A 57,671-nucleotide genomic window follows, 5' to 3' on the forward strand; every position below is an offset into this window, starting at 1 on the left:
CCGGGCTTCCGGGAAGATTAACGATGAGGGTTTTCCCTCTTGATCCGGCCACGGCCCTGGAAAGAATGGACAACGGCGTGATCACTAACCCTTCGATTCTCATGATTTCGCCGATGCCGGGGAGTTCCTTCGCCAGCACACGCCGGGTCGCTTCCGGAGTCACGTCCCGGGAGCCCAACCCCGTTCCGCCGGTGGTCAAAATGACGTCAAAACCTTTTTGATCGGACCAATTAATCAACGTGGCCTCGATGACTTCGGCCAGATCGGGGATAACCGCGGTTCGCGCCACATCCCAACCTCGCTTTTGAACCTCGCCGGCCAAGGCAGGACCGCTCCGGTCTTCATAAACACCGGCATAAGCGCGGTCGCTGATTGTTAGAACGCCTACTTTAAAGCGCATGTTTCAACCCCCTTAAAATCAACTTTCCAAATAGGAACGACGGCTTTGATCCGCTCAATGGCGTATTCGCACGCGGCAAAGGCCTCCCGGCGGTGAGGGGCCGCGCTGGCGATAACGACCGCGGCCTCGCCGACGGGAATCTCGCCGACGCGGTGATGGATGGCGACACGCGCTCCCCAAAGTTCGCGGCAGGACTCAACGATGCCGCGCACCGTTTTCTCCGCCATGGACGCGTAAGCCTCGTAACAGATCGAAGCGATGGGTTTGCCGCCCTCGCTGTCGCGCACGCTGCCGATGAATGTGACTGTGGCGCCGCAAGTCGGAGAAACCACCTGGCCGATGGCCTCTTCAAGACTTAAGGATTCACCGGTGATCTTGATGAACACATCAGCCTCCGCTCACCGGCGCCAAAAAGGCGATCTCATCGCCATCCCTGACAACGCTTTGGGGCTCGGCGAATTCTTCGTTGACCGCGATCTTGATCAAGGCTAAACGGTTGTTGATCGGCGATAACTCCGGCCGCTTAAGAAAATCGTCAAGAGCCATTGGACGGCGGCCCAGCCGCACGTCCAATTCTTTGACGCCCATCCATTGAGCGCATTGGGCAAAAAACAGAAGTTTAACGGCCATTGGACGGCCTCCGCCATAAACCTGATTTACCGCCGGTTTTCTCCAAAAGGTAAATCGGCCCGATTTCCATTGATTTATCAAGCGATTTGCACATGTCGTAAAGCGTCAGGCAGGCGACGGTTACCGCCGTCAATGCCTCCATTTCCACGCCGGTCCGGCCCTGTGTCCGGGCGATGGCCCTGGCTTCGATTTTTCCGGGGCCAGCCTTAAAAACAATATCCACACAATCCAAATTTAAGGAATGACACAGAGGAATAATTTCCGCGGTCCGCTTGGCGGCCAGGATGCCGGCTATTTTGGCGGTCGTGAGCGCGTCGCCCTTGGCGAGTTTATTCTGGAGAAGCGCTTTAATGATTTTGGGGTTAAGGCGAATTTCTCCAACGGCGATGGCCTGACGGCGGGTTGCCTTTTTGGCGCCGACATCAACCTGGGCGGCGCGCCCACTCGAATTAAAGTGAGTTAACGTGCTCATCTCTCCTTTCCAATTCACCCCGCGTTTGCCGGTTTAACCGGCGATCGCGAGGATCGGGAGGTCGGCCTTTGCGCGGCCAACCCTGTCGCCCTACACCCCGCCGGATGCGCTGTTTTCGGAACCTCGCGGGAGACGCCGGCGAGGTGTAGGGTCGGAGCTAAAAACTACTTTTCTGCTTCGTCGTCTGTCTTCTTGATTTCGTCCGTTGTCTCTCGAAGTCCTTCCTTAAAGGTTCTAAAGGCCCGGCCTAAGCCGCGCGCTGCCTCGGGAATCCGCTTGGGACCGAATAAAAGAAGGGCGATCCCCCCTATCAGCAGAATTTCGGTAAAACCGACATTAGGTAACATTGATTCACCTCCACCAATACTTCTGGCAACGCTTCAGCCAAATTAAAGGCTCTACCACTCTTCTTTTTTGCCTTTAGGCAACAAACTAAAGAGATAATCCACCAAGTTATGGAGCTCCTCCTCACTTAAAACGCTTTTCCAGGCATTCATCCAAAAAGGCGGCAGGGGCGCTTTGGCGTCCTCAGGAACGGGGATGCGGCCGTCCATAATGACTTTTTTCACTTCCTCTTCCGTAAAGCCCTCGGCCACTCGATCGATGCGCGGAATTTCCCCGCCTTGCGAGTTGGGATTTTTCACGCCGCCTTTTCCATCCGGCCCGTGGCAGGTGGCGCAGCCGTATCGGGCAAAAATCGACTTTCCCTTTTCCGCCGGCGACTTGCCGTAAGGAGCCTCGGCCTTGCCCAGAATCAGCCATTGCCAAAACCCGACTGATTTCATCCCGTCGCGTTCCTTGCCGGTTCCGTCCCAGACCGCAAACCCGACTGGGAAGACGGCGTTCTCCTTGAAAACAGCGCCCTCTTTTGACGAAAATTTCCTCTTAAAAACAACGCTCCATCGCCCGTCAACCCATTCCCCGTTGGCCTCGATATCCTGCGCGTTTTGACGGGTCAGCGTTCCAAAGCCCACGGCGATTAAATTTTCTCCCGCTTTGTCGTGAAACTTGATGGTTGTTTCAATCGCGTCCTGCCGGTAAAAATCAGCATAAGCTTTGGGGAAACGCTCCGCCTGCTGGACGATGGCGGCCCATCTCCAAATATTGACCGGATTGTTGATATCTCCCATAAAAGGCGACGGCAGCGTCTTTGATTTCATCGGAAACTGCAAAGCGCAGGCATCACTGAAGCGATTGGTCAAATCCCAACGATCGTCCTTGGTCGCGTCTTTCCACTGAAGGCGAAAAGCGACCTCTTTCGCGGAATAAAGGCTTTGCACCGTCAGCGTTGCGACGGAACCGCCGCCATGAGGAGAAACCATGCTTTGCTTGGACAAAGGAACTTCCACCGCCTGAGCTTTCTGCCAGACGGCATCATTAGGGTCCATCGTCAACTGATCGACCTTGCCCGATCGAATCAAGACTTCCGCTCCCCGGCTGTCTTGACGGATGCCGAACGTCAAGAATACGACGAGACCCAGAAAATTAAATCTTCTCATGAACAACCTCCCTGGATAAATTGGCTAATTGCAGATAAAATTCGCCGGGCTGGCTTTCTCCTAAGCGCTTGACGAATCCTTCCACGGCGGGTTTTAAAAATTCCGTGGTCAAAGAACGAATGGCGTCTCTGGTCACTTTTTCTTTTTCTTTCCATCGATGGCGCCCGGCATAAACGGCTTTAACATGAAGATAGCTGACGAGCTCAAAAAGAGCCGGCAGAGAATCGGGCCTGTTGCCGGAGGCCGCCTCTACCCCGAACGCCTTGTAAAACCCGGCTAAATCCGCGGCCTTTTTGGCTTGATCGAACGGATTTTCGGTCAAATAAACGGTCGCATCCAGGCTCACGCTGCCGCCTGAGCCGAACAACCGGTGAAAATCTCCGGCCAGGATTTCCCGGGAAGTTCCCGCGAACGAATCCCGAAGTTTTTCAAGCTGCGCCCGGCGTTTTTTGCCCGCGGCCGCGCAACAGTCCGCGGCTTTCTTGAACAGGTTCTCGAATCGCTTGCCCCAGGCTTCATCAGGATAAAGGAACCCCACGGAAATCAACCGCCACGACAGCACGCTCAGGCGCTCCGCTGCTGATTCCGGCAAAACCGGAGACAAAGACTCAGGTGACGCTGTGTCTGTAGACATCATGTTTTTCATCTTTGTAAACCCGAAACACAATCGGCTCCTTGACGGGCACGCGCACGACTTCCTGGCCGTTTAAGATGGCCGCCGCTTGGCCGTCTTTAACCCAGAAACGGTCCACCAGGTGCTCGGTAGATCCGAACAGGCTTAACAACCCGACCAGTTTTTCCTCGCGCTTTTTATAAGTCGCGATGGCCTGATCAACGCCCGGGCCGAACATCTGCTTTAAGTACGCGGTGTCGACATGAATGGGAGGGATGTAATAGACATTCGGCGACGTGCCCATCTGCGGATAAAGCGGCAAGGCGACTTTAGCCACGTGCACCAAATAATCAATAGGGTTGTTGGCATCCGCTTTTTCCGGCGGGTTGATGAAGCCGGCCATGCGTATTTTTCCGATGCAGGTTTGAACGCAGCGCGGCGCGATTCCTTTCTCGATCAAAGGGTAGCAGGAGATACATTTTTCGGAACGGCCGGTGTTGGGATTAAACATCGGTTTCTTGTAAGGACAGGCCCCGACGCATTTTTGGTAGCCGCGGCACCGGGCTTGATCGATGAGCACGATGCCGTCTTCTTTTCTCTTGTAGATGGCTTGCCGCGGGCAAGCCGCCAAGCAGGCCGGGTACGTGCAATGGTTGCAAATTCGCTGAAGATAAAACATCCAAGATTTGTGCGTGCCCTCGAAGGTGGCTTTCTCGCCGATGGGCCGGTTGACTTCGTCTTCGCCGAGGTTGGGATGAGCCCAATCTTCGGGTTCGGGGATATAGCCCGCGATATCCTCTTTATCGTCGCCGCTTTCAAAGATCGTGGAGCCCGCGTAGGTTTTTCCTTCCCATTTTTGGGGGCCCAGTTTGTCGAGAATCTTAACGTCGTAGGCCAACGGATAAAACCCGAACGGCTTGGTTTCCACGTTGTTCCAGAACATGTATTCCTGCCCCTTGCCCGATGTCCACGTCGTTTTACAGGCGATGGTGCAGGTCTGACAAGCAATGCATTTATTGGTGTCAAAGACCCAGCCGATTTGCCTCTTGGGAGGAGAGGCTTCGTACTTATAGTATTGATCTCGATTAATCTGCCAATTATGAACTTTAGCCATAGTATCCTCCCGCCAAATAAGTTTTCATGGCTTGGGACTCGTATCCGGGCCGCAGGCCCAATTGAGCCGGCCTCCACAAGGAATGCTCGACCCCGCCGGGCTCCGCCTTGGTGAATTTCACGAAGGACTCCTTGGGCGCGCCGACCGTGCAATGGATATCAGCCGCAAACCCTTTGCCGATGGTCTGGCCGAAATAGTCTTTGCGCGCCAGGGTATCCGTCTGACAAGTCGGACGCAGCCACGCGCGAGTCGACGATTGATGCGAGCCGTAACGAAACATGGCCTGATATCCGGTCCTGGGATTCCTGGCCAGCTTATCCGCATTATTCTCATGACCCTGGACGGATCCATACGTCGCCACGAACATGTGAAACCAGGAACGCGCGATCCCCTTGGGGATGCCCAGATAGTGGCGGACGCGCATCATGGCGCGATGAACCTTGTAATCCTCGGGTTTCTTTTGCCAGCCACGGAACGGACGGTCCGAGGGATCGGCGTCCACATAAACATAATCGCCGTCCTCCAACCCCAACGATCTGGCGTCATCGGGGTTTAAATCCACATAGCCTTCCGTCACCCAGGGTTTCCTCTTGTCCCGCCGGTGAAAATCGCCGAACGGCCCAAACCAAACGGAAATCAAATCCACGTCAACCGGCGTCGTATGAGCGCCGTGGCGGAATTTGGGGGTGATATAAACATGCTGATACCCGTCTTTTCTCAAGGGATGCCGGGTGTGGGGAACGTCCGCGGGCGCGTAGATGACGTTTCTGATCTGACGCACCTCCGTCGACAAGTCGGCGACGGACAGGCCGTAAGCCTCCGGACCCTTAGGGCGTATCAAATGTTTGGCGCCGCAAACAATGACATTGGGCTCGTACGGAGTGCCGTCCACGGGCTCTCGATGCACCGGAATATTTTCGCCGTGCTCCAAAAATTCCGGCTCATCGCGATAAAATTCCAGCCGCCCGGATTTGGTGTAGTGGGGCTTCGCCTCGTTCGACTGTTCCCAGCCCATAATTTTTGGGTAAGTCCTCGTCATCAGGAGCACCGGGACGCCCTCCTTCGCCTTGGCGTGAAGTTCGTCGATGTTGTAACCCTTGGTCGCATTCGAATGATCAAGGATTCTCTGCAGATAAACTTCCACCCGGTTCTCATGCACGAATTTCCAGTAGTCGATGAAGCGGTTGTCCTTCGTGAGCCCGGCCAACGCCTTGCCTACTCCGGCCATGACCTCGATATCGCCTCTGGTGTCATGCAAGCGCTTCATCGGGGTTTTAGGGAACAACTGAAGGAATGGGTTCGTCACCGCGGCCGTCATGTCCGGGTATTTGAACTCGGCCCAGGAATCCACCGCAAAAACCACGTCCGCGTATTCGCAGGAAGCGGTCCACCACCAGTCGCTGACCACGATCGCCTCAATCTTCGGCAAGGTGTTCATGACCACGTCGTGATGCCATTTCAGGTTCCCCAAAATCGAGTTGCCGTTGGAAAACCACATGAACTTGGTCGGCGTGGGCATGTGGCTTTTACCGGTGAAATTCTTGTTGCCGACCCGCAACGGCCGGTCGCCGTAGTTGAAGTAATGAGCCGACTCGTATTTGTTGTAAACCTTGTAATGAGGTTTTTTGGCCGGATCGAGCTCGATATCGAACGGGTCCTCCGAAAGATACAACGGCAGGCCGTTGAAATACGCTCCCCGGTAATTGCCCGCGTAAGAACCGATGTTGCCGCCGTGGTACCCGATATTGCGGGTCAACGCGCACACCAGCATCGTGGTGCGATCCTTAAGGTCATTGTTGAAGAAATGGTTGGGTCCCATGCCGATCGGAATCAAAGTTTTCATCTTATTCTTGGCGATTTCCCGGCCCAGCCAAACGACCGCGTCTTTATCCACGTGGCAGAGATCGCTCACCGTATCGGGAGTAAAGTGAGAAACATGCTCTTTAATGAGGTCGAAATTCGGCCGCACGTCGACTTTGGAGCCGTCCGCCAGCGTGACCGTGAACTTACCCTCCAAGGCCCAATTCTTGGCTTGCCCGGCGTCGTCGCGGGTGACGATTTCGGGTTTTCCGGAGGCCGTATTCCAAGCGACAAAATCGCCCCACTCATTTCTTAATTTTTCGGTGACCACCTGGCGGTCCTGATGTTCGGGAGCGGGCGGCTTCTCCCCCTCTTTAAGAAGCTGGGTGTTTTGCAAAACCGCGGGCTTGTAGTCCTTGATCAAGTCCTGCGGTTTCAAGAGCTTGAGCGTATCTAAACGCACCAACAGAGGAAGGTCCGTGTGCCCGCGCACAAATTCATCATCGTAAAGCTTCTCGCTGATGATGACGTTGGCCAGGCCCAGGGCGAACGCGGGATCCGAGCCGGGCCGCACGACGATCACCTTGTCCGCCTTGTTTGAGGTCGATTGATACTCGCAAGCCACGGTGACGACTTTAGTCCCCTTAAGCCTGGCTTCGGTCAGCCAGTGCCCGTCGGGCATTTTTGTTGAAATCCAGTTCATGCCCCAGCAGACGATCAAATTCGCGTTTTCCGCGGTGGCCAGGTCAAAATCAATGGTCTGATGTCCACAAACCATGGTATGTCCGGGCGGAAGGTCGGTATGCCAGGAGTAACTATCCCAAGCGCGGCCGCCGACCGCCTGATCGGGGCCGACGCCGCGAATCTTGGCGTCAAGCAGCGCTAAAGAATTGGCGAATCTATTCATCCCAAAAATGCGCGTGGCGCCCAGCAGAGGCATGCCGCCCCTAAGCTTGATCGCTTGAGTGCCCACGCCGTTCATGGCTGAGATCATGTCCGGGTCGTACTCTTGAGCCTTGAGGTGTTCTTTGCCTTGATCGCCGTTATACGTCCTGGCGATATTGTCCAAGGCCCGGGCGACGATGGAAAAGGCTTCGTCCCAGTTGACTTTGACGAAGGGCTCCTTGCCGCGCTGCAAATATTTTTCAGGCACCCGGCCGTTGGATTCCCTGGGAAATCCGGCATCCACCCATTCCTTGAACCCCTTCCTGATGGACGGGTATTTCGCCCGGCGCGGGCCGTAGACTTTCCTGATCATGGCGAGCCCCTTCTGGCAGCAGCGGGGATCCCATCGCGCCGACGCCTGATTTCCATAAATGTCGGTGGCCTTGCCGTACCCGTACGTCGGTCCCAAATACATGCAGACCCCGTTTTTGACATAAGCTTTAAGCAGGCAATTGTGCGTATCATTGGGCGCGCACATAAAGGTAAAAGTGGAATCGGCATTGACCAAATCCCGGTAAACTTTTTCCCAATCGCGAGACGGGTAGTAATCAAGCGGATTATCCGTCTTGACGATGGGCTCAAGCAAAGCGAACAGCGGTTCGCTGGCCATCAAAACAGCGGCGCTTGCGCCGGAGTACTTGAGAAATTCCCGCCTGTTGAAATTCTTTTTAAACATTTCCATCAAACGTTCCCCCTTCTTCTTTTTTAATTGCCTAGATCCGCGAGCGTAAGACGACCCAACATTGTTTTGAGCTTTTTGTCCGCCTGCACGACGTGTTTATGAGCAACGCATCGGCCAACTTTTCCGTTGGAACAAAAACCCAGAAGGCATTGATGCCCGGGCGCCACCGGCTCTTCAACGGCGCGCACGATATCAAGGAGCCGCACGCGCTCCGGTTTCTTCGCCAAGGAATAACCCCCGCCCGGGCCCCGGCGCGAATGGAGCAGGCCGCGATGAGCCAATCTTTGAAATATCTTGGCCAAATAGTTAGACGGTAAATGGCGAAAACCGGCTATTTTATCGACCAAGATAAAATTCCCGGCCGGGAGCCGGGCAATAGCGCCCATCCCCTGGATGGCGTAGCGCACTGTGGGCGATAATTTAATAAGACGGATTTCCGAAGTCATATATCCTAATTCTGTTTGAAGTTCGTGCAACACTACTGCCTTATTCCAGGCTGCAGGGCATTAATGCTTTAGGACAAACAAGGGACAAGGGGGACAGGACGGTCCCAGGCCGGATTATGAAAGATCGCCGGAACTTTTTTGAAAGACTCTCAGGCGGCGATCCCGAGAAAGACTTGCGTTATTCTTCGGTCAACACCCGCAGGGTTTCCCAACGGTTTTGATCGGACCGGCGCAAGCGTCGGGCCGGCGCTCATGAGCGCAGCTTGCGGCGAGATGTTCCAGCTCCTTGCCGGTCAAAATCCGTTCCGCCAATGGGAAAAGAACTTCAATTTCTTTTCCGATGTGAGACCGCAGCACCTCAATAAAATGCGCAACGCTTTTTTGCAGAACGGTCCTGGGCGAATCGGGGCTCCAGAGGGCGATTTCTTGAACCGTTTTGCGAATCTCCTCATGCTCCTGGTCCATGACCGCAAGCGGGCCTTGGTCGCGCCCAAGATGAGGTTCGAGCGCCTTGTAAATGCCCCCTTCTTCGACATGGGCATGTCGATCCACGGCCACCCGCAACAGCTCAACCATGCCTTGAACAGCCTCGGGTTTATATCTGGCTGGTTGCTTGTTGGCCAGTTCGATCCGGTCCAACTGCGTCAAAAAAACATCGTGCTCCGAATTCAAACATTCAGTGGCTTTCATAAATACCTCCTTCTTAAGGCAAAACCTCGCCTTTTTTCGACTTTTCAACGGCGCTGATCACCAGCTGCTTCAACGTATCCATGGCAAAAGGCCGGTGCAGCAAATAAAAAATTCCCATTTCGAGAATCTTGCGGTCTTGTTGCGGCGCCTCGGCCGACGTGATGGCGATCACGGGCAAACGCGGCCTCATTTTTTTAATGACGCCGTAAGCGGCCAAGCTGAAATCAAGTATGGCTTTCAAGTCGTAAATCAAAACATCGATATTCTTCTCCAACAGCGCCAACTCCGTCTCTTCAACGGTATCGGTGAAAATAAGCTCAGAATTTCTGAAAGCGCCGGCGAGTTCCCGCTGTAAGGAACGATCCGACGTTCCGATCAGAAGCGTTTCTCTCTTGTTTTCCATGATATGTTCAGCCGGCCCGTTGATCTCCGATCACATAAGTAAAAAAGATATCCGCCATCGGGTTTCCACCCATCGAGGACACTCTCAGGCGCCAGTTCTTACCGAGCCATTGATAAAGGCCGATATCCATGGCGCCGGCTTTGGAAAGCCTTGAATTTTTGGGGATGTACTCGCCAAGGATGCCCGTTCTCTTGAGAAACCTGATTTCTCCTCCCGCAAAAAAACCGTTGAGACGGTTGAAACCGTAAGAGACGCCCGCCTTGGCATAACGATCCCCGAGGATCACGCTTTTACCCAATGAGACGAACGGCGAAGGGCCCGCGCTCTGATGGAGAAACCAAGAACCCCGGCGCGTCACGTCCCATATCCCGACGGCTAACGCGGGTATGAGATGAGTTTCCTTAAGCGGCCGGTATTGCAAATTAATCCAGGTGTCGGCCTGCTTATTTTTAAGGCTGATGACAAACACGCCCAACTCAACGCCTTGCGCCAATCCCAAATCCAAACGGTTGAGCCCCCGCCAATCCTTCGAGCTCTTTCGCTCGTAAAGGCCGAACTGCCAGATACTGCTTCGGCCCGGATTCAGCGTCTCGGCAAAGGGCGTCGCAATAAAACGTCCCGCCCTGATCTCAATCGTAACCCCCATTAATAAAACGGCGGCCAAAATGAATGTTTTTCTCATCGCCCTAAAAATTTTTGCAACAACACGGCCAAAACGCTCATGGTCTGATCTTCACGCGGAATTCTTTTTACGCACAAAAATATGCCCGGCCAAAGAAGAATCGATTGCGGCCATCGTATGACCCACGGAAATCACATAAGCCGGGGATACCTGGCCGACCCTGATTGTTGCGCCGGGAACGAATCCCAGGGACATTAATTTGTGCAGTTCCGGGCGATCGGCCGGAGCAAGATAGGCGATGCGGCCTTCCTGGCCGGTGGACATGGCCAAGACCGGGATCACCACCGGTCCTGTTTGGCGCTGCGCGCTTTGACAACAGCGGCCGTCCGGAACCGGCAATCCGTGGGGGCATTCCGAGGGATGCCCCAGCAGCGTGCAGATGGCGTCCTCGACATCTTGAGTGATGACATGCTCAAGGCGGCAGGCGTTGGGATCAAGCTGTTCCAAAGGCATGTCCAAGATATCTTTCAACAGCCGCTCGGTCAGACGGTGCCTGCGCACGATATGGCGGGCCAGCGTGCTTCCTTCTTCGGTCAAACAAACCTTTTCCGAACGGATTTCAGCCAGGCCAAGATGAAACAGACCCTCTAGAACGGACTCCCCGACCGTCTCTTCGATGGCCGCTTCAAGGATTTTCTTGTCCTGCTGCCCCTGATCGGCCAACTGCCAGATCACGCTGACCGCTTGCTCCAGGTTCTCCTGTTGAGCGGTCGGTATCGGAAATTTTTTTGAAATCAGGCGTGTTTTATCCGTCATTTGAAACCTCCTCGATCGCGCGCATCAGATGATCTTCGGACACTGCGGAAAGATGATGCTTGAATCGAATGCGCCTTGATGAATCGACGATCAACAAATTGCGCAACGGACAGGCGTCATTCGGGTGGGCATACCCGAGGCGCCGTCCGATTTCATCCTCAGGATCGGTCAGCAAAATAAAAGTGGGATTAAATCGCCGGGCAATCATCTGCGGCGTTTCCACGTCGCGGCCCAAAACGCTGATGGCCGCGACAGCGACCCTCTCGCCATGAAGCCGGTTGATTTTCTCCGCCAAAGGAATTTTCTCCTGACAGGTCGAGCAGAGATTCGTCATCCAAAGAACCGCGCCTTTTTTGCGGCAAAGGATATCGGACAAAAAAACGATGCGGCCGGAGAGCTCGCGAAACATCATTTCCGGGGCTTTGCCGACGATGTCGCCGGCTTTGCGCGACCATTTTTCCTTAAGCTCCAGCAGCGGATAAATCCATTGAAAAATACGGCCCATGTCACCACCCCATGACGAGCAACACCTTATTCAAGGCTCCGGCCACGATCACGGCATAAATCAGAACAAAACCTGAGATGGCGGCCGCCGCTTTCATTCCTCGTTCCCTGACGGTCATCATGAACTGCGCGATGCAGGGCATGAAGAGCGTGATCGCCGTAATGGCCACCGTGCTTTGGCGAACATTCAAGAGTCCTTCGCGCTGCATTTGAAAAAGCCCGGCGGCGCCGTAGTCCCTCCTCAAAAATCCCACCAGAAAAGATTCGGCCGCCTGCTTGGGCAACCCGAGGAAGCCAGCGATCACGGGCTCCATCCAGCGTTCCAAGGCCTTGAGCCAGCCGAAGGCGTCAAAAAAATAAAGAACCAGCGTGGCGTAAACAAAAATCGGAACGACTTCTTTTAAATACCACTTCAACCGGCTGCTCACTTTTTTCAAAAGATTGCCCATGATCGGAACCCTCATCGGTGGAATCTCCAAAATCAGCGGTGAAGCGGCGCCCGGAAGCAGCCGCGACAGCGCGGAACCCACGCCCAAGAGCGTTCCCAAAGTCACCACGAGCCAAATCGCCAAAACCCAATGGGACATGCCCGAAGCCATGCCCAAAATGACCCCCAACTGGGCCGAACAGGGAACCGCGAGCGCCAGCAGGAAACTGGCCAGAATTTTTTCCTTGCGGGTGTCGAGAATCCTCGTGGTCAACATGGCCATGGTGCCGCAGCCCAACCCCAAAATCATCGGGAAAACGGCCTTGCCGTTGAGCCCCATGGCCCTGAAAAAACGATCGGACAATACGGAGAGCCGGGGCAGATACCCCGTGTCCTCCAAAACGCCGAGCGCCAGGAAAAAAGCGGTCACAATCGGCAAAATAAGCGCGAAAGCGTAGGTCAACGCCATCGTGAAAACGCCGTAGTCTCCGATCAGCATATCTCCAACGAAAGGCCAGGGGATGAGGGTCCGCACGATAGCGGAAACCGCGGGGTTCACGTATTTTCCGAAGACAACGTTTTCCAAAAAATCGACCGCAATCTGAGCCGCGAAAACGCCCACGAATTCATAAAAAATCCATAAAACGCAGGCCGCGATCAGGTACCCCGGCCAGGATTGAAGGCACCAGGCGCCTAGGCGCGCCACCCACAATTCCCGCTTCCCCAGGTTGACAGTTGCGGGCCGCTTCAGCACTTCGGCCGCGAGTCGCCCGGCCTCATCTTGGCGCGATTGCGCCATCAAACGGCTCATCGGGCCGGCGGCGTTGCGGCGGATTTGCTCAAGGCGCCCGAGCGCCTCATGGCCCGTGTCGCGCTTTAACAGCGGAATCAATTCCTCGGGCGTCAAATGATTTTGAAGAAAGAGGGCGCCCAGATGACGGATATCGACGGGCAAGACCTGCTGCGCTTGCCAGACGGCCTTGGCCAGCGGTGCGGGGTAAACATTTTTCTTGACCGGCCGCGCGGCTCTTAAGAACGCGGCCTGCAATTCTTCGAAACCCTCTCCAGTCGTCGCCACCGTCTCCACGACGGGAACTCCGAGCATTTGCGAAAGCTTAAGGCTGTCGACTTGATAACCTCTGCTCAACGCTTCGTCCTTCATGTTTAAAACCAGCACCATGGCAATATCAAGCTCGGCGAGTTCCAGCGTCAACGAGAGCGCCCGCGAAAGATTTTTAAGATCCGCCACCTGCATGATAAGATCGGGACCGCTGAAGAGCAGGGACCTCGTCACCCTCTCTTCATCGCTTAAAACCACAAGAGAATTGATGCCGGGGCTGTCCACGAACTCCACGGTTGCGTTCCCCGCCAAACCCATGCCTCGCGCGACATCGACGGTCGTGCCCGGATAATTCGACACCATGACGTAGCGGCCGGTCAACCGGTTAAATAGGGCCGACTTGCCCACGTTGGGCTGGCCCACGAGCACGATGCGTTTCGTGGCGACGATCTTGCCTTCGGATACCGGCGCCGGATTAAGCATGGCTGAGCCTGGCGTTTGACGGCAATAGAACCGGCAAGGGGCCGCCCACGCGCTCCACGGAGGCAGGCGCCAATGTCCGCCCCGACCAAAACTTGACGGCCTTGCCCGCCACAAACGTTTCCGCTTTGCGGGCGGCCTCAGCTTTTGCTTTTCCGTACGTGGCGACGATGGCGTTGAGATCGTCGATATCATAGAGATAAACTTGCGGAACGCGCCCGGCCGACGGCTCCACGTCCCTGGGGACCGCGATGTCGATCAAGAAAAGAGGGCGCCCTCTGCGCCTCTTCATCAATGCGCGGACCTGGCTCTCGCTCAAAATGATATCCGCGCTCGCCGTGGAACACAGCGCGACATCGACATCTTCCATCCGCTCGATGACCGCCTCCCACAACAAGGCCTGCCCGCCGAGCTCCCGTGCTAATTCCTCGGCTTTAGCCGATGTTCGATTGGCCACAAGGATGGATTCCACTTTTTTCGATACAAAATGCCTTGCGGCCGCACCGGCCATTTTGCCCGCGCCCAAAACCATGACCCGGCACGCCGAGAGCTCGCCGAAAATTTTCTCCGCCAAGACGACGGCGGCCGAAGAGACCGAGGTAATGCCGCCGGCTAAACCCGTCAAGGACCGGGCTTCTTTTCCGGCAGCGATCGCTGATTGAAATAACGGGTTCAACAAGCGTCCTGTGGTTTTGGCTTCGAACGAACTCTGATAAGCCCAGCGCACCTGCCCCAAAATTTGGGGCTCTCCCAGGATCATGGAATCGAGGCCGGCGGATACCCGGAATAGATGCTCGACCGCGGCTAGATTTTCATGATGATAAAAATGGCCGCTCAAATCATGAGCCGCTTTCAGACGCCAATCCTCAAGAATATGTTCCCGCAAGCCCGAGCAGCCATCATCCGCCCAATAAATCTCCACCCTGTTGCAAGTCGAAACAATAACCGCTTCCCGGGCCCCGAGCGATACGAGGCGGCGCAGGGCGCCGGCAATATCCGCCGTAGGAACGGCTAATTTTTCACGCAATTCTACGGGACAGGATTTATGATTTACTCCGAGCAGATTGATCCGTTGGATTTCCATCTAAATCTCTTTATTTTCTTTGCAACAAAAAGGCCAAACGGATTTAGAATGGATGTAGAGATTGGGACAGAGAAGTCCCGGCTAGGGTCAGACCCTTAATCTCTTAAACGATAAAAACGTCCGGCAGGAAACCAGCCGAGCGCCATCAAAAGAAACTGGCTGACAATAAATGCCGATAAAGCGTAGAAAGCCTTGCCCATGAAACCATAAGAATGCAGGCCGATGGCCAGCATATTGACGCCGAACCAGGAAAGGCTGGTGATGATGTTGCCGAAAACCGCCATCACCATCAGGCCCCGCTCGCGGATGAACCCTCCCCACCGGCTGTGTAAAATAACGGCGTTCCAAAGAACGATCAACAAAGCGCCGTTTTCCTTCGGGTCCCACCCCCAAAACCGTCCCCACGACTGGTCCGCCCAAATTCCCCCCAAAACCGTTCCGGTGAAACTAAACAAAAGCGCAAAGCAGATAATCCCATAAGTCATTGAAACCAACGGCCTGAGCTGCTCCGTTTTGGCCGCAGGAATAATCAATCTTTTTAGGAGATAAACGATGCCCAGCATCCCCGCCAAAAACATCGCGGAATAACCGATGGTAATGACGACGACATGCGTAGCCAGCCAAAAATTGGAATCAAGAACCGCCCGCATCATCTCCAAGGTGTCGCCGGAATCCATCAGATGATGCGCCACCAGCAGGGTGCAGAAACCCGCCAAGGAAGCAACGAGCGATCCGAATCCGTTTTTATAAAGCCTCTCCACGATCATCCCGATCATGACGGCGCCCCAACCCACAAAAATGGCCGACGAATAAAGGTTCGTCACCGGAGGCCGCCCTTGAAACCACATGCGCGTCAAGAGGCCCGCGGTATGGACGACAAAAGCGACGGCTAAAATATGAAACGCGGTTCGGCGTAAAACAACCGGCCACTTCATGAAGGAAACAAGAACCGTCAAAAAGGCGGCTACGTAAAACGCCATGCCGATGTAAAAGGGCTGCGCACGGTTGAAGAGAAATTCCCAACGGACACGCCCATCGACGGCCGCATCCCGTTTCAACCACCACGCGCCGGCTTCGGCGACCGCGGCGTTGAAAGCGGTCGAATCCAGCCGTTTCCAAGCATGAGCGAGACGCGCGTAGGCCCTCAACAACGGGTGTTCGGCGTGGGAGGGACCCAAGGCCTTCAGCAATTCGCTTCCGCCGTCGGCCCAGCCCTCTTCCAAAGAGCCCTTGACCGGGGGCAAAAAAAGAAAATACGCGAATTGAGAAAGAAACTCATACCGGCTCACGAACGAACCCAAACGCTGAAGCGCTTCCAAATCAAATCCCTTGCCTTTTTTCTGATGAGCGCCCAGCGCCGCCAAGCCTTGAGGCAAAATTCTGCGGTATGTTTCGATCTCCCGCGAAAAATCATCGGCATCTTCCGGTTGAAGCGTATTTTTTAAACGTTGGTAAAGCAGCAAACGGTCATGCAAATTGACGATGGCGCTCTGGAACCGGTCGCGCGCTTGAGCGTCGACGGATTGCGCGCGCTGGGCCTGCGCCGCGATTTCAGGCAGAAAGGACTCGATCTCCTGATAAGAAAAGCGTTTCGTTTTCGCCTGGCGTATGTTCATCAGGCCTAAAACATCGGGGTCATCGATCGCGAACACCCGGTATCCGTCCGCTTTGTCGGGTTTGGCCATCACGTCGAGCAGCCATTCAGCGGCGGCAACGCCTGCGCCGTTGACCCGGAAGCTTTGACGGCCCGAGATCATCAATAGAGAGGTTCTCGCCAGCGTGTCCATGGGTTTTATTCGTCCGCCCTGAAGCACGGGCAAACGGCCGAAGCCCTCCAAATCCGCGGTAACGCCGGCCGCCGCGCCTTCGAAAGCCCCGCTCATCAATAAACCCGCCGCGACAAACCCGATCAGCGATCGCCGCAACCTCATAAATAGGCCGTCCTTTTGCGCGACTCGCGCATTTTCAAAACAAAATGAACAATCAGCCCCAGGGTGATCAGGACGCAGGAAACATAAGGAAGAACCCAGCCCGGATTATCCACCACCTGCAAAACGCTCAGCGTGTCGTTCTCCCCGAAGCTGGCCTGATAAAAAGCCTTGCCCGCGTAACGCAGGGGATTGTTCATGTAAATGAGGATATCCCGGCTCTGCCCTTGATCCGGATGATTCAAATGAACCAAACTTGAAAAATTTTTCGGGATGTCCGTGCCCGGGTAACGATCATGGCGAAAATCCTTCAAGGTCAAAGAAAACGGGAGGTATTGCCGCTGGTGCCGCATGGCCAGCCGCCAGCGGCGGCCGTCATGCTCAAATTCCTGAGCCGACTCAATGCCGTTGGAAACAAGCCATGTGCCCAAACTGCGGTCCCCGGCCATCACTTCGATAAAAGCGGCCGTTTGATTGATTTTGTCATCCCCGAGAACCGGCGGGGCCTCCGTAACGTTTAAGCGTTGCCCGACTCCATGAGTGGCCAACGATGATCCGCCGTTATCAACGGCCGGAGCGATCATCGAGTTGCGGTAATATTGCTTGACGAAAATTTGAAAAGGCAGGCGGGAGTGATTAATGATGCGACGCTTAGCCAGCATCGAATCCACGATGCTGAAGACCTCGTCATATTGATCATGGGAAACGTCGATGAGCGCCAACTCCAAATCCCGGGGGTTCTCCGTAAATTGACGAGTTTCCCCTTCGCGCAAAGCCATTTGAGTTTCTTGGGCGTACATGCCCGTGATATACTCGCCCGCGAATAAAAGCACAAGCCCGATATGAGCCAGCCATAACCCGGCTTGCCGCCAGGTTCTTTTAAAACGCAGCCATTGGGCCGCCATCAAATTGACGACCAACACGAGCCCGACTAAAGCGCCGCCCGGGAACACGGGAATTTTGGGCAAAGGACCCGCCTCAGCGTAAAGAAAAAAACTTCTCATGTAAACGTCCACCGCTCCCCATGTTCCTAACTTGACCTGGGCCAGCGTGCACATCGCCACCAGAATCATCAGCAGGGCAAGGCAGGAGACAGTGATTTGCAAAGCCGCGGCCTTGCCCAAAAGACTCTTAGTGTAATGCGTCATAAATCCCTTTGCATTCGTCACCCCGGCGAAAGCTGGGGTCCAGGCCTGGATTCCCGCCTTCGCGGGAATGACGCCAAAAATAAAGAAGTGCTGGACGCACTACACTAATGCGCTTCATGAATGCTCTCCAAAAATTTCAAAAAAGCGGGGCGGATGCCGGCCGCCGCCTGTTCCGGGCCCATGGCCTTAAAAAACCAGGAATGCCCGTTATGGGTCAGTATCCCCGCCAACAGCCTTGTACTCACCCCGTCGGTCGTACCCGTAAAGTCGACAAAAACCACCGTGCCCGCAGGCGTTTTGATGCGGCGGGATTGAGCCGAATAGGCCTTCTCATCCCAGGCCTCAAGACCCACTTGAGAGCGCCAACGATTGACATTGGCCATCTCTCCGCCGGCGTCCCCCGGCAAAAAAATCACGCTGACGTCCACGGCGCCCGCGTCCGACACGGCGTCGAATGACGCTACGCGCATGCCTGAAGCCGGTTTTTCCCGCCATCCGGGAGGAAGGTCCCAGTGCAATGCGGCGGGCTCCGGCGGGCCTTGTTCTCTTGGCGTCAATTGAGCATCAGCGGGGTTAAAGGACGATTCAACTGCCGGCATGGTTTCCTTGGGGACGCGATCAATCCTGATCTCTTCGTTTGAACATCCGCCCAAGCAGAAAAATCCCGCGATAATAAAACGCTTCAAACGCATGATCGGCATGTTCTTGATGACCATTTAATCATTAACGCGGTCCCGACGACAGCCTCTTTTCCTCGATAATTTTTAGGATTTTTGACGCGGCTTGGCGGCCTTGAGCGATGCAATCCGGAAGGCCGATCCCGCGATAAGCGGCGCCGGCCACAAAAAGTCCCGGTTGACGCCGGAGCCGGGTCTCGATTCTTTCAAGCCTGGCCTCGTGGCCCACGGCATAAACGGGGTTGCCGGACATCCAGCGATAAATTTTCGTCATCAGAGGCCGGCCGCAAGCTTCAAAAAGCGGCCGTAAATCGCTCAACACCCGCTCCGCGACGGCTTGGTCATCGAGACGCAGCAGTTCTTTGGCAACCTCGCCGCCGACAAAACACCGGATCGCCGCGTAATCCGGATGCGCGCGCCCCGGGAATTTATTGGAACAATACGTGGCGCCCAGGATGGCCTTGCCCTCGTGCCGCGTCACGAGAAAACCGAATCCGCGCGCGGGACGCGGAAAATCGTCGTTCTTAAAAATCATCGTAACGGTGGCCGAAGAAACATAAGGAATTCCCGAAAGCTCGGCCGCCAGATCGCGATCAAGCTCTTCGATCATGCGCGCCGATTCAAAAGCCGGGGTTGCGGCCAAAACGACATCCGCGAAAATGACGCGCCCATCCTCCAAAACAACGCCGTATCCCCCTCCCTCGCGCCGGACGGCCTTGACCTGAGTCCCCAAAATAACTGATTGACTTTCCAGTCGGGACGCGACGGCCGCGGGCAGGGCATCCAAACCGTTTTTAAGCGTCACAAACGGAGTGTGCGCCGAAGCCCGCCCGGCGCCGTTGGAGCGCTGTTCCTTAATCAAACCTAAAATCAAACTGCGGTGCTTCGCCTGCAAACGATAAAGAATCGGGAAAGCGCTTTTGAAGCTTAGCTCGCCGGCTGATCCGGCATAAACGCCGGAACAAAAAGGATCGATGAACGTGGACGTCATTTCGCAGCCCATGCGCCTGTTGAAAAATTGAGCCGCGCTTTCATCGTCGTCCGGGCGGCCTCTGGGCAAAACAATGTCCATCAAAACCCTTAATTTTGATGGCCACGACAACAAACCGGTCGTTAAAAAAGGGGCAAGGCGCCGGGGAACCATGAAATTCATGCCTTCCGGAATAGGTTTCAGCCGGCCGTTGTTAAGGATACCGACGCTTTGAGACGTCCGGCCGGTATCGAGAAGCTGGCTCGAGAGTCCAAGCTCCTCGCAAAGCTCCACCGCGTTTGGCTTTGACGTTAAAAATGAATCCGGACCCGCTTCAATCGGAAAATAAGCGTCCCGATCCGTGAGGATTTTGCCGCCGGTCCTGGCGGCTCTCTCAATCAGGCAATATTCGAACCGCAGTCCCCGACGCTTGGCTTTGGCCAGCTCGTAAGCGGCGCTTAATCCGGTGATGCCGCCGCCGATAATGACGATTTTCATAAATCATGGCAACGCGCAACCGGCTGTTTACCCGCTCCCCTGCCCTTCCCAATCGCCGCTCGCCGTTTCCGCCATTGTTTCCTGCGGTAAAAATTCCGGACAGGCGGGCCTATTGAGAATCGACCCGATCAATCTCTCGCCGTTTTTGCGGCAACAATAATGAGATTTTCCGCTGAAATCAACGACAAGATCGCACCAAAAGCAATCCAAACAGAAATTTTCCATCATGTCAACCTCGCTGGCTTCCATACCAAACCAATCCGTCGCAAAGCCGATACGCCGATAGGCATGCAACAATACGACCTAAAACCGGCCTTAACGGCCCAGGCTCGATAGGTAACGGGCGAGGTCTTCGATCTGGCGCACATAAGCAAAGGGAGATTCAATGCTCGCATCTGGGGGTTCGTTTGATCCCCAAAAGCCTGGCGATTTTTGTGCCGATCGCTTTTCCTGCTGCTACGATGCCTACCGTTGTGTTCCTATCAGAATAATATAAATCACTATTTACATTTAGTAAATATAGGTGTAAACTATAGATATGATTAGTCGTATTTTTTGGATTGATAAAATCACCCAAACTTGGAAACAAGCGCCGATTGCTTGGCTTACGGGGGTAAGGCGCTCTGGAAAAACCACGCTCTGCCGCGGCTTCGCCGAGGCTAAATACCTGAACTGCGACTTGCCGCGAACCGCCGCTTTGCTGGACGATCCCCAGGCCTTTTTGCGATCTGTTAAAGAGCCGATACTCATTCTGGATGAGATTCACCAGCTTGCCGATCCCAGCCGGCTGCTTAAAATCGGCGCTGATGTCTTTCCCCATCTAAAAATTCTGGCTACCGGTTCCTCAAGCCTAGCGGCGACGCAAAAGTTCCGCGACAGTCTGACGGGACGCAAGCGCACCGTGGTTCTAATGCCGGTCCTCTTCCAGGAGCTTGCGGATTTTGGCGTTCAAGATTTGCGCGAGCGCTTATTCCGAGGCGGATTGCCCCAAGCGCTGCTGGCCGGGAGTGCCGATGAAGGTTTTTATGGGGAATGGCTGGATTCCTATTTCGCGCGCGATGTCCAAGAGCTTTTCCATGTGGAAAAAAGGGCGGGCTTTCTCAGGCTGCTGGAAGCCGCGCTGAGGCAAAGCGGGGGTATGGCCGAAGTCACCAGCCTGGCCCGCGCTTGCGGCTTAAGCCGGCCGACTATTCTTAATTATCTGGAAGTTTTCCAAATGACCCATGTGCTGCGCATCCTGCGGCCTTATCATGGGGGCGGGCGCCAAGAAATTTTACAGCAGCCTAAAATCTACGGCTTTGACACGGGCTTTGTCCGCTACGCAAACGGCTGGAATGAACTGCGCGAGCAAGATTGCGGGCTTTTGTGGGAACATTTAGTTCTGGATACATTGCTGGCCCACGCTCCTTCTGCCCGGATTCATTTTTGGAGAAATAAACAAAAACAAGAGTTGGATTTCGTCATTGCCCAGGGCCGGGGAGAGGCCATAGCCATTGAATGCAAATGGCATGCCGCCGCTTTCGATCCGGGGGCGTTGCGCGCTTTCCGCGCCTTACACCCTGCGGGTAAAAATATCGTGATTGCGCCCGATTTGGACGCGCCTCTGGAAAAGAAACTAGGAGGAATGAACATAATTTTTATACCCTTAAAAAATCTTCCCGAAACTATTTTGTTCCGCTTTTAGTTGAAAGCTGCTGAGGCGATGTTTTCATTGTAACTTAGCTACGCTCGGAAAAAGGGAGGGTTAGGGGGTTGGTTTACGCAATTGCTGCCATGCCAAACCAATCCGTTGCAAAGCCGATAGGCATGCAACAATACGACCTAAAACCGGCCTTAACGGCCCAGGCTCGATAGGTAACGGGCGAGGTCTTCGATCTGAGTTTCGGTCATCTGGCCTTTGTACCCGGGCATGGCGGAGTCGGGATTGAGCGTGGAGGGATCTTCAATATATTTCTTGATATAGGCTTTGTCCCTGGCGGATCCAATCAAAGAAAGATCAGGGCCGGTATCCGCGCCTTCCGTCTCGATTCGATGGCAGGCCGCGCAATTTTCAACGAACAACTTCGGGGCTTCCTTGGTGTACGGACCGGCTCCGAACGATTTCATATAGGCCACCAGCGCGTGGATTTCGTCATCCAACAAATTGAGCTTGGGCATTGCGGAACCGGGGCTGACCGACTGCGGATCGCGGAAATGTTTTTCGAGCCATTCTTCGGTTTCTTCTGCGGTCGCTTTGTCCAACTCCGGCCCGATACCGCCGCCTTTTCCCCCGATCCTATGGCAATAGGCGCAATTGAGCTGCCGGTAAAGCCTCATTCCAGCCATCACATTAGGATCTTTCTCCACGATGGGGTTGGTTAAGGGGCTTTTGTAACCGGCCCAGGTCAAATAAGCGATCCCAGCCAAGGCCGCTATCCCCAAGCCGGTCAGCGCTTTGCGGTCAACAATATGGCGCCGGGGCCCACGATCCAAAAAAGGCAGCAAAATAAGCACAGTGATCGCCGCGCCCGGAAAAACGACGGCGGCGATGGCTTCAAGATGCCCGGGAAAAAATTTGAGCGCTTGAAACATGAAAAGAAAATACCACTCAGGGCGCGGGTTGTACGTGGTATCCGTAGGATCGGCCGGCTCCTCCAAGCCCGCGCCGAAATGCCACGCCAAGAAAGAAAGCAGCGCCAAGATGAACAGGGCCGCGAGCGTGTCCTTAAAAACAGTATGCGGAAAAAAAGATTTTCCCGCTTCTTTAAGCTCTTTGTATTTCTTTTTATATTCTTCGTGCCAGCCGCCGGCCATTAGAGAACCCTCTCGCCTTTGCCCACCCTGCGGGGAACTTCCGAGATCCCATGCCAAATCACGAGAAACAGGTGAACGCCGATGAGCAGGGCGGCCGTCAGCGGCAGAACGAGAACATGCAGCGCATAAAAACGCGTCAGGGTGGCGGCGCCCATTGCATCACCGCCCATCAACACCTTGGCCACATAGGGACCGACCACCGGCGCTTGGCCGGCGATATTGACGCCGACCACCGTGGCCCAATAAGCCTTCTGATCCCAGGGCAAGAGATACCCCGTAAATCCCAGGCCCATGACCACCAGAAAACGACCGACGCCGAAAAGCCACGTGGCTTCGCGCGGGTATTTGTAAGCGGCCATAAAATAAACCCGCAGCATATGCAAAAAAACCAAAATCACCATCAAAGTGGCGCCCCAATGGTGCAAACCCCTGATGAATTTACCCAGCAAAACCTCGTTTTCAATATAACGGATGGAATCATGGGCATGATCGGGAGAAGGAACGTAATTCATGCCGAGCAAGGCGCCGGTGATGATCTGGACTAAAAAGACAAAAAGAAGGGCGCTCCCCAACGTGTAAAGCCAAGCCACAGGTCCCTTGGCCTCGGGGATTCGCCGCTCAAAAATAGCTTGCCAAATTTTATCCCAGCCCAAACGCTCGTTAATCCAGGCGCGCAATGCCGTCATCGCCGGCCTCCTGGCAGGCCCCGATCGCGGAATCGGCGCATGGGCATATTCCTAGGCCTTTGCCTGGAGCGGTTGCACGAAAAGCCTGCCCCCCACAACCTTCGTCGTATACCGATCCAAAGGACGCGGGGGCGGTCCGCTGACGACTTGGCCGTCGATCGCGAAAGCCGCGGTATGACACGGGCACAAAAATTGCTTTTTTGCGTCATCCCAGCGGTAGGGGCATCCCAAATGCGTGCAACGCGGATCAAAAGCGATGAAATCCCTGTTGTTGGACGTCAGGATCCAGGCCGAAGCGCGGTGTTCCGTCGTCACCCACGCATCGCGCCGCCGCGCCGCAAATTCAATCTTCGCAGGAACACCCGATTTGAAATCTTTGACCGGCCCGACATCCACCCAGCCTTCCTCTTTGCGCTTAAACACGGGCGAAATGAAATAACCCAGCCCCGAACCGCCCAGAACAGCGGCGATCAACGCGCCCAAACCCGCGATGAGCCATCCTAAAAAAGAACGCCTGGATATCTGCCCATCGGACAATTTATTTTCCATCTTGACCATTATTATTCTTGTCGTTCTTGGCGTCCCCGTTCAACGCCGGACGACCCCCTTGTTTTTCCGCTAATGAGCGAACATAAGCGAGAACCTCGGCAATCTCCAAGTCCTTTAACTTGCCTTTATAAGCCGGCATTTTTCCCCCGCCGTTGGTTATGATGGCGGTCAACTCCTCGTTGGTTTTGTCCGACGTCGTCTTGTCGAGCAAGTCCAGCGCCGCGACATCCACTTTGAACATTTTGGCCATGCCCGCATTGCCTTTGGCGTCTTTGCCGTGGCAGGAGGCGCATTTGGCCGAAAACAAGCCGGCACCCGCCGATGACGAACCATCCTGGGCCGACAATTTTTTCTTTTGTCCGCCGGACGCGCTTTGGGCATCTTTCGATTCGGCGTTGGAAGACCCCCCCGTGTTTTTCACATAAGCCACGACACCCGCAATTTCCGCTTCGGCGAGCTTGCCTTTAAACGCGGGCATTTTGTTCATGCCGTTCGTCGTGGTGTTGATGAGTTCCTTCTCCGATTTGCCAAGCGTCTCTTTATCGGTAAGGTCCAATGCCGATTGATTGATTTTAAACACCTTGGCCATGCCCGCATTGCCTTTGGCGTCTTTGCCGTGGCAGGAGGCGCATTTAGCGGAGTAAATGGTCTTTCCCGCTGAGGAATCATCCGCTCGAACCACCATGCCTGCCAATAAAAGCAATCCAATACCGATCTCCAACCAAAGACTATCTTTTAGTTCCATCGCGCCTCCTAACAATGGGCTGGCCCGGGTTGCAATGCTGAAACATTGACCCGGCTTGCGGGGTGCGGCTGAAGGAGCGCCTGCTTGCGACCTCACAAGCCGGAACATTCGCACCACACCAGCCCCTATAAGTCATATGAATACCGGTTTAGAACATAAACTGAATCTCAAGCGTTGTCTCTCTCTCTGTTGTCTGTTTTGTCGCAGCCGTTACAGCGCCCGTTGTCAAGCTTTTGGAGGCGTTCTTGCTCTTATACTGAGAACCCTCCAAAACAAAACGCCCGTGTTCCATGGGTTTCCAGTGGATACCCAAAACAGGGCCCTCTTTCTCGTTGTCCTTGAAACTCGTGTCCGCGTCAAAAAAGTCCCACCTAAAGTACGGCGCCAAGTCTCCGGCCATCAGATGCGACTGGGCTTCAATATAGTAACCCTTGGACTTCTGCTCAAAGCCCGTGATCCCCGGAGTATTGAACTTATTTTTTCCGGTAAGATAAGACCCCACCAAGGCTCCCTTAACCCCTTGAAGATCAATGGTGTAATTGCCCATCAGGCCAAGCTGGTTGAAAGCGTCATCCCCGGTGTATTTTGACGGAACGAACCAATGGCTTGGGTAACGGCCCCGGTAGTAGTAAACGCCGGCCATGCTGCCATTGCCGTCAAAAGCGTAGTCCAGAGTGGCAAAAACGTCTTTATGGGTGTCGGTGCCGATCTCAACGGTGTTCTCGTATTTGCCTGTTCCGTTAACGACGCCTAGCTCCAAAAAGGCATCCTTGTAGCTCAAGCCCGTGCTGGCGCCGAACTGCCTGGAGAATGTTCGATATGGGTTTTCACTATTAACCGTTGAGGTGAAAGGAAGCGGCCGCGAATACTCCAAGCGGGCGCCGCCCCCATGAAGATGAATCAGCCACGGCATAATGCGGCCCATCCTGGCCGTCCAAGACACATCCTCGCCGAAGCCGGTGTTGTATTGGAGGTAGAGCTCGGCCAATTTGGAGCGCGCCCAATCGCCCATATCAGACTCAGTCTTTTCGGCGTTTTCCAAAGGATTCTTCTTCTCGTTTTCGTTTAAGTACATTTCAGAAAAGAAAGAGAACCCTTTATCCAACGGTCCGCCCGCGTAAATGCTCAGGGCGTGGGCCTCAAAAGAATTTCTGATCTCCTTTGTTTCGGCCCCGGTGGCCAATGTTTCTGTATTTTTATTCTTCTGCCAACTGCGCAGCTTGGCTGTCAGCGCCAGATAATCAGAAAGGTTGGCCTCCTTATCCTCGCCCCCAGGCATCTGATGGCCGCTTCTTAAAAACTGCTGCCCCGTCCGGGTCAGCTTATATCCAGCCACATGGCAGACATTGCAGCTAACGCCGTATTTTCTCGCCCAAGCAGCAGTAGCCTGAGCCTCCGGAACACCAGTCGGCTTAACCGGACATAAATGCCTGAGCCTCTGGATCACCGGCGGCGCGATCCAGGCGGCCGCCAATAAAAATAGGGCCGCCGCGAACAATTTAATGCGTTGTATCATTTTTTCTCCTTTTTACGGCCGATCACCGGTGTAGGTAAAAGACCGAATTTCTTTTTTTCCTTCTTCAAGAGCCAGCCTCCCTTGTTCTTTCTGCACTTCATCAAAAAGCTCTTCCAAAAGCGTGGTGTCTTCTTCAAACTGCGCCGCCCGCTTGACTTTGCGCTCCTGGGCGTCGTAAACCAAAAAATTCACGATAGCCTTTTCTTCCTTTTCACTCAGCGCCATATTGGCGGCCTCGCCCTTGGCATGCATCCGGTGGACGTAGCGCTTCCAATCCTCGCGGCCGACGAACGGAGCGTTGATGGGACGAGCGAGGGTATGGCAGAGAGAACACTTCGCCTTGAATACTTCGTAATTCTTCCTTTGCGCGTCGGGATAGCCGGCGACGTCAACGGCGCCCGCGCCCAAATCCCAAACGAATTTGGCTTGAAGCTGCTGCGGCGTAAAGCGGCCGGCGCGGGGTCTCGGAGATTGTTCCGTTTGTTTGCGGCAGGCAAGCGGCAGCAAGAGGGCAAGCAAGATAACGTACGGCCTGAATTCATTCAGGCGACTCCACAACGAAGCTCGCGCGGCTCGTCTTCGCTCGGCATTCATGCGAATCCCTCCGATTGTCTCGTTTATGCCACAGGAACATTTGCGTCCCGGCTGCCATCTAATCTTAGCGTAATTGCAAACAATTCTTTTCCCGCTTGCCCGCGTCCGTCAAAAGAACTCGGGAGAAAAATTTTAAAAGATCAAACGTCGTAATCACCCCGAAAATTTTGCCCGTCTTCTCATCAGTGACGAACAAACGATGCACTCTTTTCTTGACCATCTCGCGCGTGATGACGGCCAATGGCGCCGAGCGTCCGACCCTGTAAATCTTGGGGGTCATCCATTTAAGAACGTAGTCTTCTTCCGATTCCCGGTGGAACCCTCTGCTTTCCGCGACCATTTCCAACGTGCCCCTGGCCCGCATAATCCGCCTGGTTTCATCCGCGATGCTCATGGATACGTATTCCCGCTCATAACGCACGATATCGGTTTTGGTGATCACGCCCACCGGCTTTTCAAAATGATCCAAGACAGGAACGCCGCTGATGCCTTTATCCAAAAGCAAACTGGCCGCCTGCCGGACGGTATCCGAAGTGCGCAAGTAAAAGACGGGCTTGGACATGATTTGTTCGGCTCTAATAAGAGGCATGACGGTTTTTTCGCCGTTCACCTTTGCTGGCATCGGGCACCTCCTTGTGCGGCTCGTTAATAGTCCTCATGGTTCTTTGTGCAACGAACCGGCCAACGTTCAAACTCTTCAATTAAAAATAAGGGACAAGAATAACCCAACGCCTGAAAACGCGCAACCGGGCAAGCGCTTATTGGTTAAATTTTTTCTGGGCGGGGAGTTTAATAAAAAGGATTGAACCGCAAAAGCACGGCGCAAAAAATAACGGCCAGACTCAGCGCCAAATTAATCCGCCCCCAAAAATAAAGCTTTTTCGCCAATTGGCCCATGGCCGGTCCGGGCCGAACAGCCGCTTCGATGAGCTGCGGCCCCCAAACATAGGAATGCCGATAGCTTAAGATGACGACAATCAAAACCAAAACGAGTTTGGTCGCCAAGACATAGCCGAATGGCGAATAAAAAATATCCGGCGACTCCCTAAGGCCGAATAGTTTATAGGAACCGGTGGCCAACAGCACGCAAAGAGCGGCGATTTGAATCGTCTTAAAACGCCGCCCGATATCGCGGTAAAGGGTTATCCTCGTCGTGTCGTCCAACGCGGCTCTCAAGACGGGCTGCACGACGAAAGCGGTAAAAATCATGCCGCCGATCCACGTCACGGCCGCCATTAAATGCAGCCAGTGAATGACGGCTTCCAGCCACATCATGCGGACGTTTCCCCGTGTCCGTTGGATTCGTGCGCCGGCAGGTTATGACCGCCGGCGAATGGAGCGCTCTTGCGCGCGACTTTTGTTTTTATGGCCGCTTGGCGAACGGCCGAAGCCACGCAAGCGCCCACGTCGGGATTGAAAATCGAAGGGATGATGTAGTCTTCCCTGAGTTCGCGCCGGCCCACGACCGAAGCCAGGGCCAGCGCGGCCGCGAGCTTCATCGGCTCGTTGATGGTTCGCGCGCGCACGTCCAGCGCCCCGCGAAAAACCCCGGGAAAAACCAGGGCGTTGTTGATCTGATTGGCATAATCGGAGCGCCCCGTGGCCACGATGCGCGCATAGCGCAACGCTTCCAGCGGAGGCACCTCGGGATCCGGGTTGGCCAAGGCAAAGACAACAGCGTTTTTAGCCATGCGCGACAAATCCTTGACCTTTAACAATCCGGGGCCGGACAGCCCGATAAAAACATCCGCCCCCGACAACGCGCCCTTGAGGCTTCCTTGATAGCGGTCCGGGTTGGTGATTTTGGCCAATTCCTCTTTAGCGGGATTCATATTCTGCATCCGGCCCGAATAAACCGGCCCGGCCCTGTCGAATCCGATGATGCGCCGTATTCCCGCTTGAATCAATATCCGCGCTACGGCCATGCCCGCGGCCCCCACTCCGGTCATGACGATTTTCAACGAACGCTTGGATTTTTTGACGATCCGCAAAGCGTTAAAAAGAGCCGCCAAGACCACGACCGCGGTGCCGTGCTGATCATCGTGAAAAACCGGAATATCGAGCGTTTTTCTCAGCCGGTTTTCGATTTCAAAACACCGCGGCGCGGAAATATCCTCCAGATTGATCCCGCCGAAACCCGGCGCCATGGCCTGCACGATCCGGACGATCTCATCGGTATCCTGCGTCGCCAAACAGATGGGAAAGGCATCCACTCCCCCGAAATTCTTAAAGAGAATCGCTTTGCCCTCCATGACGGGCAAAGCGGCTTCGGGGCCGATATTGCCCAAGCCCAGGACCGCGGAACCGTCCGTGACAATGGCCACCGTATTTTTTTTCATGGAGAGCGCCCAGACGCGCGAACGGTTTTCATGAATGGCCATGCAAACCCGCGCCACTCCGGGGGTGTACGCCATGGACAAATCATCGCGCGTTTTTAGGGGAACCCTGGAACGCATTTCGATTTTTCCGCCCAAGTGCATCAGGAAAGTTCTGTCGGAAACAGCGATGACCCGGATGCCGGGGATTCTGTTGAGCCGGGCCACCAATTCATTGCCGTGGCGCTCATTTAATACCTGAACCGTAATATCACGAATTTTTTCATCCCGGGAAGTCTCGACAACGTCAATGGCGCCGACGGAGGCCCGTTCCTTGCCGATGAGCGAGATAATCTTCGCCAATGTTCCCGGGCGTCGCCTGATCTTTAAACGCAGGGTCAACGTGTAAGAGGGGCTGGCCAGATAAGAATTTCTAGAGGCGCTTAAACTCATAATCTATGGATATGATGCAACAAAAGAGCCAACAGGAGCACCTTCTTTTACATCGAGCGATTACGCGCGAACGGCACTTTTTATTTTTTGCGGGATTAATGCAAATCGGGCCTGAAAAAATCTCAGGTAACGAGGTTCATAAACCATGGACACCCCTCTGATGTGATCGCGCTTCGCAAGCGTCCCCCGGATGCCCGAACAAACATAATCCAAATGCGACTGCGTGTAAACTCTTCTCGGAAGCGCCAGGCGAACCAGTTCCAGCTTAGGGATATGATTTTCTCCGCTTTCCAAATCCCGTCCGGCCGATACAATCCCCCTCTCCATGGCGCGCACGCCGCTGTCCGCGTAAATTTCGGCGGTCAAGGACTGCGCGGGAAATTGCGCTCTTGGAACATGCGGTAAAAAAGCCGTGGCATCGATAAACACGGCGTGCCCTCCAGCCGGGTTGACCAGCGCAACGCCCGCTTGGTTCAAATTCTCCCACAAATAACGCACCTGGCTGATGCGATGCGCGATCAAATCATCGCGCTCAACGGATTCCCGTATCCCCTGGGCCAAAGCCTCCAGGTCCCGGCCGGCCAAACCGCCGTACGTATGCAATCCTTCGTAAACCACGCATAAATTCCTGGCTTCCTCGCACAGCCCTTGATCGTTCGTAGCCAGGAATCCCCCGATATTGACATACGCGTCCTTTTTGGCGCTGACGACGATGGCGTCGGCCAAGGCGCATATTTCCCGCACGATTTGCTTGACTGGTTTTTCCCCCCATCCCTTTTCCCTCTGCTGGATGAAATAAGCGTTTTCCACGAGACGCGCCCCGTCAATGACGACTTTGATGCCGCAGGAGCGGGCCAATCGCGACACGCTATTCAAATTGTCCATGGAAACGGGCTGGCCGCCCGCCATATTGACCGGAGCGCCGATGGTGATATAGGGAATTTTGCGAACGTCCGTCTTTTTAACGAAACCGGTCAATTTTTTTAAATCGATGTTCCCTTTAAAGGGATGATTGATCTTGGGATCATGCGCCTCATCAATAATCACATCCACGAATGTCCCTCCGGCAAGTTCCTGATGCAGCCGGGTGGTGGTGAAATACATGTTGCCGGGAATGAAATCGCCGGGCTTGATCAGGCACTTTGACAAGATGTTTTCCGCGCCGCGGCCCTGATGCGCGGGGATGACGTACTTGAAGCCGTAAACCTCCTCGACGGCTTCCTGGAACCGGTAATAGCTTTCGGCGCCCGCATAAGCCTCGTCGCCGCGCATGAGCGCGGCCCACTGCTCCTGGCTCATGGCATTGGTGCCAGAATCCGTCAACAAGTCGATGTAAACGTCGCGGCTTCTTAAAAGAAAAGTATTGTAACCGGCCTCGCGGATGGCCTTCTCCCGCTCCTGCTTTGAAATCAGGCGGACCGGCTCCACGGCCTTGATCTTATAAGGCTCCGGTAAAATTGACGCCGTCAAAAATGAACACCGTCCTTGTAGTTAGAAAACATTCTGGCCAAAATCAATAATTCAGGATGAACAGAGGCCAGGCGAGGCAGCACTAAGCGGATTCTGCGGCGATAGTCCCGCAAACCTTTTTTGAATGCGTCCAAACCGCCGGCTTGCGAAAGGTCCAGCTTCTTAAGATCAAGAACAAGGCGCGACCGGCTCGCCTCAAGCGCGCCGCGGACCCGCCGGACCAGATGTTCGGCCTCAACGGTTTTCATGGCCCCTTCCAAACGCATCCAAACGAGTTTTTTGGCGTGCTGGAGCTCGACGCTGACGGAGAGTCCGCGAGCCGCCATCTCCTGCTGAATTTCCTGCCAGAGATTAAAGTGGCCCCAGTTTTTCTGCGCTATGCGATAAACGCTGCGGCCAAGACGCGGGTGCTGAAAAATCCCTAACTTTAAAGTCAACGCGGTCCATAAAGCCGCGGCCAACGCGGCTGCGGAGGCCAGGCGCTCAAGTAAAACCGGCCGCCCCAACGAACGATAGATCCGCTCTCTTAATTCCCCGATCCAAGCGCGCACGTTTTGATTGGGTCCCAGCACGGTTCCCGCGAACAAAATCGGGTAGGCCTTGCGAACGTCCCGGGCATACATCATGGCTTTGCGGCGCAATACCGGGTTTTCCGAATCCTTCAAACGTTCGTAACCGCACAGCCAATTGTCCACGACGCGATACACGCTCGGCCCAAGCCGGTGAAAATCCTCTCGAAAGCACCAGCGCTGAATATCCTCTATTTCAACCGCGGAGAGCGTGGGGTGCTTGACCATTGCGGCAAAACCGTCCGACCTGCGGTAAAACGTTTCGGGGTGTCGCGTCAAATCCTCCCTCAAGCGGCCTTCCCTGACCACGCGTTCATGGAAAGGCGTACCGGGGATGGGCCCGTAAATAAGGAACTGGGAAAGAGCGGGTTTGAGCTCCATCAAGCCGTTTAATTCCTGAGCCACGATTTCTTTCGTCTGATAATCGAATCCGACGATCATGGAGGCGAGGATGGTGATGCCGTGCTCGCGAAATTCACGCAAAATCTCCCCGGGCGGCCGGCCTTGCTGCTTGGCGTATCCGGACCGGGTCCCTTCGTAGCCGATCCAAAATCCGTCGATGCCCATTTCCAAAATTTCTTCGACCGTATACTGGCTGATGGCCCGAATGCTGGAAAAAACGAAAATCGAGGGAAGCCGCCCGCCCTTTAAAACGCATTCCCTGAAATCCATGGCCCGTTTCTTATTCAAAAGAAAATCCTCATCGAGGATGGTAAACACCATGTCCGGGTCCAAATCCAGATAGCGTTCGATCACCGCATAAATATCCTTGCCCTCGGGCAGCAGACGGATGTGCTTGCGTTTGAAAAAATTGGAGGTGCAGCAAAAATCGCATCCGTTGGGGCAGCCCAACCCGGCGAACACCATGCCTGTTTTCGACACCGGCAATGAAAAAACGTTCAAACGGCTGACGATCAAGGGGTGTCGATACGGCATGGGAATTTCAGGCTCCCCCAACAGCCGCCGCATAAAAGCGACTCCTTCCTCGCGGCAAATATAATCGCCGTAAGGCTTGAGGAGTTCATCGGGCAGCACGGTCCCGTAGCCGCCCAGGATGATTTTGCTCTGTGGGGAATAGCGCCGTATCAGCGCGACCGTCTCCTTCATTTTGTGAACAACCGCGAGCAAAAAAGAAACGCCGATATAGTCATACCCTTTCTTTAGCTCGCGAATCAGCTCGCGCCGCGATGGGTATTGAAGGACGACCGTGGGAGCCTCCAAATTTTCAGCCACGTACTCCAAAGAAAAATGCGCATGCGTGGCCCGGGGACTGAACAAACCCTGGGCACGGGTCACCTGACCGAACAGCAGCTCATAACCCACGCTCGGCGCATCGCCGTATCTTGGCCCCAGCGGACGGCAAACGCTGGTGAGGAGAACTTTTGTCATGCGGGAACCCCCGTTAATTGTTCGATAAAATCCCGCGTCGTTGACACGGATGAAAAACCGCAGGCCAAATTCCGCAAAGAGGCCAGGTGCAATTCCTCCGACTGCGCGGCCGTGGCATCCATGGCCACGAAGGTTTTAAAGCCGAAATCAAAAGCGCTGCGCACCGTGGATTCCACGCACAAATTAGTCATGACGCCCGCCACCACGAGATGCTCGACACCGCCGCGGTAAAGCGCGGCTTCGAATTTCGGGTTGGAAAACACGCTGTAGCGGCATTTGCGGAATACTTCACCCTCCCGAGGTTCGAGCGCCGGCGATACCCTGGCCTCGGGCGTGCCCGCCAGGCAAACCTTTTTCCACATCAGCGTCATCAGGCCGCCGTCTAAACTCGGGTTCTTGTGGGCGTGCAGGCTGTAAAAGACGGGCCGCCCCGCGGCCCGGAACGTTTCCGCCAGCAGACGCACATTGGAAAAAATGGCTCTGGAAGCCGGCAAGTAAGCCTCGCTTCTGGGGCTTAAAAAAAACTCCTGCATATCCACGATCAAGAGCCCGGCTTTCTCCGCATCCAGAACAAACTTGCGCCTGTTGAGCTCGCTGATCTGCGTTTTCCAACAATCCGTTTTAGCGGGCAAGTTCTCGCCATGAACATAACTTTGGACGTCCTTGAGCAAATTGCCGGCGGTCAACCGGGCTCTTTTTTTGAGGGCGGCCGACCAAAGCTGTCCGCATGATGTTGCGGCGTCGATTTCTTGAGGCAAACTGGGGCTTAGGATCACGTCAAATCCCTCTTTCTTAAGCCTGCCCGCATATTCCATGATGGGTTCGGGCGCTTTCTGCCACACATTCGTGGTTTGCGACCGGTTGGAAGCCGCCGTAGGATTGACGGGAGTGATTTTGACCAAAAACTTTTCGGGCGAAAAATAATGGTCAAGGCCGCCGGGATCACGCGCTTCGTCCGGCCCCAGGGCGAAATTAAGGGTGATTTTGCGGTCTCCCGGCTTCACAAAACGCTCCCCGAAACGGGAAATATCCTCCAGGCTCCATTTCTTGACGGGGACAATCATCCGGCGTTTTTCTTCATCCAAGGAATGCACGGAAAATTGAAGCTGAAACCTCCCGCCCGCGTAATAGGCGTCTTTGATCCGGAGCAACTCCTCAAAAAACGCGAATGTGGGCGCGCTTTTAGGCGCGACCGTCGAAATGCTGGGCAAAATTCCCGGATACCCGAATTCCCGGCCCAATAGGCGCAGCGCTTCCAGCGTCGCCGGGTTTAAAGCCGGCTCGCCCATCCGGGCAAAATGAATCTTGGCCTTAGGGTGCCGTTGAATGTTCAACCCCGGGTTGAAACGGACAAGAAGGCGGATTTGTTCCATGATTTCTTCGGCCGTCAAATTCCCTTGAAAACCGAGGGATCCGGCATCGCACATGCGGCAGCCCACCGGGCAGCCGAATTGCGTGGAAACCATCATCACCCACTTGTCTCTTTTGGGAACGCCGGGCTCCAAGGTGTCGACAAACTCGATCAAAAGGCCGGGGTTGTTTCTTAATTCGGCAAGGTATAACGAAGCCAGGCCCGCGACTCGCCTTTGCTCAACAATCCTCATTAGGAGTTATTGATAGCAACAAGCTCGCCAAGAATTCGTTTTTTATTTTGATTCTTTACGGTATGCGGGGCTGTGACGCCCCCAGGGTGCGGAATTTTTGTCCCGCAATCCGTATCAAACCTAACAAACTAACGGACAAATCGCCCCAAACAATAAAAGCTAAGAACCACCACAGCATAATCCAAACCGGCGCCCCGCCGATGACGCCCAAATAATATTCATGCAAACCCGCGGTTTGAATGAATAGAATCTCCGTCCCCACGGCCATGGCCGTCATCACCGATAAAATCACAATTTTCAGCGGGCCGGGGCGATAAAAGGTCAGCGCACCCAGAAGAGCGGCGGCGAACGGCAGCCATGACATCCAAGGATCGGCGTAAAACCGATAAATCGCCTGCCGCGTGAGCAAAACCAAAATACCCGCGAACGCCGCTCGTTTAAAAAGACCGCCGCCCTGCGTCGGGCCGGTCAAGAAAAACTTTCGAACATTCAACAACGAAGCCAAAAAACGCAGGATCAATCCCCAATAAAGCAGCATCCAAAAAGGAATCGTCGAAATCCAAGGGAATAAAAGCGCAGCGCGATAATGGTAAACGCCATGTCCGTCGACTGAATTCCAGTCGTTGAAAGCGCCGATGGCCGCGCAACAGGCGACAAAAACGATCTCAGCAGCCATGGAATGGCTTTTGTTCCGGCGAACCCACAGGCGCCATAAAAAAAACCGCAGCCCGAAAACAGCCGAAACCAAGAAAAGCATGAATACCGGACGATCGGCGCAAGCTAACACGGCAATCCCGACAATGGCCACGGCCCCGGCGTCAATGAGCACGCCCGCGGCATTGAGATGCGACCGGAACGATTCAATGTTGCGGCTCAGCTCGGCCGCAAGCGCGCGGACGGTCATACGGCCCTCGAAAACCCGGCGGCTTCCCGCAATAAATGAAACGGATGATCAAGGCCGTACAGATAGCTGTCGGTGGTGTAATTTTGCGCCCAGTTGCAGTTTCCCCCGCATTGGTTCTTCGCCGGACCGTGAAATCCCGTCGGATTGACTAAAGTGCAGGCATGCCGGTAAAGGCTGTCAACGTCGGCGAAATTGAGCACGTCGACGGTTTCGGGGGCGACATTGACGCTGGACTTGCAGGGCCAAAAAAGACGCCCGTTAAAATCAAGGTGAGGTTTGACGGTATTGCGGCAATTGAGTTTTTCCGCAAACAACAAGCGCCGGTTCAGGCGCGGCGATCCCGCGATACGATACCCGGCCTGTTGCCTCTTGAGAATCTCCAGGGCAAGCTCAATATAAGCCGGATCATCCAGCAGGCGCCGGTCGATGCAGGAGCCGCGATTTTGGGGCACGGGAGTCAGCCATATCCCCAGGTCATTGGCCAAATTAAGCACAGACCAGGCCTCCTCAAGATACCCCGGCTGAATAACCATATTAATCATTAATTTGAATTTGAGTTCCTTGGACAACTCCCGAAGAACCAACAGATTGCGCAACACATCAATCGGATTTCGATACCGCCACATATCCCGCAGCACGTCGAGCGACAAGCCGTCAAGGCTGACGACGACAATGTCAAGATCGGCCAGCAAACTCTTCCAGGATTCGAGTTTCAGCACATGATGAAAACGGCTGCCGTTGGTGTTTAAGACAATGGGGAAATACTTCAAATCCCTGGCCGCGCGGGCCAGCGCCGGCAAATCCGGCCGCGCCGTGGGTTCGCCGCCGGCGAAATAAACCGACGCGGTTCCGGTTCGCATGATTTTGAGCAGTTCCACGGCCTGCGCAGTGTTGAGCATGCCCGCATTGCTTAAATCCGGGTATTTTCGTCCGGTATGATCGTCGCAATAAATGCAGGAAAAATTACAGACCCGCGTCAGCGTCCAGATAAAATACAACGGGCGGAAATCTTCCCTCCCCCGCTTTTTTAAAGAGCGATTCAATCCGTAATTTTTTATCGCGGTTTTGCCGGCGGCCAGCCGGCGCCGCCAAAAATCAGTTCTTTTTTGCGGCCGGTCCAATAAAGGAAGCAGCTCTTTGCTTAAACCCTGCGCTTCGCGCAAAAGACTAGACCAATCAGGATGATTTTTTTCGGGATGATAAAAATTAAATGTCAGCATCATAATAACCTTGTACTAAACAATTGTACTAAACATATGTTTAATACTTAACAAACAAAATTTACACCCATGACCTTGTCAAACTTAATTAGGACTTACTCTATGCGAGCGGATTCCGGATAGGTATTCCGCGCATAACATGGCTGCGCGCATGCCGTCGCCGCTGGCGATGGCCACCTGCCGGCAGCGGCCTGAGTGAATGTCGCCGGCTGTAAAAACGCCCTCTTGAGGAGAAATTCTTCCGATTAACGTTTCATCGGGCTTTTTGCCGATGAGGATAAACAGTCCCGAGACATTGAGACTGTTCGGATGATCCCCCTCGCTTTGTATCCTGACTCTCTTAAGCGCTCCGTTGCCCTCAGCCGCGATCGCCCGCGTGCCGTATAAAATTTTCACATTGGGCAAACCGCCGATTCTTTTTTTCAGATGTGCCGCGGCGCTCAAGCCGGCCCCCCGGCACAGGACATAAACTCGCTTGGCAAAACGGCCCAGATGGACGGCCTGATGGACGGCCGCGTCCCCGGCGCCCACCACCGCGACGTCTTCTCCGCGAAAACGCGCCGCCTTCTCAAAGGCGCCGTAGTAAACGCCTTTGCCCAAAAATTGCGATTCGCCGGCAATGCCCAATTCCTTAAAATTCGCGCCCGTGGCCAACACCAAGGCCCGGCAGGCCAAATCCAAATGTTCGGTCTCAAGTAAAAACCGCCGGCCGCTCTCCTTTGAAATGCCCGAAACCTCCTCCTTGAAGAAAACCAAACCCTGGCGTCCGGCTTGCCGGTAAAAGCGATTCATCAAGGCCCGGCCGGAGATGCCGTCGGGGAATCCGGGGTAGTTCTCGATTTGATCAATCAGGAAGGCCTGGCCTCCCCATTGATTCTTTTCCAGCAAAGCCGTTTTAAACCCGACCCTGGCCAAATACATGCCGGCCGCCAACCCGGCCGGGCCGCCGCCGATGACGACCGCATCCCAAATTCGCCTGCTCACGGTTGATAAGCGCAGTACGGCTCCTCAGCCAACATATTACCGTAGGCGTAATAGGCCCTCGCCCGGCAACCGCCGCAAACCGTTTTAAAAGCGCATGCTCCGCATTTTCCCTCAAGCAATCCGCTGTCGCGCAAGCTGGAAAATTGCGACGCTTTGTCCCAAATTTCCGCGAACGGCTTCTCTTTGATATTGCCGCAAGAAACCGGCAGGTAGCCGCAAGGAAAAACATCCCCCTTGTGGGAAACAAAGCACATATGGATGCCGGCCAAACAGCCCTTTCTATGCGTCCCGTTGCAATGGCCGTCGTTTAAATAACCCGTCTCGATCCGGTAATAGTGGGGCGCGCAAATGGCTTTCACCGGGACGGGCCCTTCTTGCTCTTTTTGAAAAACCCATTGAAGCCATGTTTCCACTTCTTGCGCCGAAAGCATTTGCGACTCTGCGATCTGAATGCCGCATCCCACCGGAACAAGCAAAAACAAATACAAGGCCTGCGCCTTAAGCGCCCCGGCCATTTGGTACATGGTCTCGATTTCGGCGACATTTTGTTTGGTGACGGTGAAATTGATCTGCACCTTGATCCCCAAATTTTGCAGATGCATCATCCCCCGGATCGCCCGCTCGAAATTGCCTTTGCCGCGAAAAGTGTCGTGGGTCCCCGGTTTCGCTCCATCAAGAGAGATCGATGCGTAATACACGCCGGAGTCCTTGATCTTCTTGGCCAGCCGGCCGTCCACGAGCGTGCCGTTCGTCGACAAAGCGACCGGCAGCCCCAAACCATGCGCATAGGACAACAGCTCGAAGATATCTTTCCTAAACAGCGGCTCTCCGCCTGAAAAAATCAACACCGGTTTTCCGCCGGCGGCCAACTGATCGATAAAACCTTTGGCTTGCGAGGTGTTGAGCTCGTCCGGGGAGCCCTTGACCAAAACATCCGTTCTGCGGCAGTGGATGCAGCGTAAATTACATCCGGCCGTAGTTTCCCAATAAACACGCCTAAGTTGGGTTTCCAGATGACCGGCCATATGACCTCCTTTCTTTATTTATTAATCTGCCGGGCCGCACGCAGATTTAGCGACAATCAGGGTAATGTCCGCCCCTTCAATCTTTTCCCCGATACGATCGACCTTATAACCCTGACTTTCTAAAGAACTTTTAAAATCAGCGGCCACAAACGAATCCACCCTAAGCTCCAATGCCTGTCCCTGAGTCATGGCATCGAGCGCCATCAACACCCCCCTGAGGGCATAAGAAAAACTCAGCCAGCGCACGTCTAATGTCTTGTGAACTTCCATCGATTCTCCATCTATAGGCATATGCAACAAAATGGCCAGCCGTGTGAACGCAATCGCCCTGAATTGCTCTTGAGCTAACGGTGAATTTAATGGTCCCCGTAAAGCTCTTTATATCTGGCGGGATACTTTTCTTTAAACTCTTTAAGCAGTTTTAAGCGATGCGCCTTCCACGATTCGGCGTTGGCGCCGACCTTGCGGCGGGAGGAGTCATAAACCAAAAATTCCCAAATCTTTTTGCCGTCCTGACCCACATTGCACCCGGGTTTGGCGGACATGCGCTTGACGTAGCGCTTCCAGATGCTGTCTTCAATTTGCCAAACATTCTTATCGGCGTACTTGGCCGCCCAATCGGCCGCCAGCTTTTTCTTTTCAGCCTCGTCTTTTCCTTCCGGCTCCACAAACTGCGAATGCAGCGGCCTGGCCGTCGTATGGCAAGCGGCGCATTTCGCCAACGTCAACCGGTAGCCTTCTTGAATGTTCTTGGGATAGCCTTTGACCACTTCTTCAATCTTATCGGGACCCAAATCATTGGCATAAGGACTGGCCAGGGCTTTTTGTTTTTCGGCGTCCGCGGCCGAGGACGAAGAGGCCTTGTCTTTGCTTTTGGTATCCGCCCCAAGCAAACCTCCCGTTAACATCGGAATTAAAAACATTGCGATGACTGCTTTTTTCACGAATACCTCCTTAAGATTTTAATATCTAGCTTAAGCAACAAAACAGCCACTAAATCAGGACTAATTAGTCCGCTTTTGGGACTCCCCTGCCACAGCGGCCCCGGTAGCGCCGGTCATTCGACGCTTTCGACGCTTTTAATATCAGGCACCAGTCTTTTGATCTCTTCTTCAACGGCCCCCCTGAGCGTCATGGCGGAAAAAGGGCAGCCCTCGCAAGCGCCGGTCAACCTCACGCGCACGATCCGGTCGGGCGTGATGTCGACGAGTTCGATATCGCCGCCGTCGCCTTGAATAAAAGGCCGAATATGATCAATGGCTTTAAGAACTAAATCTCTCATCACACACCTCCAGAAGTTTCGGCCCCATTGGCCTCGCCAGGGGCTTCCTCGTGGAATTCATCGCGGCCGAGACCGTATTTAGCCAGCATCCGATGGATCGTTTTCCTATCGATTCCGGACTGTTGGGCGGCCCGGGAAACATTGCCGCCATGCTGAATCAACACATTTTTAAGGTATTGCCTGTCGAAATCTTCAAGCCATTTTTGTTTGGCCTCTTTGTAGATAAGAGAGCTGTTGGCAAAAGCCGGCGCAGCCGGCCGGTGTTCGATTCGCCCGCGAAGGCTTTCGGGCAAGTCATTAGGTTCGATGAATTCGCCGTCCGCCAAGGCCACGGCCCGCTCGATGACGTTTTGAAGCTCGCGGACATTGCCGGGCCAGAAATAACCTTCCAACATCTGCAACGCCGAAGCGGAAAATCCCCGAATCAATCGCGGGCTGGATTTGGCGAATTGGCTCAAAAAATGACGCGCCAGAAGAGCGACATCGCCCTCCCTCATCCTCAATGGAGGCAAATCAACGGCAATGACGTTCAATCGGTAAAAAAGCTCCTCGCGGAATGCCTTCTCCTCAACGGCGGCTTTGAGATTTCTATTGGTGGCGGAAATAACCCGCACGTCCACGTGAATCAAACGATTGGACCCTAGGTGCCTGACTTGGCGCTCTTGGAGCACGCGCAAAAGTTTGACCTGCAGGGCCAGGGGCATGTCGCCGATTTCATCCAAAAAAATAGTGCCCCCGTTGGCGTATTCAAAAATGCCGGGCCGGCTGGCGGTGGCGTCCGTAAACGCTCCCTTCTCATGGCCGAATAGTTCGGATTCAAGAAGCTCCTGCGGCAAGGACGCGCAATCCACGGGCACGAACGGCCCGTCTTTTCTCCGGGAATTCATGTGAAGGATGCGCGCAATCAACTCCTTGCCGGTGCCTGATTCGCCTTGAATCAAAATGTTGGCTTCGGTCGAGGCAACCTTACGCACCAATTCCAGGGCTTGCCGGATCCTTGGGCTATTGCCCACAAAATTATCCAGCCCATAGAGCGTTCCCAATTTCTGCCGCAACGACAAATTTTCTTCGCGCAAGCGCCGTTCCCTGAGGGCCTTTTCAATCACGACCATCAGTTGCTCGTTGGTAAAAGGCTTGGGGATATAATCGACGGCGCCCTTTTTCATGGCCGCGACGGCGGATTCAAACGTAGCGAAGGCGGTCAGCATGATGACCGGAGTAGCCGGCAATGTTTTTGCGATCTCATCTAAAACCGCCAAACCGTCTTTCCCCGGCATTTTTAAATCGGTCAGGACCAAATGCGGCGAATGTTTCCGAAGGGCTTCTTCCAAATGCAACGGGTTCGACAGCGTAGCGACATGATAATCCGCCCGCCTCAGAACCCGTTCGATATTTTCGAGCATCTCCCGCTCATCATCAATGACCAAAATTCGTTCCTTCATCGGCGCTCCTTTCGAACGGGCAGAGTGACCATGAAACACGTTCCGCAGGCGCGTTTTTCACCGTTGTTGGCCACGACGATATTGCCCCCATGCTCATGAATGATTCCGTAAGAAACGGAGAGGCCCAGACCCGTTCCCTCCGGTTTGGTCGTATAAAAAGGGTCGAAAACGCGCCTGGCAGATTCAGGTTTAATGCCCGGCCCGTTGTCGATCACGCTCAAACGCACAAAATTTTCTTCGGGCATTTTCCAGGTGGCGATGCGGATGGCGGGCCGGGCATGAGGTTTCGATCCATTGCCGTTGCCCAAAGCGTCGCGGGCGTTGCTCAAGAGATTTAAAAGCACTTGTTGAAGCTGATTGAAATTGCCGTTAATCGCCGGAAGCGACGGCGCCAGACGGCAATCCAGGACAATCTCTTTCTTTTTAAATTCATGGTCGATCAAGGAAATGGTGGCCGCAACGACCTGATTGAGGTCCAAATCCGCATATTGGGCGCCTGTCTTTTTGGCGAATGAAAGGAGATTCTGCGCAATGGCTCCGATTCGGGAGGCTTGCTTGCGTACAACCTCGATGTCCTTGAGGTGGCCATCCGGAGCGCCGAAATTCTTCGCCTCATCCGACATCAGTTCGAGCCTTGAAACCATAATGCCGATCGGGTTATTGATTTCATGGACCACGCCGCTGACCAACTGTCCGAGGGCGGTCAACTTTTCCGCCTGATAAAGCTGAGCCGCCAGCTTTTTTTGCTCCTCTTCATAACGGCGCCTGTACTTCATAATGAACCAAACGGACCAAGCGGTCAGCACCACGCTCAAGGCGATCCCCCGCGTAATATAGAGGACATGCAAAGCGGCGATGTCGAGCCCGGAGAATAAGTTGTATTCAAGAAGCTCCCAAATGAGAAAAATAACGATCACGATGGTCATGGATGACAGGATCAACCCGATCAGATGAGTCCGCCATCGGTCGATGAAATCTAATTTCATGGAGCCTGCTCCTCAACGGCGTTCCTGACGGCATTGAGCGTCCGGCGATTGACGGCCAGACCGTAGCGCGCCTGGACTTCTTTGGATAGGCGCCGGTCGGATCGTTTCTTTTCTTTCGGCCAGAGGGGAAGCACCTCATCCAAAATCGACCGAATGACTTCGCGCCTAGCCGGCATCAAAGCGCTCAAGGGCGCCTCCTGCCCCCAAGGCAATTTGACGCCGCGCCCATGGGCCGCTCGGCTGATGGTGCTGGGGGCCAAACACAGTTCACGCGCCAAGGACCTCATGGACAGCGGTTTTTTGAGCGCTGTTTTACCGGTCGCCAGGTATTTGGCCTGCGCCGCGCAAACGGTCTCTAAAATCCTGAACAATGTGCTTTGCCTTAAATTGGCCAGATTGATTTTTTCAATAAGCCGGCGCAGGCTCTTTTTTTCCTCCCGCGTCTTGAATACCCCGCGATCTTTCAGCTCGTCGAGAACCTGTTGATTGATGAGGTAGCGGCCTCGCGCCATGTAAGGCAGATTAAAAAGAAAAAGAGGCCGCTCGGGCGAAGCCTCATCCACTTCAATGCGGGCGATTTGGGTAAACCGCAAGGCCGGTTGCGCCCGGGCGTCTTCGCTGAATAAAGACTGAACGCCGACCTCCAGGATCATCTCGTGAATACGGCGGGCCTCCTCGGGGCTCAGGCCGGTCAGCCCGGCGATTTCTTCAAGACTGCGAATATCCTCTCCGTAAAGAAAGTATTTTTCAAACGCCTCGCGTCCGATCCGCCTGATCAGCCCGACCAATTCCGCCTTTCCCGCCAGCAACGACTCGACGGGCACGCCGGCCGATGATCCCGCGGCCAAATTCTCGTCAAACGCATAAAAACTCCCGGAAAGCCCGGCCCTGGTCCAGGGGTTTCTGCGGATCACTCTCGGCGCGCCTTTTTCAGGCAAATAAAGTTTAAGGAACATCGGGTCCATCTCGATTTCCTGAATGAATTTGGCGAATTCCCGCTCAGGCAACCCAATGATCTTGGCTGCCTGTAAACGGCCGATCAACCGCCCGCGAAGATTTAATTTCGCGGAACCGCGCAACCCAAGAGCCATGCCGCTTTTCATCGCGGCCCTCGCATGGTGCGGCTGAATTGCTGGCTTAAAACAAAATTGCCGTTCTCCCGGCATTGAGCCAGGGCTTTCGCTAAAATCGCGGTCGGGCAGCGCAAGTGGTTCGAGCATTCGCACAAAAGAACGACCGGCCTTCGAAAAGACAACAAGGCCAAGGGCTTCAAAATATCTTGGGTTGAGGGCGCGTTGAGTTCCTGCGAATAACGAGCGGAGAACTCCGTCCAGGGAACGTTTTTGGAGGCATAAAGCTCCCACAATCTGTGGCTGGGCGCCAAGGCCGGAATCCAAACGTCAAAATGCTTTTTGACGATAAAATCTTTCGGCCGCTTCCAGGCAGCCAGCACGCGATAGCCCGGTCCCGAGCAGCCCAGGCTGCGCACGCGAATCGGATCTTGGATCAATGTCCACCCCATACACCATCAGCCTAACAGCCAAAGGCAGGGTGAAACTATGATTTAGGTCATACTTGCCTGGCAGGACGCTAAAGCTTATCGGCGGCTTTTCTGAGCAATTCGGGTTTCTTGATCACAATTTTCCCCCAGGAGGAGCTCAGGCAGCCTTTCTTTTGAAGCTCTTTGAGCTCCCTAAACGTCGTCTCCAGGGTGGCGCCGATCAACTGGGAAAGTTCCCTCTTGGTAAAAGGGATGGTTTCGCCGTGCACGCCGTAGAGCCGAAGAAGGGTGGTGACCAAGCGATAGGGGACGGTCTCCTGCGATTGGCAACGCAAATCTTGGACGTCCTTAAGGCGCTCGGAACACAAGGAGCAAACGCCGCGGATAAATCCCGGGCTTTTCATGTAATATTCGAGAAAAGTCCGGTCTAGAATTTTGAAGACGCTGGTTTTTTCCGAGGCGATCGCCGTGCACGGGTAATCCCGGCCGTTGCCGCCCAACCGGCAAAGCGTTCCGAAGAGCTCGCCCGGGCCCAACACTTCGATGGCAAAAGGCTTGCCGTCCGACGTGTATTTAAAAATCTGAACCCTGCCCTTAAAAAGCACCCAGACGCTGTCGGCTGTTTCCCCCTCGTTAAAAACCGTCTCGCCCTTGCCGAATGTCTTTTCCCGGACCGCATCCGCGATAGTTTCCAGGTCTTTCTTCTCAAGCGAACGAAACGGCTCGATAGAGGTCAAAAATTTAAGGATATCCGCCCGGGAAAAAGCCATAACGCCTGCTACCCATGATTATCTTATTTATTTCAGCTTTATGAGTTGGATGTCCCGTTACGGGAGTTCGCAACGAACCGCGGCAACCAGGGATTCGCCGTACTCTTTAAGCTTCCAGGGTCCGATGACTTCGAGCGCGGCCAGCGCGTCCACACTGCCCGGCCCGGCCTTAGCGATTTTTTTAAGCGCGTCGTTGGAAACAATCACGTCTGGCGCCACGCCCTGCGTTTGAGCCACGGCCTTGCGCCAATCCTTGAGCTTGCCGTAAAGTCTGACTTGGTCCCGGCTAAGCTCGCGCCGGGAAAAGGGCCCGGGGCCCACGGCCGGACCTGCGCGGGCGCGCTCCAAGGCTTTTAGAATCTTAACCCCGTAATTTCCGAAAATATAAGGCGACACCCCTCTAATAGTTTTCAATTGAGAGCGCGTGCTTGGCGCGGCGCCGGCCAAATCCACCATCAAAGCGTTCGTCAATACCTTAAACGGCGGCAAATGTCTGGCGCGCGCCTCCTGCTCCCTGAGCAAATACAAGGCGCGCAGCCGGGCAAGCCCGGAGCCATCCAAATCCGCCGCTCCTTTAAGAGAACGGAATCCCTCCGGGTTGAACTCGGTGATCGCGATCTCGGAATACGCCAAAGCCTCAAACGCCTCGCGGGCGTGTTCCCACCGTTCTCGTTCTTTTAATTCACGCGCTTGCAATTCGCTCAGGGCGGCTAAATAGCGCACGTCCTCGGCCGCATAGTGAATCTGCGCCTTTGTTAAAGGCCGCAGCCCCCAGTTGGAGCGCTGCATGTCCTTGTCGAGCCTGACGCTAAAGCGGGTTTCCAAAATCGCGGACAGGCCGAGGTCATTCCAGCCTAAAATGCGCGCGGCCGCCATGGTATCGAAAAGGTTGGCCACCTTCGTCAGGGAAGGGCAGCGCCGCCGAAGCACCGCCACATCGTACTCTGCGGCATGAAAAATTTTCCCCACATGCGGGTTTTCCAACAAGCGCTGCAATGAATCCAAACGACGGATCGAGAGAGTGTCGATAAGCCAAACCCGGTCGCCGGCGGCCAACTGCGCCAAACACAAACGCTCCGGATACCGGTAAAAGCTGTCGGACTCCGTGTCCAAGGAAACGGCTGGAAAATCTTGCGCCCGGGCAACGGCGCCCTCCAAGGCGCTTTCGGTGGCGACAATCTCTACGGACAAGTTCACCTGAAACGACGGTTCTTTCTTCGGCCGGCGGGTTGATGGCCGCGCGGCGGGAGCGCTTGTTCCAATTCAAAATCCAATTGCCTTTTCGCGAGGTTGGCCGCGGCCAATTTGACGCGCACCGGCCGGCCCATATGCAAGACGCGGCCCGTGCGCCGTCCGGTCAGCGTCGAACGGGCTTCGTTGTAAATGTAGTAATCATCCCTCAGGTTTGAGACATGCACCAAGCCTTCAACGAAAATATCGTTCAACTGAACGAAAAAACCGAACGCCGTAACGTTAGAAATGATGCCGTTGAAGGATTCCCCGACGCGGCTGGTCATGACTTGAACTTTTTTCAAATCCAGGAATTCCCGTTCCGCATCCACGGCTAAGCGCTCGCACTGCGAAGTCCAAAGGCCGATATTCGGCAAAATCGTTTTCCAATGCTCCTGCCTCCGGGCGCTCAAATTACCGCGCAGCCGCTCTTTAACGATCCGGTGAACGGCCAAATCAGGGTAGCGGCGTATCGGCGAGGTGAAATGCGTATAACAAGCCGATGCCAAGCCGTAATGACCCGCGTTGGCCGGAGAATAAACCGCTTGCTTTAAAGTCCGAAGGACCATCATGTGAATCATCCCCTCGACGGGCTTTCCCTTGACGGATTCCAGAACTTTCCCAAGCGCCGAGGGCCGTCCTTGATGAAATCCCGGCGGCACGGCAAGGCCGGCGGCCTTCAACATTTCCTCAAGCTTGCCCATTTTGAATGTATCCGGCCGTTCGTGAATGCGGTAAAGAAAAGGAAATCGCCGCATCTCGGTCGCCACCGTTTCATTGGCCATCAGCATGAACTCCTCGATCAAACGATGGCTCTCCAAGCGTTCGCGCCGGCGCACGTCCACGGGCCGCCCGCCCTCATCAGTAACGATATAGGGTTCGGGAAAATCAAAATCCAGGGATCCGCGCTTGAAACGAAGCTTGCGCAAAAGACGAGCGAGGTAACCCATCTTTTTTACCGAATCGATCACGGCGGAAGGCGCGCCCGCGCCGGCGCCTCCTCTTAAAATCGATTCCACGTCTTCGTACGTGAACCGCTTGGCGCTGCGGATGGCGCTTTCAACGATCCGGTGGCTCACGACACGGCCTTGCGAGTTCAAATCCATGAGGCAGGATAGGGTTAAACGGACCTGATCCGGCACCAAACTGCACAACCCGTCGGAAAGCTTAAAGGGCAGCATCGGGACCACTTTGTTGACGAGATAAACGCTGGTGCTGCGCCGGTAGGATTCCACGTCCAGCGGACGGCCTTCGGCCACGTAATGGGCCACGTCCGCGATGTGCACCCCCAGCCGCCAACCGCCCTCCGGGCGCTCTTCGAGGGAAACCGCATCGTCAAAATCCTTGGCGTCCGCTCCGTCGATGGTGAATACCGGAATATGAAAAAACGTTTCCCGTCCCTGCCACGCCGACTCCGGGACTTCCCCTGCGAACGATTCCGCTTCCGCCTGAACCTCGGCCGGGAACTCGACGCGCAGATCGAACTTCCTAAGAAGCGCTTTCAAATCCACATCGGGATTTGCGCGAGATCCCAACGCCTCGATTAAAACCCCGCCGGCCCATGAGTCGGGCGCCGGCCATTCGGTGATTTTAGCCGCGAATTTTTTGAAAAATTCCCACGACGTTGGCGCGCGCCCTGCTGATGACGCGAACGATTTCCCCCTCCGGACGCGACGGCTCCGAAGAAGGAGAAATTTTTACCGCCACACGGTCGCCGTTCATGGCCAAGCGCAACGTATCGCCTTGCACGTAAATATCCGCGACGCCGGGTTTCTCCGAAAGCACGAACCCGAATTTTCCTTTAAGGACAAGCTGCCCTTCGATGGTTTTGGGATGAGAATGCGCCAACGCTATTGATTATCTAAAAATCTAAAATTGTTAAACTCAATTCGATATGGAATTGAAACATATTTTACTGCTGGCCGCTTTGTTCGCGGTCTCATGCAATAAAAAAACAGGCCAAATAAAGGAAACGGATATGGGCAAATCCTCTCAATCTCAAGAAGTCACGACTCCCTCCGGACTTAAATATACAGACAATGTCGTCGGCGCCGGCGCCTCGCCTGAGACCGGACAGCGCGTCACCGTTCATTACACGGGGACCTTAACCAACGGCACAAAATTTGACAGCTCGCTTGATCGCGGGCAGCCCTTCGCCTTCAACATCGGCGTGGGCCAAGTGATCAAGGGTTGGGACGAAGGCGTCGCGAGCATGAAAGTCGGCGGTAAACGGCGGCTGTATATCCCTGCGGCCTTGGGTTATGGCTCAAGAGGAGCCGGCGGCGTGATCCCGCCCAACGCCGATCTCATCTTCGACGTCGAACTTTTAGGCATCCAGTAAATTCCTTTCCGCCGCCCGCGTTCCTAAAGAGGGATATTGCCCTTAAGGACCTGGGCGCCCGGCATTCTCTTTTGCGCCAACGCCTGGAAAGCCCGGATAAGCCGCGTGCGCAGCATCTTGGGCTCGATGACCTCATCAATGGAACCGGCGGCCGCGGCTTGATAAGGAGAAGCGAACTTCTCGGCATATTCCCGGCTCAACTGTTCTCTCGTTGCCGCTGGATTTTGCGATTGCTTGATCTCTTTGGAGTAAAGAATTTCAATGGCCCCTTGGGGCCCCATCACCGCGATCTCCGCCGAAGGCAGCGCGAAATTAAAATCGCCGTTTAAAAATTTGGAGCCCATGGCGATATAGGCGCCCCCATAGGCCTTCCTTAAAATAACCGTGACTTTGGGGATCGTGGCCTCGGCATAGGCAAAGAGGAGTTTGGCGCCGTGGCGGATGATGCCGTTTTGCTCCTGGTCAACGCCGGGCCAGTAGCCGCCCACGTCCACGAACGTCAACAGCGGAATATTGAAGGTGTTGAGAAACCGGATGAAACGCGCGGCTTTGTGAGAGGCATGGGTATCCAAAGCGCCCGCCATTTGAGCCGGATTATTGGCCACCGCGCCGACAACCTTGCCCCCCAGCCTCAAAAATCCGACCACGATGTTTTTGGCGTAATTTTGATGAATTTCAAAAAATTTATGCTCATCCGCGACCTGGCGGATGGCGTGCTGAACCCAATAGGGTTTTTTGGGGTCCATTTCGCATAAAAGCTCAAGAACAGGAACTTCTCTGGTCTCCTTGTCCGTGGTGATGGCGGAAGGCGGGCTCTCCCGGAAGCTGCCGGGCAGGTAGCTTAACAGCTCCTTGATCTGCCGGAAACAATCCGGCTCGCTCTGAGCCACAAAATGACAGACGCCGCTTTGCTGGCCGTGCATGAGCGCGCCCCCCAGCGTCGCAAAATCAACTTTCTCTCCGGTCGCCTTTTCAACCACATCCGGCCCGGTGATGAACATGTGGCTGATGCCCTCGACCATAAAAACAAAATCGGTTAAAGCCGGGGAGTAAACCGCGCCTCCGGCGCAGGGGCCCAAAATAGCGGAGATCTGCGGAACAACGCCGGAAGCCTTGACGTTTCTGGCAAAGACCTGGGCGTAGCCGTCCAAACTATCGACGCCCTCTTGAATCCTGGCTCCGCCGGAATCGAGCAGCCCGATAATCGGCATTTTGTTCTCGATCGCAATGTCCATCAAACGGGCGATTTTGACGGCATGGGCCAAGCCCAGGGAGCCGCCCAATACCGTAAAGTCTTGGGCAAAAAGAGCGACTTGTTTTCCGCGGATCCGGCCGATGCCCGTCACCACGCCGTCGCCGGGAGGGCATTTCTCCTGCAGGTTGAAATCCTTGGCTCGAGTCTTGGCGAAGAGACCAATTTCCTGAAAACTGCCTTCATCAAGCAGGTACCCGATTCTCTCGCGGGCCGTGAGTTTGCCTTTCGCCTTTTGAGCCTCGATTTTCTCCGGCGAAGTTCCTTGGACGCATTGTTCCTTGAGCTCGACGAGCTGTTTGGTTTTAGCGCTCGGCAAAGCGCTGCGGCTTTTTTTCAAGGCCGCGGGCATCACTTTCTCGACTGTTAACGGATTATTTTCGATTTCCATAAAAATTTTTATGAATAAGCCAGCGCCAGCCGGTAGGAACCCATGCTCCATCTTCTCATGTGGACCGCCGGAGCGCCCAGATTTTCATGCGCCTCTTTGGCGCGGCCGAAGAACAACGGCGGCCGGACGTTCCAGAGATCGCAGTTCAAGCCCAAACCTAAAAATTTAAGCAAAGCCTCTTTTTGCGCCCAACAATCCGCGGCCGCTTCAATGGAGATGATCCCCGCGCGCTCCGCCGGGTGAAACGCCTCTTCGAACCAAGCAGGGTGCCGGTCCTCAATTTTCTCGATGTCGATGCCCAGGCGCCGGCTGGCGATCGAAGCGCAGGCGATCGCCCACTCGCCGCTGTGTGAAAGAGAACAAGCGGCAGCGACGGGAACCGCGGAAGCATCCGCATTGGTGAGGCTCCACAGGGGCCGGCCCGAGGAATCGGGCAACACTTCGATGTCTTGGGGTTTCACCGAATGGCCGAGCGAACCCAGGGCCTCCACAAGCGCGCGCTTGGCGGCCATGCGGCCGGCCAGCCACTCCGCTTGTCTTTTGCGGATTTTAAAACCCATCAACATCCTGTTTTCCTTCGGCGTCAACAATGCGCAATGCTCAGGCTCCACGCCGGCGACAGGAACGAGTTTGATGAACAGGCTCACAGGCGTATCATCCGGTATTGGCCGAGTTCGGCCCACAGATTGAAGTCTTGATCGAAGACGAAAGCGTCAAAAACGCTTTTGCCTTGCGCGTCCGTTTCCCGGAACGCGGCGTAGACATAGAACTCCTTGGCTTTCTCGGGGTGCCGGTAAATTTGGGCGTGCCCCAGCGAATCGGGAAGGGACATTTTGTTGAACACCTTATGGTCATACCAGCCGCAGGCCTGGAAAGCCGCTTCAAAAAGCATGGGGTAAAACAGAGTCCTGGGCTTCGTGTCCTTCCATAGCGGGGCTCCGGGCCGCTGGTACTGAGCTAAAACAGATCGATCCCCGAGGGCCAAAATGGACTTCAACACTTGAAAGCGCGGCCCGTGGAAATAAAAAGAATAAATTTCGGGAGATAAAACGGCGGGCGTCCCGGGAATTTGCGGTTTGGATAAATTATTCCATGACGACTCCAGGCGCCCGGAGACAAACTCCCCGTGAAAGTGTTCTCGAGGCGCGCCGAGTTTGATGCCCGAGGGGCTGATAAAGTCGCTTTCAATGCGCATTTGAACCGGTCCAGCGTCTCCCTTCTCCGCGACAATGCGCACGGAAACAGGCTTGTCCCTTAAAAGCTTGATCGGAAGATCGAAACGGACATTGCGGAGATAACCGTCGCCAGGCCCGTAAAACCCGGCCCCGGTCTCGGCAAAAAGCTCCATGCCCATGACGCCCGGCACATAAGGCACCCCGGCAACCCGATGATCCGCCAAATACATATCTTCGTCTAAAGAAAAAATTTTGGAAACAACAGCTTTTTTCTCCTGCGTCTTAGCCGCAGCGAAGACTGCCGGCAAGCGGCTTTTCTCAAAACTTCCCAAGCGACCCGCCAGCACAATTTCGCCTCCATTCCCTGAAGCCATGTCCTCAAGCATCATGGAAACGCCCACGGCCGGCGGCATAAACTCGACCCCGATGGCCTCCAGGGCGCTTTTGATGCTTGCTTTGACGGCCATCCCAACTTCGGAAAAAGCCGTGAGATCGAAAGCATAAGCTGTCCGGTTCTCCACTGTCATGCGCCGGGCCAGTTTGGCCAAATAATCGCAGGCAGCGGCGTAATCGGTTTGGCCCATATTGCCGAAACGTCCGGCAACGGACGCTAAAAATACCCAAACCTGATTTGGCTTTTGGGGAACGGTACGGACTAAATGATAAGCGCTGGTCGCCTTGGTGTCGACAACGCGCCAAAAACTCTCTTCGGATTTGTCGCTTAAAAGCTTGCTTTCCTCAACGCCGGCGGCATGGATGACGCAATCAATCGAGGGGTATTTCGCCGACAAATCATCGATGGTTTTCTTAAGTTCAGACTCGTTGCCGACATCGCAGCGCACATACTCCACGCTTTCCGCGGATAGCCGCAGCGCCTCGATGTTCTTAAAAACCTGGACCGACTTGGTGACTTTGGAAAACTCCCGCTCAAGGAGCATGGGCGTGGCTTTTCCCTGCCGGGCCTTCAAGTCGTTCCAAAGGCCGGATTTAAGCTCTTGAAGCTGCGGGGCGCTCATGGCGGCCCAGGCTTCGGATTCGGGACAAAGCTCGGTGCGGCCGAGCAAAATCAAACGGGGACGGAATCGCCCGGCCAACGCCTTAGCCATCTCGTAGCCGAGCCCCTGGGCTCCACCCGTAATCAAAATCGTTTTGCCCGGCGTCCAAGACACAGAGACGCTGGGGCCGACGGGCTCCTCAACGGTCTCAACAACCCATCGCGCCGGGTCCAATCCCACTTCAACCGCGTCGTCGCCGCGGCTGAACTCTTCCATCGCCAGCTTAGCCATATCTTCGCAAGAAAGATGAGGGGCCAGGTCCAAGCACTTCACCAAAACACCCGGCCGCTCTTTGGCCAATGACTTGGCAAACCCGATCAGCGCGCCTTGAGACGGATTAAAAAGAGCGGGATTTTCCCTATTCAGCCCATGGCGGCCGTCCATGGCCGTTAAAACGAATAAAAACACGAGATCATCCGGCGCGGATTTGGCCAATCGCATCAACGGCGCAAGCGCCTCCCCAGGCAGCACTTGCGGATTCAGGTCTAGGCCGCCCAGATAAAAAATTCCCCCAAAGGAAGCTGCGGGCTCAGCAGAAGAGCCATCATCCGCCGCATGAACCGTATAGCCCAAGGCCCGAAGGCTTTGCGCGAATTTCCGCCGGAGCGGCTCTGCGGCGCCCGCGACAAAAATCGGTTTCAACGCGTCGATTTTGCGCAACATTGTTTGCGCCGGCGGCGTTGAAACAGCGACAGGAACCCTGCGCTTAAAGCCGGACTGGACTACGGGCGGCGATGCCTTTTTGATTTCCTGAGCCGGAGCAGGTTTCTCCTTCTCAACGACGGGAGTCGTTCGCTCGGCGGCCTGCGTATTGGCTAAAACAAAACCGATCACATGGCGAATGGTCGGATAATCCTTCAGCGAAAGGCCCTCTTTGCGGGGGATTTGGAAACGATCGCGGATCATGCCGAAAAGCTCCGCCTGCTTGACCGTATCGATGCCCAAGTCCGCTTCCATGTCCAAATCAAGCTCAAGCATTTCTTTGGGGTAGCCTGTTTTTTCGCTCACTAAGCCGACAACCGCTTCGCGCGCGGAATCCTCGCTCGGCAGAATCTTCTCCCGAAGATTCCGCACTTCCTTCGCCGGCCCGCCGAGCGGGCTCCCCGTCTCGGTCGTTGCCGGTTTCAGCTCAGCGACGGTGACGGCAGGGCGGGCCGCCTGATTGACGACGGACGGAGCTGGTTTGGCCGCAGGCGCCACGCACACAACCGGCGCAGGCTCTTTATTGGCTTCGCTGTTTTGAGCCGAGGCAAACCTCAACGTGTTATGCACGACTTCCAATTTGGGCGAATCAAATCCCGAAATCTCTTTGAGCCATCGGCCATGGCGCTGGGCGTCGTAAATCCTGGGCGTTGAGCGTTTCCAAACCTTTTTCACCAAAGTCATGGCGATTTGAGAACCGAAACCCGCGGCCAGCCGAAGGGCATAGTCGAGCTCCATGGCTCCGCCGGGACTCAGCGTAATGCCGTCGAGCTCGGGGTCAGGCTCCTTGTAATTGGCGATGGGAGGAACCTGCCCGCTCACCAAGCTCCAAATAGCCACGGCGTCTTCAAGACTGGCGCCCATGGTGTGGCCGGTAAAACCTTTGGTGTTGGCGACGATCACTTTGGCGGCGTCGGGACCGAAGGTTTTTTTCAGGGCCACCACCTCGGCCTGAGCGCTTCCGCCTCTAGCCGGGGTGTAGGTTTCATGGGACATAAAAAGCATGGACTTGGCCACGTCTTTCCTGAGCAAACCCCAAAGCGCTTCCGCCTTGGCTAAAAGCTTATCCATGACCGCAGCCACGTGATTGACGTCAAGGCGCGTCACGTGATAGGCGCTATTGGCGTACTCCGTCGCCAAAATTTCAACCAATGGATGCGCGCCTCGACGCGCCGTTTCCTCTTTGGCTTCCACGACCAGCCCGACCGCGCCCATCCCGATCAGCATGCCGTGGCGGCGCCGGTCAAAAGGCAAAGCCGCGCGGGAAACGGCGCCCTCGGTGGACGCGGCCCCGGCGACCAAAAATCCGCTCGCGAACCACTCAAGGAGATTCTCATTGGTGATGTCATCGCCGGCCACCACCACGACTCTTTTGGCCCGGCCCAAACGGATCCAGTCCTCGGCCAAGGCCACGGCCTGGGTCGTGGATGCGCAAGCGCCGTTGATGCAGGCCGAAGGCCCTCTGGCGCCGATCCACTGGGCGAGCTGGGAATGCCCAAGGGCAAGCACTTTGACTAAAAAGTCACGCGGGAAAGCGTACTCGCGGCCGCCTTCGGATTGAGCGCCGTAAAATTTGTTGATCTCTTCAACAAGGCTGTTAATCCCGGGGAAAGCGCCGGCAAAAATGACCCCGGTCTCATCCGCCAGGGCTTCGGGAAGCCTCCACCCCGTGGGTATCCGGCCGCCCACCGAAGTTTTCCTGTACTGCTCCACCAAGGGGATTCCCGCGTCTTTTAGAGCGCTCAGCCCCGCCGCCAAAGCAAGGCGGAAGGTCCGGTCCATCGAGTCCGCCAAGGCCTCGGGCACGCCGAACTCCTCGCTTAAATCAAACTCGCCGGCGCGCGCCGCAAGCTTGATGGCGTCTTTGGTCGTGCGCAATTCCTCCATGGAATGATCGCCGGTGGCGGATTTAACCAGACGCACGATTTTTTTACCGATTTGCTTGGCCTGCTCCGCCTCGGGAATTCGCTCGATGAGGTTTTGGCCGCGCAGGATTTCATCTAAAGCCCCCTCACGGAAAATTTTGTCCCAGCTTCCGGGAACGCCGGCTGCAATGCCGGAGATGACGGCTTGGGGCTGCGTCGACGCCAGACGATGAGAAGCCAAAGCAGCCGGGACCTGCTCAACGCGCGGGGTTATTGCCGCCGGTTCCATTTGCGAGCGGCTCCAAGCCGAATAATCGGCGGTGTAAACGCCTTGGCTCTTGACCGGGTCCTTGCCGGACCAATCAACGTCAACGCCTTCGGCAAAAATCCTGGCTAAGAGCTCCTGAAATTCATAAACGCCGCCGCGCTTGGGGTGATTGGAAGCCGCGACAACGACATCCGCCGCCTGCTCCAAAATGCCCGACGTCAAGGCCGTTAAAACCCGCTTGGGGCCGACCTCGACAAAGAGACGCACCCCGTCAGCGTGCATGCGCTCGATCTGCCGGATAAATTCAACGGGGCTTGAAATCTGCCGGACCAAAAGGCCGCGGATGCCCAAAGCATCGCTCGGGTAATAATCAGCCGTCACATTGGAGAGAATCGGGATGGCCGGCGCCGCGAACTTCAACTTGGACAACGATTCCCCATAAGGCCCTTCAGCCGGAGCCACGATGGCCGAATGAAAGGCGTGGGAAACGGGAATCATCTGAGCCTGGAAACCTTTTTGGTGGAATAAAGCCACGGCCTTTTCCATGGCTGCGGACTCGCCCGCGATCACAGTCTGGTTCGGGCTATTTTTATTGGCGATGACAACGTAGCCCGGAACTGTTTTTAAAAGTTCCTCGACCTCCTGCATAGGCGCGGCAATCGAGGCCATTTTGCCGGGATCAGGAACCTTGACCGAGGCCATTTCCCGGCCCCTGGCTGAGACCGCGACAAGAGCATCCTCAAAACTCAAAATGCCGCTCGCCACCAAGGCGCCGTACTCACCCAAACTGTGGCCGCAAACCACGTCCGGCTTGACGCCGAAGCTCGCAAGCAGACGGGATAAGGCCACGTCCGCGGTCAGCACCGCGGGCTGGGTGATCTCGGTTTGCTTAATCCGTTCCTCGCGCCGGGCTCGATCCGCCTCGCTCTCCCCCTCCTGAGAAAACAAAATGTCCGTTAATTTGGCTTTGAGCAAAGGCTCCAAAACCCGGTCCGCCTCAAGGAATGTGTCCCGAACCGTTTCGTATTTTTGACACAGGTCCCTGAGCATATCCACATACTGCGAGCCTTGGCCGGGGAAAAGAAATCCGATTTTCGGGCGCGCGGGGCGCGCCGTCGCTTTGACGAAAATGCCCTTGACCTTCAAGGCCGGCGATGAAAGCGCGGCGCCGCCAACGGACAAGGCTGATTGAAGGGCGCTGATTTTTTCCCGGGCTTTAACGCTGTTTTCCGCGGCTAATGCCGCTCTCCACGGTTTGGCGGGATCGAGCTTACTCCAAAGCAGCGGGGCTCCCACGCAAGGGAGCGTGTCCGCCGGCCAAGACCCGGCCTGATTGCGCAGACCATCGGGATTGTCGCCGGTCCAGGCCAACGTGTCGGCCCAAACAGCATCGGGCTTGAAGGAAACATTCCCCATCCGGCGAGGTTCATCCTGCGTTCGCTCTTCCTTTGATGCGGCCGATGTCCTGGGCGCGCGCGCCGCGTCAAACTCCTCTAAAGCCACATGAAAATTCGTGCCCCCGAAACCAAACGCGCTGACATTGGCCCTTCTTTTATCGTTTCCAGCCGCCCATTCTTGGGCCTTGGTAACGACCCGGAAAGCCGAGTTGCCGAAATCGATGTCGGGATTCGGGGTTTCAAAATTGATGGAGGGAGGCAGGATTTTATGGTGAATGGCCAGCGCCGTCTTGATCAGGCCGGCTGCTCCGGCCGCGGCTTTCAAATGCCCGATTTGAGATTTGACGGAGCCCAGGCCGATGCTCTGGCGTCCTTGCGCATAAGGCCCAAAAACCTCTTGAAGCACGGCGACCTCGGTTTTGTCCCCGACCTTGGTTGCGGTGCCGTGGGCTTCCACCAATTGAACGCCGCCGGGCGTATAATCCAAACCCTTAAAGGCCCGCTCAACGGCCATTTTTTGCCCCTTGGTATTGGGCGCGGTGATGCCTTTTCCCCGGCCGTCGGAGGAAGCCCCGATGCCGCGAATCAGCGCGTACACTCGATCGCCGTTGCGCATGGCGTCGTCCAACCTTTTGAGAACCAAAACGCCGGCCCCTTCGCCCATGACAAAGCCGTTCGCCCGGGCATCGAAAGGAAATGAGCCGTCGGCCGACAGGGCCCCGATCTTGGAAAACTTGACGTAAGCGGGAGGAGCCATCATCTGGTCGATGCCGCCGCAAATCACCATGTCGTAATCGAGCATCCTCAATCCCTTGACCGCCATGTCCACGGCGGCCAAAGACGACGCGCAGGCCGCATCCACGGTGAAATTGGCGCCGTGCAGGTTGAACACATTGGCCACGCGCCCGGCGATCACGTTGGAGAGCTCGCCGGGCATGGTGTCTTCGGTGATCGTCTCTTTGTCCATGACCACGGCGCCGCGCATCTCCTCGATCAAGCGGCTTTGGGCCGCGCTGTCAAGGGAGCCGAAAACCCGGCCCGACCTTAAAGCGGACTCAAACTCAACGGCGTAAACGCGCAAATCCGTGAAATCCTTTTTGGCTCCCCCCATTGAATTGCCGAAGATGACGGCGGTGCGCTCCGGATCGCAGGATTTTGCGGCGCCGGCCGCGTCTTCCAGAGCCTGATGCGTGGCCGTCACCGCCAACTGCTGGACCATATCCATTTGCCGGGCCACATGAGGCGGGATTCGAAATTCCAGCGGATTGAAACGAAATCCGGTGACGAAAG

At 55.1% G+C, this 57,671-nt stretch carries 54 protein-coding genes (2 of these 54 cut by a window edge); 2 read left to right on the forward strand and 52 right to left on the reverse strand.

Annotated elements, in window-relative coordinates; all coding sequences use genetic code 11:
- The 22 genes from HYT79_03255 to HYT79_03360 form a co-directional block, all read right to left on the reverse strand.
- Window positions 1–400: the 5' portion of a MogA/MoaB family molybdenum cofactor biosynthesis protein gene (locus HYT79_03255; protein ID MBI2069595.1), read on the reverse strand. Its footprint begins 119 nt before the window's first position; the window shows 400 of its 519 coding nt (coding positions 1–400); it begins with the start codon at window positions 398–400; its stop codon lies off the left edge, out of view.
- Complete coding sequence (locus HYT79_03260) at window positions 385–786, reverse strand: molybdenum cofactor biosynthesis protein MoaE (GenBank protein MBI2069596.1); 402 nt, start codon at window positions 784–786, stop codon at window positions 385–387. Before HYT79_03260 ends, HYT79_03255 begins: the two co-directional genes overlap by 16 nt.
- A gap of 1 nt (window position 787) precedes the next feature.
- Window positions 788–1,030, reverse strand: coding sequence for a MoaD/ThiS family protein (locus HYT79_03265; GenBank protein MBI2069597.1), 243 nt, complete (start codon window positions 1,028–1,030; stop codon window positions 788–790).
- Window positions 1,020–1,502, reverse strand: a complete 483-nt coding sequence (moaC, locus tag HYT79_03270) for a cyclic pyranopterin monophosphate synthase MoaC (protein ID MBI2069598.1) — start codon at window positions 1,500–1,502, stop codon at window positions 1,020–1,022. The genes HYT79_03265 and moaC overlap by 11 nt, the downstream gene beginning before the upstream one ends.
- 164 nt (window positions 1,503–1,666) lie before the next feature.
- Window positions 1,667–1,849, reverse strand: coding sequence for a twin-arginine translocase TatA/TatE family subunit (gene tatA, locus HYT79_03275; protein ID MBI2069599.1), 183 nt, complete (start codon window positions 1,847–1,849; stop codon window positions 1,667–1,669).
- 51 nt (window positions 1,850–1,900) lie between these two features.
- Window positions 1,901–3,001 (reverse strand): c-type cytochrome, encoded by a 1,101-nt coding sequence (locus HYT79_03280; GenBank protein ID MBI2069600.1) that lies wholly within the window; start codon window positions 2,999–3,001, stop codon window positions 1,901–1,903.
- Window positions 2,988–3,638: a molecular chaperone TorD family protein gene (locus HYT79_03285; GenBank protein MBI2069601.1), complete on the reverse strand. Its 651-nt coding sequence runs from the start codon at window positions 3,636–3,638 to the stop codon at window positions 2,988–2,990. Before HYT79_03285 ends, HYT79_03280 begins: the two co-directional genes overlap by 14 nt.
- Entirely contained in the window at window positions 3,610–4,728 is a 1,119-nt protein-coding gene (locus HYT79_03290; GenBank protein ID MBI2069602.1) for a dehydrogenase, read from the reverse strand. Before HYT79_03290 ends, HYT79_03285 begins: the two co-directional genes overlap by 29 nt.
- The gene (locus tag HYT79_03295; protein MBI2069603.1) at window positions 4,721–8,158 is read right to left on the reverse strand and encodes a molybdopterin-dependent oxidoreductase; all 3,438 of its coding nucleotides are present in this window, start codon (window positions 8,156–8,158) and stop codon (window positions 4,721–4,723) included. The genes HYT79_03290 and HYT79_03295 overlap by 8 nt, the downstream gene beginning before the upstream one ends.
- A gap of 20 nt (window positions 8,159–8,178) precedes the next feature.
- Entirely contained in the window at window positions 8,179–8,601 is a 423-nt protein-coding gene (locus tag HYT79_03300; protein MBI2069604.1) for an Rrf2 family transcriptional regulator, read from the reverse strand.
- A 189-nt stretch (window positions 8,602–8,790) separates the two neighbouring features.
- Window positions 8,791–9,291, reverse strand: coding sequence for a hemerythrin domain-containing protein (locus tag HYT79_03305; protein MBI2069605.1), 501 nt, complete (start codon window positions 9,289–9,291; stop codon window positions 8,791–8,793).
- A gap of 13 nt (window positions 9,292–9,304) precedes the next feature.
- Window positions 9,305–9,694 (reverse strand): hypothetical protein, encoded by a 390-nt coding sequence (locus HYT79_03310; protein MBI2069606.1) that lies wholly within the window; start codon window positions 9,692–9,694, stop codon window positions 9,305–9,307.
- A gap of 7 nt (window positions 9,695–9,701) precedes the next feature.
- The gene (locus HYT79_03315; protein MBI2069607.1) at window positions 9,702–10,376 is read right to left on the reverse strand and encodes a hypothetical protein; all 675 of its coding nucleotides are present in this window, start codon (window positions 10,374–10,376) and stop codon (window positions 9,702–9,704) included.
- 51 nt (window positions 10,377–10,427) lie between these two features.
- Window positions 10,428–11,132 (reverse strand): metal-dependent transcriptional regulator, encoded by a 705-nt coding sequence (locus HYT79_03320; GenBank protein MBI2069608.1) that lies wholly within the window; start codon window positions 11,130–11,132, stop codon window positions 10,428–10,430.
- Window positions 11,122–11,637, reverse strand: coding sequence for a redoxin domain-containing protein (locus tag HYT79_03325; GenBank protein ID MBI2069609.1), 516 nt, complete (start codon window positions 11,635–11,637; stop codon window positions 11,122–11,124). The genes HYT79_03320 and HYT79_03325 overlap by 11 nt, the downstream gene beginning before the upstream one ends.
- A 1-nt stretch (window position 11,638) precedes the next feature.
- Window positions 11,639–13,606, reverse strand: a complete 1,968-nt coding sequence (gene feoB, locus HYT79_03330) for a ferrous iron transport protein B (GenBank protein ID MBI2069610.1) — start codon at window positions 13,604–13,606, stop codon at window positions 11,639–11,641.
- On the reverse strand, window positions 13,599–14,687 hold the full coding sequence (locus HYT79_03335) for a glutamyl-tRNA reductase (protein MBI2069611.1): 1,089 nt from the start codon (window positions 14,685–14,687) through the stop codon (window positions 13,599–13,601). Before HYT79_03335 ends, feoB begins: the two co-directional genes overlap by 8 nt.
- A gap of 95 nt (window positions 14,688–14,782) precedes the next feature.
- Window positions 14,783–16,618, reverse strand: a complete 1,836-nt coding sequence (ccsA, locus tag HYT79_03340) for a cytochrome c biogenesis protein CcsA (GenBank protein ID MBI2069612.1) — start codon at window positions 16,616–16,618, stop codon at window positions 14,783–14,785.
- The gene (locus HYT79_03345) at window positions 16,615–17,763 is read right to left on the reverse strand and encodes a cytochrome c biogenesis protein ResB (protein MBI2069613.1); all 1,149 of its coding nucleotides are present in this window, start codon (window positions 17,761–17,763) and stop codon (window positions 16,615–16,617) included. Before HYT79_03345 ends, ccsA begins: the two co-directional genes overlap by 4 nt.
- A 104-nt stretch (window positions 17,764–17,867) precedes the next feature.
- A complete protein-coding gene (locus HYT79_03350; protein ID MBI2069614.1) occupies window positions 17,868–18,479 on the reverse strand; it encodes a hypothetical protein in 612 nt (203 codons plus the stop codon).
- A 7-nt stretch (window positions 18,480–18,486) separates the two neighbouring features.
- The gene (hemG, locus tag HYT79_03355; protein MBI2069615.1) at window positions 18,487–19,908 is read right to left on the reverse strand and encodes a protoporphyrinogen oxidase; all 1,422 of its coding nucleotides are present in this window, start codon (window positions 19,906–19,908) and stop codon (window positions 18,487–18,489) included.
- Window positions 19,909–19,935: 27 nt separating this feature from the next.
- Window positions 19,936–20,136 carry a hypothetical protein gene (locus HYT79_03360; GenBank protein MBI2069616.1) on the reverse strand — a complete coding sequence of 67 codons (201 nt, stop codon included), beginning with the start codon at window positions 20,134–20,136 and terminating at the stop codon, window positions 19,936–19,938.
- Window positions 20,137–20,446: 310 nt separating this feature from the next.
- On the opposite strand from HYT79_03360, the gene HYT79_03365 reads away from it, so the two are divergent.
- Window positions 20,447–21,592, forward strand: a complete 1,146-nt coding sequence (locus tag HYT79_03365; GenBank protein ID MBI2069617.1) for an ATP-binding protein — start codon at window positions 20,447–20,449, stop codon at window positions 21,590–21,592.
- 149 nt (window positions 21,593–21,741) lie between these two features.
- On the opposite strand, the gene HYT79_03370 is transcribed toward HYT79_03365, so the two are convergent.
- The 27 genes from HYT79_03370 to HYT79_03500 all read right to left on the reverse strand — a co-directional run bounded on the left by HYT79_03370 (window position 21,742) and on the right by HYT79_03500 (window position 47,783).
- Window positions 21,742–22,701, reverse strand: coding sequence for a c-type cytochrome (locus HYT79_03370; GenBank protein MBI2069618.1), 960 nt, complete (start codon window positions 22,699–22,701; stop codon window positions 21,742–21,744).
- A complete protein-coding gene (locus HYT79_03375; GenBank protein ID MBI2069619.1) occupies window positions 22,701–23,387 on the reverse strand; it encodes a cytochrome b N-terminal domain-containing protein in 687 nt (228 codons plus the stop codon). The genes HYT79_03370 and HYT79_03375 overlap by 1 nt, the downstream gene beginning before the upstream one ends.
- A 51-nt stretch (window positions 23,388–23,438) precedes the next feature.
- Window positions 23,439–23,936, reverse strand: a complete 498-nt coding sequence (locus HYT79_03380; protein MBI2069620.1) for a ubiquinol-cytochrome c reductase iron-sulfur subunit — start codon at window positions 23,934–23,936, stop codon at window positions 23,439–23,441.
- Window positions 23,926–24,681, reverse strand: coding sequence for a c-type cytochrome (locus HYT79_03385; protein MBI2069621.1), 756 nt, complete (start codon window positions 24,679–24,681; stop codon window positions 23,926–23,928). Before HYT79_03385 ends, HYT79_03380 begins: the two co-directional genes overlap by 11 nt.
- Window positions 24,682–24,829: 148 nt before the next feature.
- The gene (locus HYT79_03390) at window positions 24,830–26,197 is read right to left on the reverse strand and encodes a hypothetical protein (GenBank protein ID MBI2069622.1); all 1,368 of its coding nucleotides are present in this window, start codon (window positions 26,195–26,197) and stop codon (window positions 24,830–24,832) included.
- Window positions 26,198–26,209: 12 nt separating this feature from the next.
- A complete protein-coding gene (locus HYT79_03395; GenBank protein ID MBI2069623.1) occupies window positions 26,210–26,791 on the reverse strand; it encodes a cytochrome c in 582 nt (193 codons plus the stop codon).
- 64 nt (window positions 26,792–26,855) lie between these two features.
- The gene (locus HYT79_03400) at window positions 26,856–27,413 is read right to left on the reverse strand and encodes a CBS domain-containing protein (GenBank protein ID MBI2069624.1); all 558 of its coding nucleotides are present in this window, start codon (window positions 27,411–27,413) and stop codon (window positions 26,856–26,858) included.
- Between the two features lie 167 nt (window positions 27,414–27,580).
- On the reverse strand, window positions 27,581–28,066 hold the full coding sequence (locus HYT79_03405; protein ID MBI2069625.1) for a DUF4149 domain-containing protein: 486 nt from the start codon (window positions 28,064–28,066) through the stop codon (window positions 27,581–27,583).
- Entirely contained in the window at window positions 28,063–29,559 is a 1,497-nt protein-coding gene (locus tag HYT79_03410; GenBank protein MBI2069626.1) for an NAD-dependent malic enzyme, read from the reverse strand. The genes HYT79_03405 and HYT79_03410 overlap by 4 nt, the downstream gene beginning before the upstream one ends.
- A 60-nt stretch (window positions 29,560–29,619) precedes the next feature.
- On the reverse strand, window positions 29,620–31,029 hold the full coding sequence (locus HYT79_03415) for a tyrosine phenol-lyase (GenBank protein MBI2069627.1): 1,410 nt from the start codon (window positions 31,027–31,029) through the stop codon (window positions 29,620–29,622).
- The gene (locus tag HYT79_03420) at window positions 31,026–32,987 is read right to left on the reverse strand and encodes a hypothetical protein (protein MBI2069628.1); all 1,962 of its coding nucleotides are present in this window, start codon (window positions 32,985–32,987) and stop codon (window positions 31,026–31,028) included. Before HYT79_03420 ends, HYT79_03415 begins: the two co-directional genes overlap by 4 nt.
- Entirely contained in the window at window positions 32,984–34,591 is a 1,608-nt protein-coding gene (locus tag HYT79_03425; GenBank protein MBI2069629.1) for an isochorismatase family protein, read from the reverse strand. Before HYT79_03425 ends, HYT79_03420 begins: the two co-directional genes overlap by 4 nt.
- Before the next feature lie 55 nt (window positions 34,592–34,646).
- The gene (locus HYT79_03430; GenBank protein MBI2069630.1) at window positions 34,647–35,495 is read right to left on the reverse strand and encodes a hypothetical protein; all 849 of its coding nucleotides are present in this window, start codon (window positions 35,493–35,495) and stop codon (window positions 34,647–34,649) included.
- Window positions 35,492–36,718, reverse strand: a complete 1,227-nt coding sequence (locus HYT79_03435; GenBank protein ID MBI2069631.1) for a radical SAM protein — start codon at window positions 36,716–36,718, stop codon at window positions 35,492–35,494. The genes HYT79_03430 and HYT79_03435 overlap by 4 nt, the downstream gene beginning before the upstream one ends.
- Window positions 36,719–36,799: 81 nt before the next feature.
- Window positions 36,800–37,699 (reverse strand): FAD-dependent oxidoreductase, encoded by a 900-nt coding sequence (locus HYT79_03440; GenBank protein ID MBI2069632.1) that lies wholly within the window; start codon window positions 37,697–37,699, stop codon window positions 36,800–36,802.
- A complete protein-coding gene (locus tag HYT79_03445; GenBank protein MBI2069633.1) occupies window positions 37,696–38,724 on the reverse strand; it encodes a radical SAM protein in 1,029 nt (342 codons plus the stop codon). Before HYT79_03445 ends, HYT79_03440 begins: the two co-directional genes overlap by 4 nt.
- Window positions 38,725–38,745: 21 nt before the next feature.
- Window positions 38,746–38,994: a hypothetical protein gene (locus HYT79_03450; protein MBI2069634.1), complete on the reverse strand. Its 249-nt coding sequence runs from the start codon at window positions 38,992–38,994 to the stop codon at window positions 38,746–38,748.
- Between the two features lie 86 nt (window positions 38,995–39,080).
- Window positions 39,081–39,668, reverse strand: a complete 588-nt coding sequence (locus HYT79_03455; GenBank protein MBI2069635.1) for a hypothetical protein — start codon at window positions 39,666–39,668, stop codon at window positions 39,081–39,083.
- 113 nt (window positions 39,669–39,781) lie between these two features.
- Complete coding sequence (locus HYT79_03460; GenBank protein MBI2069636.1) at window positions 39,782–40,006, reverse strand: NifU family protein; 225 nt, start codon at window positions 40,004–40,006, stop codon at window positions 39,782–39,784.
- Window positions 40,006–41,448, reverse strand: a complete 1,443-nt coding sequence (locus HYT79_03465; GenBank protein ID MBI2069637.1) for a sigma-54-dependent Fis family transcriptional regulator — start codon at window positions 41,446–41,448, stop codon at window positions 40,006–40,008. Before HYT79_03465 ends, HYT79_03460 begins: the two co-directional genes overlap by 1 nt.
- The gene (locus HYT79_03470; GenBank protein MBI2069638.1) at window positions 41,445–42,434 is read right to left on the reverse strand and encodes a hypothetical protein; all 990 of its coding nucleotides are present in this window, start codon (window positions 42,432–42,434) and stop codon (window positions 41,445–41,447) included. The genes HYT79_03465 and HYT79_03470 overlap by 4 nt, the downstream gene beginning before the upstream one ends.
- Complete coding sequence (locus tag HYT79_03475; GenBank protein MBI2069639.1) at window positions 42,431–43,537, reverse strand: hypothetical protein; 1,107 nt, start codon at window positions 43,535–43,537, stop codon at window positions 42,431–42,433. Before HYT79_03475 ends, HYT79_03470 begins: the two co-directional genes overlap by 4 nt.
- On the reverse strand, window positions 43,534–43,956 hold the full coding sequence (locus HYT79_03480) for a DUF488 family protein (protein ID MBI2069640.1): 423 nt from the start codon (window positions 43,954–43,956) through the stop codon (window positions 43,534–43,536). The genes HYT79_03475 and HYT79_03480 overlap by 4 nt, the downstream gene beginning before the upstream one ends.
- A gap of 68 nt (window positions 43,957–44,024) precedes the next feature.
- Entirely contained in the window at window positions 44,025–44,705 is a 681-nt protein-coding gene (locus HYT79_03485) for a Crp/Fnr family transcriptional regulator (GenBank protein MBI2069641.1), read from the reverse strand.
- 57 nt (window positions 44,706–44,762) lie between these two features.
- On the reverse strand, window positions 44,763–45,896 hold the full coding sequence (locus HYT79_03490) for an HRDC domain-containing protein (protein MBI2069642.1): 1,134 nt from the start codon (window positions 45,894–45,896) through the stop codon (window positions 44,763–44,765).
- A gap of 2 nt (window positions 45,897–45,898) precedes the next feature.
- Window positions 45,899–47,524, reverse strand: a complete 1,626-nt coding sequence (gene rnr / locus HYT79_03495) for a ribonuclease R (GenBank protein ID MBI2069643.1) — start codon at window positions 47,522–47,524, stop codon at window positions 45,899–45,901.
- 1 nt (window position 47,525) lies between these two features.
- Window positions 47,526–47,783, reverse strand: a complete 258-nt coding sequence (locus tag HYT79_03500; protein ID MBI2069644.1) for a hypothetical protein — start codon at window positions 47,781–47,783, stop codon at window positions 47,526–47,528.
- A gap of 46 nt (window positions 47,784–47,829) precedes the next feature.
- On the opposite strand from HYT79_03500, the gene HYT79_03505 reads away from it, so the two are divergent.
- Complete coding sequence (locus HYT79_03505; GenBank protein ID MBI2069645.1) at window positions 47,830–48,276, forward strand: FKBP-type peptidyl-prolyl cis-trans isomerase; 447 nt, start codon at window positions 47,830–47,832, stop codon at window positions 48,274–48,276.
- A 23-nt stretch (window positions 48,277–48,299) separates the two neighbouring features.
- On the opposite strand, the gene HYT79_03510 is transcribed toward HYT79_03505, so the two are convergent.
- The 3 genes in view from HYT79_03510 to HYT79_03520 are tightly spaced (at most 47 nt apart) and all read right to left on the reverse strand, a layout consistent with a single transcriptional unit that may run on beyond the window.
- A complete protein-coding gene (locus HYT79_03510; protein ID MBI2069646.1) occupies window positions 48,300–49,880 on the reverse strand; it encodes an acyl-CoA carboxylase subunit beta in 1,581 nt (526 codons plus the stop codon).
- Between the two features lie 47 nt (window positions 49,881–49,927).
- A complete protein-coding gene (locus HYT79_03515) occupies window positions 49,928–50,566 on the reverse strand; it encodes a 4'-phosphopantetheinyl transferase superfamily protein (GenBank protein MBI2069647.1) in 639 nt (212 codons plus the stop codon).
- On the reverse strand, window positions 50,563–57,671 hold the 3' portion of the coding sequence (locus HYT79_03520) for an SDR family NAD(P)-dependent oxidoreductase (GenBank protein ID MBI2069648.1). 184 nt of this gene lie beyond the right edge of the window; the window shows 7,109 of its 7,293 coding nt (coding positions 185–7,293); the start codon falls outside the window, past its right edge; its stop codon occupies window positions 50,563–50,565. Before HYT79_03520 ends, HYT79_03515 begins: the two co-directional genes overlap by 4 nt.

This window comes from Elusimicrobiota bacterium, assembly GCA_016180815.1.
Lineage (GTDB): Bacteria > Elusimicrobiota > Elusimicrobia > JACQPE01 > JACQPE01 > JACPAN01.

Bases quoted from the DNA above. Each gene is read 5' to 3' on its own strand.
- HYT79_03265 (MBI2069597.1), bottom strand. From the start codon at position 1,030: ATGGCCGTTAAACTTCTGTTTTTTGCCCAATGCGCTCAATGGATGGGC.
- moaC (MBI2069598.1), bottom strand. From the start codon at position 1,502: ATGAGCACGTTAACTCACTTTAATTCGAGTGGGCGCGCCGCCCAGGTT.
- tatA (MBI2069599.1), bottom strand. From the start codon at position 1,849: ATGTTACCTAATGTCGGTTTTACCGAAATTCTGCTGATAGGGGGGATC.
- HYT79_03280 (MBI2069600.1), bottom strand. From the start codon at position 3,001: ATGAGAAGATTTAATTTTCTGGGTCTCGTCGTATTCTTGACGTTCGGC.
- HYT79_03285 (MBI2069601.1), bottom strand. From the start codon at position 3,638: ATGATGTCTACAGACACAGCGTCACCTGAGTCTTTGTCTCCGGTTTTG.
- HYT79_03290 (MBI2069602.1), bottom strand. From the start codon at position 4,728: ATGGCTAAAGTTCATAATTGGCAGATTAATCGAGATCAATACTATAAG.
- HYT79_03300 (MBI2069604.1), bottom strand. From the start codon at position 8,601: ATGACTTCGGAAATCCGTCTTATTAAATTATCGCCCACAGTGCGCTAC.
- HYT79_03305 (MBI2069605.1), bottom strand. From the start codon at position 9,291: ATGAAAGCCACTGAATGTTTGAATTCGGAGCACGATGTTTTTTTGACG.
- HYT79_03310 (MBI2069606.1), bottom strand. From the start codon at position 9,694: ATGGAAAACAAGAGAGAAACGCTTCTGATCGGAACGTCGGATCGTTCC.
- HYT79_03315 (MBI2069607.1), bottom strand. From the start codon at position 10,376: ATGAGAAAAACATTCATTTTGGCCGCCGTTTTATTAATGGGGGTTACG.
- HYT79_03320 (MBI2069608.1), bottom strand. From the start codon at position 11,132: ATGACGGATAAAACACGCCTGATTTCAAAAAAATTTCCGATACCGACC.
- HYT79_03325 (MBI2069609.1), bottom strand. From the start codon at position 11,637: ATGGGCCGTATTTTTCAATGGATTTATCCGCTGCTGGAGCTTAAGGAA.
- feoB (MBI2069610.1), bottom strand. From the start codon at position 13,606: ATGCTTAATCCGGCGCCGGTATCCGAAGGCAAGATCGTCGCCACGAAA.
- HYT79_03335 (MBI2069611.1), bottom strand. From the start codon at position 14,687: ATGGAAATCCAACGGATCAATCTGCTCGGAGTAAATCATAAATCCTGT.
- ccsA (MBI2069612.1), bottom strand. From the start codon at position 16,618: ATGAGGTTGCGGCGATCGCTGATCGGGTTTGTCGCGGCGGGTTTATTG.
- HYT79_03345 (MBI2069613.1), bottom strand. From the start codon at position 17,763: ATGACGCATTACACTAAGAGTCTTTTGGGCAAGGCCGCGGCTTTGCAA.
- HYT79_03350 (MBI2069614.1), bottom strand. From the start codon at position 18,479: ATGGTCATCAAGAACATGCCGATCATGCGTTTGAAGCGTTTTATTATC.
- hemG (MBI2069615.1), bottom strand. From the start codon at position 19,908: ATGAAAATCGTCATTATCGGCGGCGGCATCACCGGATTAAGCGCCGCT.
- HYT79_03360 (MBI2069616.1), bottom strand. From the start codon at position 20,136: ATGATGGAAAATTTCTGTTTGGATTGCTTTTGGTGCGATCTTGTCGTT.
- HYT79_03365 (MBI2069617.1), top strand. From the start codon at position 20,447: ATGATTAGTCGTATTTTTTGGATTGATAAAATCACCCAAACTTGGAAA.
- HYT79_03370 (MBI2069618.1), bottom strand. From the start codon at position 22,701: ATGGCCGGCGGCTGGCACGAAGAATATAAAAAGAAATACAAAGAGCTT.
- HYT79_03375 (MBI2069619.1), bottom strand. From the start codon at position 23,387: ATGACGGCATTGCGCGCCTGGATTAACGAGCGTTTGGGCTGGGATAAA.
- HYT79_03380 (MBI2069620.1), bottom strand. From the start codon at position 23,936: ATGGAAAATAAATTGTCCGATGGGCAGATATCCAGGCGTTCTTTTTTA.
- HYT79_03385 (MBI2069621.1), bottom strand. From the start codon at position 24,681: ATGGAACTAAAAGATAGTCTTTGGTTGGAGATCGGTATTGGATTGCTT.
- HYT79_03390 (MBI2069622.1), bottom strand. From the start codon at position 26,197: ATGATACAACGCATTAAATTGTTCGCGGCGGCCCTATTTTTATTGGCG.
- HYT79_03395 (MBI2069623.1), bottom strand. From the start codon at position 26,791: ATGAATGCCGAGCGAAGACGAGCCGCGCGAGCTTCGTTGTGGAGTCGC.
- HYT79_03400 (MBI2069624.1), bottom strand. From the start codon at position 27,413: ATGCCAGCAAAGGTGAACGGCGAAAAAACCGTCATGCCTCTTATTAGA.
- HYT79_03405 (MBI2069625.1), bottom strand. From the start codon at position 28,066: ATGATGTGGCTGGAAGCCGTCATTCACTGGCTGCATTTAATGGCGGCC.
- HYT79_03410 (MBI2069626.1), bottom strand. From the start codon at position 29,559: ATGAGTTTAAGCGCCTCTAGAAATTCTTATCTGGCCAGCCCCTCTTAC.
- HYT79_03420 (MBI2069628.1), bottom strand. From the start codon at position 32,987: ATGACAAAAGTTCTCCTCACCAGCGTTTGCCGTCCGCTGGGGCCAAGA.
- HYT79_03425 (MBI2069629.1), bottom strand. From the start codon at position 34,591: ATGAGGATTGTTGAGCAAAGGCGAGTCGCGGGCCTGGCTTCGTTATAC.
- HYT79_03430 (MBI2069630.1), bottom strand. From the start codon at position 35,495: ATGACCGTCCGCGCGCTTGCGGCCGAGCTGAGCCGCAACATTGAATCG.
- HYT79_03435 (MBI2069631.1), bottom strand. From the start codon at position 36,718: ATGATGCTGACATTTAATTTTTATCATCCCGAAAAAAATCATCCTGAT.
- HYT79_03445 (MBI2069633.1), bottom strand. From the start codon at position 38,724: ATGGCCGGTCATCTGGAAACCCAACTTAGGCGTGTTTATTGGGAAACT.
- HYT79_03450 (MBI2069634.1), bottom strand. From the start codon at position 38,994: ATGGAAGTTCACAAGACATTAGACGTGCGCTGGCTGAGTTTTTCTTAT.
- HYT79_03460 (MBI2069636.1), bottom strand. From the start codon at position 40,006: ATGAGAGATTTAGTTCTTAAAGCCATTGATCATATTCGGCCTTTTATT.
- HYT79_03465 (MBI2069637.1), bottom strand. From the start codon at position 41,448: ATGAAGGAACGAATTTTGGTCATTGATGATGAGCGGGAGATGCTCGAA.
- HYT79_03470 (MBI2069638.1), bottom strand. From the start codon at position 42,434: ATGAAATTAGATTTCATCGACCGATGGCGGACTCATCTGATCGGGTTG.
- HYT79_03475 (MBI2069639.1), bottom strand. From the start codon at position 43,537: ATGAAAAGCGGCATGGCTCTTGGGTTGCGCGGTTCCGCGAAATTAAAT.
- HYT79_03480 (MBI2069640.1), bottom strand. From the start codon at position 43,956: ATGGGGTGGACATTGATCCAAGATCCGATTCGCGTGCGCAGCCTGGGC.
- HYT79_03485 (MBI2069641.1), bottom strand. From the start codon at position 44,705: ATGGCTTTTTCCCGGGCGGATATCCTTAAATTTTTGACCTCTATCGAG.
- HYT79_03505 (MBI2069645.1), top strand. From the start codon at position 47,830: ATGGAATTGAAACATATTTTACTGCTGGCCGCTTTGTTCGCGGTCTCA.
- HYT79_03510 (MBI2069646.1), bottom strand. From the start codon at position 49,880: ATGCCCGCGGCCTTGAAAAAAAGCCGCAGCGCTTTGCCGAGCGCTAAA.